Below are 53,978 nucleotides of genomic sequence, written 5' to 3'. Positions count from 1 at the left end.
ACGTTTCCCCGGCGGGCGCAGCACTGGGTCTGCCCCTGACCGAGGTGGAGCGCCGGATGTACCACATTGCCCCGGAGACAGAGCTTTCTCCGCTGGCCTGTGCCTACGCCCGCGCCCGCGGCGCAGACCGGATGTCCTCCTTCGGCGACTGGATCGCCCTGTCTGACATCTGCGATGTGCCCACCGCAAAGTTGATCCAGCACGAGGTCTCTGACGGCATCATCGCCCCGGGCTACGAGCCGGAGGCACTGGCCATCCTGTCCGGCAAAAAGAAGGGCAACTACAACGTGGTCGCCATCGACCCCGCCTATCAGCCCGCGCCCATCGAGCACAAGCAGGTGTACGGCATCACCTTCGAGCAGGGCCGCAACGAGCTGGTCATCAACGCAGACACCATGCTGAACAACTGGGTCACCGAGAACAAGGATGTGACCGAGGAGCAGAAGCGCGACCTCATTATTGCCCTCATCACCCTGAAGTACACCCAGTCCAACAGCGTGTGCTACACCTACAATGGCCAGACCATCGGCGTGGGTGCAGGCCAGCAGAGCCGCATCCACTGCACCCGTCTGGCCGGTCAGAAGGCCGACAACTGGCAGCTGCGCCACATGGACAAGGTGCTGGACCTGCCCTTCCGCGACGATGTGGCAAAGCCCAACCGCGACAACGCCATTGATGTTTACATCGGCGATACCCCGGAGGACGTCATCGGTGATGATGTCTGGGCCGAGACCTTCACCCGCCAGCCCGAGCCGCTGACCGCCGAGGAAAAGAAGGCTTACCTCAGCAAGGTGACCGGTGTGTGCCTTGGTTCGGACGCTTTCTTCCCCTTTGGTGACAACATCGAGCGTGCCCGCCGCTCCGGCGTGACTGCCATTGTGCAGCCCGGCGGCTCCATCCGCGACCAGCAGGTCATCGACACCTGCAACAAGTACGGCATCGCCATGGCCTTCTGCGGCCTGCGGCTGTTCCATCACTAAGGGGAACGGGCTCGCCCTCTCCGTCATTGCTTGCGCAATGCCACCTCTCCCCTTGGGAGAGCTGGACGCGAAGCGGACTGAGAGGGCGAGGCAGCTGACGGAAAGAACGAAAGTTTAGGAGAAAATGATATGGCTAAGAAAATCTTAGTAGTGGGCGGCGGCGGCCGCGAGCACGCCATCATCAAGGCACTGAAAAAGAGCCCCGACTGCGGCGAGATCTGGTGCGCACCGGGCAACGGCGGCATCAGCTATGACGCCAAGTGCAAAAACATCAAGGCCACCGATGTGGATACCATGGTAGGCTTTGCAGTGGAAGAAAAGTTCGATTACGTTGTAGTGGCGCAGGACGACCCCCTTGCACTGGGCATGGTGGATGCGCTGGCAAAGGCAGGCATCCCCGCCTTTGGCCCGGACAAGGCTGCTGCCCGCATCGAGGCTTCCAAGGTGTTCTCCAAGGATCTGATGAAGAAATACGGCATCCCCACCGCAAAGTACGAGACCTTCGATGATCCCGCAAAGGTCATGGATTACATCCGCGCCGAGGGCAAGTACCCGGTGGTCATCAAGGCAGACGGCCTTGCACTGGGCAAGGGCGTGCTGATCTGTGAGAACGAGCAGCAGGCCGCCGACGGCGTCAAGGAGATCATGCTGGACAAAAAGTTCGGCGCATCCGGCAACCATGTGGTGGTGGAAGAGTTCCTCACCGGGCCGGAGGTCAGCGTGCTGAGCTTTACGGACGGCAAGGTGGTCAAGCCCATGGTCTCCAGCATGGACCATAAGCGCGCCAACGACCACGACACCGGCCTGAACACCGGCGGCATGGGCACCATTGCCCCCAACCCCTACTACACCCCGGAAGTGGCTGCGGAGTGCATGGAAAAGATCTTCCTGCCCACCATCCGCGCCATGAACGCCGAGGGCTGCCCCTTCAAGGGCTGCCTGTACTTTGGTCTTATGCTCACCCCGGACGGCCCCAAGGTCATCGAGTATAACTGCCGCTTCGGCGACCCCGAAACGCAGGTGGTGCTGCCGCTGCTGGAAAGCGACCTGCTGCACATCATGCAGGCGTGCACCGACGGCACGCTGGCACAGCAGGAGGTCAAATTCTCCGATGGTGCTGCGGCCTGTGTCATTCTGGCTTCCGGCGGCTACCCTGTGGCCTACGAGAAGGGCAAGCCCATCTCCGGCCTTGTGGACGGTCAGCTGCCCGGCGAAGAGAACGTGACGGTGTACCATTCCGGCACTGCCATTACCGAGGACGGCCAGCTGGTGACCAACGGCGGCCGCGTGCTGGGCGTTACCGCCACCGGCCCGCGCCTGACCAACGCCCTGAGCCACGCCTACGAAGCAGCCGAGAAGATCAGCTTTGAAAAGCTGCATAAGCGCAGCGATATCGGCCTGCGTGCCCTGAAAGCGCTGGCAGAGAAGCAGTAAAAAAACTCCCTCAGTCACGCCTTACGGCGTGCCAGCTCCCTCTGGGAGGGAGCCTCTGGCGAGAAGGGGAACTTTCCGGTTTTGCCAAAGGCCCCATCTCAGAGGGGGCTGTCGCCGAAGGCGACTGGGGGAGTTGACTGCCGGATGATAAAACCTACACAAAAGTCCATTCGATAAAATACAAAGGGGGAACCTACCCAATGGTCTATCGTATTTATGTGGAAAAAAAGCCCGGCTTTGATGTCGAGGCCAACGGTCTGAAAAACGAACTCATCAGCCTGCTGGGCATCAAGGACCTGACCGGTCTGCGCCTGCTGAACCGCTACGATGTGGAAGGCATCGACGAAGCACTGTTCAACCAGTGCGTCAGCACCGTGTTCAGCGAGCCGCCGGTGGATAACACCTACGCCGAGCTGCCCGCTGCCGAGGGCGTGTCCTTCGCGGTGGAGTACCTGCCCGGCCAGTTCGACCAGCGCGCAGCTTCTGCCGCCGAGTGCATCCAGCTCATCAGTCAGGGCGAGCGCCCGCTGGTGCGCTCTGCCCGCGTCTACCTGCTGGAGGGTGCTCTGACTCCCGAGCAGGTGGCCGAGATCAAGAAGTATGTCATCAACCCCGTGGAAGCCCGCGAAGCTTCTCTGGAGCCCAAAGAGACCCTGAAGATGGAGTACCCTGTGCCCGCTGCCGTGGCAGTGCTGGAGGGCTTTAACCAGCTGGATGAGGCTGGTCTTGCCAAGTTCATCGAGGAAAAGGGTCTGGCAATGGATCTGGGGGACATCAAGTTCTGTCAGGAGTACTTCCGCTCCGAGCAGCGCGACCCCACCATCACCGAGATCAAGATGATCGATACCTACTGGTCCGATCACTGCCGCCACACCACCTTCGGCACCATTCTGGACGATGTGCAGATCGACGACGCCGTGGTGCAGGAAGCCTTTGACCGCTACATGGCTATGCGCACTGAGCTGGGCCGTGAGAACAAGCCCCGCTGCATGATGGACCTTGCCACCATTGGCGCCAAGGAGCTGAAGAAGCAGGGTATCCTGAAGAATCTGGACGAGTCCGAGGAGATCAACGCCTGCACCGTCAAGATCAAGTGCGATGTCAACGGCAAGGACGAGGACTGGCTGTTCCTGTTCAAGAACGAGACCCACAACCACCCCACCGAGATCGAGCCCTTCGGCGGCGCTGCTACCTGCATCGGCGGTGCCATCCGTGACCCGCTGTCCGGCCGCAGCTACGTCTATCAGGCCATGCGCGTCACCGGCGCAGGCGACCCGCTCAAGCCGGTCAGCGAGACCATGCCCGGCAAGCTGCCCCAGCGCAAGCTGGTCACCACCGCAGCCGCCGGTTACTCCTCCTACGGCAACCAGATCGGTCTAGCTACCGGTCAGGTGGACGAGATCTACCACCCCGGCTACGTGGCAAAGCGCATGGAGATCGGCGCTGTTGTGGGCGCTACCCCTGCTTCCCACGTCCGCCGCGAGTGCCCCGCTCCCGGCGATGTGATCGTGCTGCTGGGTGGCCGCACCGGCCGTGACGGCATCGGCGGCGCTACCGGCTCTTCCAAGGCTCACAAGCTGGACAGCCTTGAACACTGCGGTGCCGAGGTGCAGAAGGGCAATGCGCCCATCGAGCGCAAGCTGCAGCGCCTGTTCCGCCGCGAGGACGCCTGCAAGATGATCAAGCGCTGCAACGACTTTGGTGCCGGCGGCGTTTCCGTTGCCATCGGCGAGCTGGCCGACGGCCTGTACATTGACCTGAACAAGGTCACCAAGAAGTACGAGGGTCTGGACGGCACCGAGCTGGCCATCAGCGAGAGCCAGGAGCGTATGGCTGTTGCCCTTGCCCCGGAGGACGTGGACAAGTTCATCGCCATTGCCACCGAGGAGAACCTCGAGGCAACCCCCGTGGCCAAGGTCACCGAGGAAAAGCGCCTGAACATGGTGTGGAACGGCGTTTCCATCGTGAACATCAGCCGCGAGTTTTTGAACTCCAACGGTGCGGAGAAGCACCAGAACGTCCATGTGGAAAAGGGCAGCGTCTGGCAGCCCCAGTGGTCCGGCCTGACCTTCAGCCAGAAGATGAAGTCCATGGTGGGCGATCTGAACGTCTGCAGCAAGAAGGGCCTTTCCGAGCGGTTCGACTCCACCATCGGTGCTGCTACCGTGCTCATGCCCTTTGGCGGTGCATACCAGCTGACCCCCCAGAACGCCATGGTAGCAAAGCTGCCGGTGGACGGCGAGACCAGCACCTGCTCCGGCATGGCATGGGGCTATAACCCCTACCTGATGAGCGCCAACCAGTATGTGGGTGCACGGATGGCTGTTATTGAGAGCGTGACCAAGCTGGTTGCCACCGGCTTCCGCTACGAGGACGCCTACCTGACTTTCCAGGAGTACTTCGAGCGTCTGGGCAACAAGCCCGAGCGCTGGGGCAAGCCGCTGGCTGCCCTGCTGGGCGCACTGGATGCACAGATCGGTCTGGGCATTGCTTCCATCGGCGGCAAGGACAGTATGTCCGGCTCCTTCGAGCAGCTGGATGTGCCCCCCACGCTGGTGTCCTTTGCCACCGCCATCGGCAAGGCAAGCCGCGTAGTCTCCACCGAGTTCAAGAAGCCCGAGAGCACTGTGGTGCTCATCCGTCCCATCATCGACCCGGAGACCGGCTGCCCCAACTTCTTCTCCCTGAAGGCCAACTACAGAATCGTAGAGAACATGATCGAAGAGGGCATGGTCGCTGCTGCCTGCTCCGTGGGCTACGGCGGCATTGCCGAGGCACTGTTCAAGATGGGTCTGGGCAACCGCATCGGCTTCAAGATGCGTGCAGATATGACCACCCACCAGATGTTCGAGCCCATGTACGGCTCCATCATTCTGGAAATGGTGTCTGATTCTCCCGCCGGTATGCTGCTGGGCGAGACCACCAAGGAGTACACCTTTGAATCCTGCGGCGAAAAGCTGGATATGGCCGAGCTGCAGGAGATCTGGGAGAGCAAGCTGGAGCCCGTGTATCCCTACCGCAAGGCCGGCCCCGCCGTGGAGAAGATCAACGGCAGCCTGACCGCCCCCGCCGCACCCAAGATCGGTGTGGCAAAGCCCAAGGTCATCATCCCGGTGTTCCCCGGCACTAACTGTGAGTACGACACCGCCAAGGCCTTTGCCCGCGCCGGTGCCGACCCCGAAATTCTGGTGGTGCGCAACCTGACCCCCGCCGACGTTGCCGAGAGCTGCGAGGCACTGGTCAAGGCCATTGACGCAAGCCAGATCGTCATGCTGCCCGGCGGCTTCTCCGGCGGCGACGAGCCGGACGGCAGCGCCAAGTTCATCGCTTCCTTCTTCCGCAACCCTGCGGTCACCGAGGCTGTGCGCCGTCTGCTGCAGCAGCGCGACGGCCTGATGCTGGGCATCTGCAACGGCTTCCAGGCTCTGATCAAGCTGGGTCTGGTGCCCTACGGCGATATCCGCCCCATCACCGCCTGCGACCCCACCCTGACCTTCAACACCATCGGCCGTCACCAGAGTATGCTGGTGCACACCCGTGTGGCTTCCACCGGCAGTCCGTGGCTCAGCAAGTGTGAGGTGGGCGAGATGCACACCGTCGCCATCAGCCACGGCGAGGGCCGCTTTGTAGCGCCGCAGGAGGTGCTGGACACCATGCTGCGCAACGGTCAGGTGGCTACCCAGTATGTGGATCTGACCGGCGTGCCCACCATGGATCAGCGCTTCAACCCCAACGGCTCTGTGCTGGCCATCGAGGGCATCACCAGCCCGGACGGCCGCGTGTTCGGCAAGATGGGTCACTCGGAGCGCAGCGGTGAGTATCTGTACAAGAACGTCACCGGCGATAAATACCAGCCGATCTTTGAGGGCGGCGTGGACTATTTCAAGGTTTGATGGTAGAATAAATAAGCAAAAGGGTGTCTGCCTATATAGGCAGCGCCTTCAACCGCCAATGCAGCGCTGGTAAAGCCTTCCCCCGTCCGGGGGAAGGTGGCGCGCAAGCGCCGGATGAGGGCGCACCGCAGGCAGCTGTTGCCCTTGAGTTCCGTCAGATCATAGGAGGAAAACAACCAATGTCACAGCATGATCGCTATATCAGCCCTTTTTCCACCCGCTACGCTTCCGATGAAATGCAGTATATCTTCTCGGACGACAACAAGTTCCGCACTTGGCGGCGGCTGTGGGTGGCACTGGCTCGTGCCGAAATGAATCAGGGCCTGACCAACATCACCCCGGACATGGTAGCCGAGCTGGAAGCCCATGTGGACGATATCAACTACGAAGTGGCCATCGAGCGGGAAAAGCTGGTGCGCCACGACGTCATGAGCCACGTCTACGCTTACGGCCAGCAGTGCCCCAAGGCAGCAGGCATCATCCATCTGGGTGCCACCAGCTGCTATGTGGGCGATAACACCGACATCATCGTGATGCGGCAGGGTCTTGAGCTGGTGCGTAAAAAGCTGGTGGGTGTGCTGGCAAAGCTGGCGCACTTTGCCAAGGAGTACAAGGATATGCCCTGCATGGCCTACACCCACTGCCAGCCCGCACAGCCCACCACCGTGGGCAAGCGCGCTACCCTGTGGGCCAACGAGCTGGTGATGGATCTGGCTGAGATCGACCATCGTCTGGCTACCCTGCAGCTGCGCGGTGTCAAGGGCACCACCGGTACGCAGGCTTCCTTTATGGAACTGTTCAAGGGCGATGCCGACAAGATCCGTGCCGTGGATGCTTCCATTGCAAAGGAGATGGGCTTTGACCCCAAGGCCGTTGTGCCGGTGTCTGGTCAGACCTACAGCCGCAAGGTGGATGCCTTTATCCTGAACGCACTGGCCGGTATTGGACAGAGCTGCATGAAGTTTGCCACCGACCTGCGCCTGCTGGCAAACTTCAAGGAGATGGAGGAGCCCTTTGAGAAGAACCAGATCGGTTCTTCCGCTATGCCCTATAAGCGCAACCCCATGCGTTGCGAGCGCATCTGCGCCCTTGCCCGTTACCTGATGGTGGACGTGCTGAACCCCAGCTTTACCACCGGCACCCAGTGGTTTGAGCGCACGCTGGACGACAGCGCCAACAAGCGCGTGGCTATGGCCGAGGGCTTCCTTGCCACTGACGCCATCCTGAACATCATGCTCAACGTCACCGATGGTCTGGTGGTGTACCCCAAGGTGGTGCGCAGCCGCCTGATGGCCGAGCTGCCCTTCATGGCCAGCGAGAACATCATGATGCAGGCTGTGGAAAAGGGCGGCAACCGTCAGGAGCTGCACGAGCGCCTGCGCCAGCACGCCATCGCCGCCGGCAAGCAGGTCAAGGAAGAGGGTCTGCCCAACGATATGGTGGACCGCATTGCCGCAGACCCGGCCTTTGGCCTGACCCGCGAGGAGATCGTGGCGGGGCTTGTGCCGGAAAACTTTGTGGGCCGTGCACCCCAGCAGGTGGAGGAGTTCATCGCCAACGTCCTGCAGCCCATCTTCGATGCTGACCCCGAGGATGTGGAACAGCACGCTTCCCTGAGCGTCTGATAATATCAACTGCAAAAGAGCCAAGCCTGCGGGTTTGGCTCTTTTTGTTTGCAGAAGCAGAAGAAAACTCCCTCAGACACGGCTTACGCCGTGCCAGCTCCCTCGGAGAGGGAGCCTCTGGCGAAAAGGAAAACTTTGCAGTTTGACCGGAAACGATACCGCTATGCCAAAGGCCCCATCCCAGAGGCCGACTTCCCCCGGCCGGGGGAAGATGTCACCGTAGGCGACAAAAAGGGGAATCAGTCATCGCCGCAGGCGATGACTGGGGGAGTGTTTTTGCATTTGTGCCTTGCACGATTTTGTCTGTCATGTTACACTGAGGGCATCATCAACAAAGGAGAACCGCTTATGCGTTTGGATAAATATCTGGCCGAGACTGCCCAGTGCACCCGCAGCGAGGCCAAAACCATGCTGGCAAAGGGGCGCGTGCAGGTAAATGGTGCGGTGTGCAAAAAAGGGGACACCCAGCTGAAGGATACCGACACCGTGGCGGTGGATGGCGCACCGCTGACCTATCAGAAATTCGTCTACCTCATGCTCAATAAGCCCGAAGGGGTGGTGAGCGCTTCTACCGATAAGCGGGACACCACTGTGGTGGATCTGGTAGGGGACGCCTACCCCCGGCGGGAGCTGTTCCCGGCAGGGCGGCTGGATAAGACCAGTACCGGTTTTGTGCTGCTGACCGATGATGGCGGCTTTGCCCACGATATCCTGTCCCCACGGCACCATGTTTCCAAGACCTATACCGTGACGATCGACACCCCGCTCACGCAGGAGATGTGCACCGGCTTTGCGGCGGGGGTCACACTGGCGGACGGCACCGCCCTTTCGCCCGCCGAAGTGACCGCCCTTTCTCCCGATGGGCTTACCGTGCGGGTGGTGCTGCGGCAGGGGGTGTACCACCAGATCAAACGGATGTTCGGTGTGTACGGTGCCGGGGTGAATGCCCTGCACCGGGAGGCCATTGGCGGCCTTGCACTGGATGCGCAGCTTGCGCCGGGGCAGTGGCGGGAGCTTTCTGACGAAGAAGTGGGAAAAATTACCAGATAAAACGCTGCGCTTTTCACGCGGTTTTCAAAAATGTATCACAATTTACCGGTAAAATAACGGTAAGAACCACGCAAAAAGGCACTTTTTTGGCAAAAAATGGTCCCGAAAGATAATTTCAACAAGAAAGAATTATTTTTTTTGTTGAAATCTGTTGCAAAAGTAAATTCTTTTGTGTAAAATATAGATTGTAATGCGGCTAAATTGTTTAAAATCACAACCCATGCCGCCGCGGCTTGCACAAACGAGGAAAAGGGGTATCCATTTATGGCCAATAGAGTATTTCAAAGCGTGATCTACCAGATGAAGGACGCGATCAATCGGGTGGTCGGCGTTGTGGATGAGACCGGCGCTGTCATTTCCTGCTCGGAGCTGAACCTGATCGGCGAGGTGCGCGAGGGCTATATGGCCGAGCGACTGACCGCAGGCGACCGCTTTGTGCGCGACGGCTATACTTACCAGCAGTTCTCCAACGCCAAGCATAACGATTATGCCGTGTTCGTGGAGGGCGTCGATGAGACTGCAGGGCAGTTTGCCGGTGTGCTGGCCATCAGCCTGCAGAGCATCAAGCAGTACCACGACGAAAAATTCGATAAGTCCAACTTTATCAAGAACGTAGTGCTGGACAACATCCTGCCCGGCGATATCTACGCCAAGGCACGGGAGCTGCATTTTGCTACCGATGTCTCCCGCGTGGTGTTCATCGTGCGGGTGATCAGCGGCGGCGATATCTCTGCCTACGATGTGGTCAGCAGCCTGTTCCCCGATAAGCAGAAGGACTTTGTGTTCAATATCAGCGAGACCGATACTGTGCTGGTCAAGGAGATCCGCAAGGGCATCGACCGCACTGATATGGAAAAGCTGGCTGCCAGCATTGTGGATACCCTCTCCGGCGAGCACTACATCAAGGCCGTGGTCGGCATTGGCACCCCCATTGCCAACGTGAAGGATCTGGCTACCTCCTTTAAGGAAGCTCAGATCGCCATGGAAGTGAGCAAGGTGTTCGATACCGAAAAGCAGATCATCCGCTACGATAACCTGGGCATTGCTCGTCTGATCTACCAGCTGCCCACCACCGTTTGCGAGATGTTCCTGCGCGAGGTGTTCAAGCAGGGCAGCATCGAAAGCCTGGATCAGGAGACTTTGTTCACCATCCAGCGCTTCTTCGAGAACAACCTGAATGTGTCCGAGACCAGCCGCGGCCTGTTTGTACACCGCAACACGCTGGTGTATCGTCTGGAAAAGATCAAAAAGCTGACCGGTCTGGATCTGCGTGAGTTCGACGACGCTATCGTCTTTAAGGTAGCGCTGATGGTAAAGAAGTACCTGTCCAACAACCCGGCCAAATACTGATATTTCGCTGTGCGGGCCTTGCCCCGCCGGCGCCGAACCGGCCGCTCGAAACCGATGCTGGCCGGTTCTTTTTGCAGCATGGGCTGCGGACGGGCTGTCTTGACCGTCAAAAATCTTGATGTCAGGAGCTAATACGATTCCATGATCGATTTTGAACACGTTTCCAAAGAATATAAAAAGGGCGGACGCCTTGCACTGGAGGATATCAACTTCCATGTGGATGAAGGCGAGTTCGTCTTTCTGCTGGGTCACTCCGGCGCGGGCAAATCCACCCTGCTTAAGCTGATCCTGCGGGAGGCACTGCCTACCTCCGGCAAGGTGACCGTGCTGGGCAAGGACGTTGCCAAGCTGCGCCGCCACAAGATCCCTTATCTGCGCCGTCAGATGGGCATCATCTTTCAGGACTTCCGGCTGATCCCCAGTATGACCGTGTACGAGAACGTGGCTTTTGCCATGCACGTCCTCAACGTGCCCCGCAAGGAGATCCGTCCCCGCGTGGAGTACATTCTGGAGCTGGTGCATCTGGAGGATAAGGCCAAGTGCTACCCGGATACCCTTTCCGGCGGCGAGCAGCAGCGTGTGGCTGTGGCGCGTGCGCTGGTGCATAACCCCAAGCTGGTCATCGCGGACGAGCCCACCGGCAACATTGACCCGGAACTGAGCCTGGAAATGATGCAGCTGCTGGAGCGGGTGAGCAAGATGGGCATCACGGTGCTGGTGGTCACCCACGAGCACGAGCTGGTGCACCGCTTCCATCAGCGTGTGGTCACCCTGAGCCATGGGCGCATCATCTCGGACGTGCCCGCAGACCCTGTGGCTGCCGCCGAGGACGATCTTTCGCTGGATGTTGCCGCCTTTGATGCGGACGATGCGTCCGCTGCCAAAAAGGAGGTGGCTGCCGTATGATGCGACCCTCTACCTTCTTCTTCCTTACCCGGCGCGGTGTGCGCAATCTGGGCAAGCACTGGGCCATGACCATTGCCTGCATCGCTTCCTTGAGCGTTTGCATGACCCTGAACATCTTTGCCAGCTTGGCCGAGGTGAACGTGGGCAACATGGTGGCCTATCTGGGCAGCCAGAACGAGACGGTAGTCTATCTGGATCCCACGTGCGATGATGCCACCGCCGCGCAGGTGGGCGCGACCCTTTCGGCCATGCCGGGGGTCAGCGGGGTGCAGTACGTTTCCAAGCAGGATGTGCTCAACACCTACCGCGGCTATATGCAGGATTATTCCTCCCTGTGGGATGAATTTGAGACCGACAACCCCTTTAAGGCCAACTACCGGGTCACCCTGAGCGACCTGACCCAGATGGAGAGCATGAGCGTGAAGATGCAGGCCATCCCGGGCGTTGTCAGCGTTACCGCCCCGGTGGAGATGACCAATATCTTTGTGGAGATCCAGAAAGCCGTCACCAAGGGCGGACGCATGATCGTGCTGGTGCTGATGGTGGTCAGCATCATCACGGTGGGCAGCACCATCCGTCTGAGCGTTTTTGCCCGCCGCCGCGAGATCGAGATCATGAAGTATGTGGGTGCTACCAACCGCATGGTCACCCTGCCTTTCTTTGTGGAGGGCCTGACCATGGGACTGATCTCCGGTATCCTGACTGCTGCGGTCAGCCTTGGCTGCTACAGCTATGTGGTCAACGCGGCCGGCGGTCTGGGCGGCATCTGGCAGATGCTCATGGGCCGCGCACTGGTGCCGGTGGCAAACGTGCTGCCGACCATCGTGGTAACAAGCCTGCTCAGCGGCGCCATCGTAGGCGGCGTGGGCAGTACGTTCTCTATCCGCAAACATCTGAATGTGTGACCGAAAGGAGCCGCGTTTTATGAGTAAAGCGATGCACGCAAAGCCCTTCCGGCTCACAGGCCCTTATACCGCCCGGCACGCCCGGCCGGAAAGCCCCCGCAGCAAGCTGATCCGTGCGGTCAGCCTTGGGCTGGCCTGTGTCTGCCTGCTGCTGACAGCCACAGTGTACCCGGCCTCGGCAGCTACCAATAGCACCAGCATGGCCAGCTTGCAGACCAAGCTGGACAAGCTTTCCCAGTCTATCAATCAGCACAAAAAGGAGCTTTCGGACGCCAAAAAGAAGGAATCTGCCGCAAAGGCGCTGGAAAGCGAACTGAAGGAGCGGGTCACCGTTCTGCAGGATCAGATCAGTGTGCTGGGCGGTCAGATCGCTGCAGTGCAGAACAGCATTGGCGAGAAGGAACAGCAGATCGGTGTGATGCAGACCCAGATCACGGACAAGCAGACCCAGATCGAGCAAAAGCAGAACGAGATAGATGCTCAGTGGGATGATTTCAAAAAGCACATGGCTGCCATGCAGGAGCTGCGGGACGGCGGCAGTGTGGCCATGCTCAGTGCAGTGAACGACCTGTACGAGCTGCTTACCTTCAACGAGGTGATGCAGGATATCTCCATCAAGGACACCGAGATCATGAACAACATGAAGTCTGCCAAGCAGGGGCTGGAGGACGATAAGGCCGCGCTGGAAGAGCAGAAGGCCGGTCTGGAAGCCGAAAAGGCAGAGCTGCAAAGCCAGAAGAGCGAGCTGGACAGCCAGAACGCCCAGATGAAGGGCAAGCAGAGCGAGCTGAACAACAGCATCTCTGCGGCAAAGCTTTCCGCTGCCGAGGCACAGGCGGCGCAGCAGAAGGCACAGGCAGCCATTGAATCCGACGAGTTGAACTACGAGGCCGTGAAAAAGGAGATCCAGAAGCTGATCGCCGCAGCCTCTGCCAGTAAGCCGCAGCTGAGCTTTAGCGGCTTTGCCTGCCCGCTGAAGAGTTATAGCCGCATTTCCAGCGAGTACGGCTGGCGCAAGAACCCGGTCTCCGGCGTAAACAAGCTCCATGCCGGTATCGACTTTGCGGCAGCCGGCGGCACGCCTATCTACGCAGCCGCCAGCGGCTATGTGCAGGTGGCAGGCTGGTCTACCGGCGGCTACGGCAACTACGTTATCATCTACCACGGCAAAATGTCCGATGGCAATACCTATTCCACCCTGTACGCGCATATGCGCTCGGTGGCTACCAGTGCGGGCAAGTATGTGAAGCAGGGTGAACTGATCGGTTATGTGGGCACCACCGGCAATTCTACCGGCAACCACCTGCATCTGGAGGTGTGGAAGGGCGGCTCCAAGGCCAACGCCGTGAACCCCCGCAGCTGCATCCCCATCCCGCACAACTAACAAGCAACGCAAGGAGTCTGGTTGATCTATGAACGAACAAAAACGCAAGCGCGTGCTGCGCATCGGCTGTCTGGTTCTGGCAGGGGTGTTTGTACTCTCGCTGCTGGGCAGCATCCTTATGATGCTGCTGCTCTGACCGGGAGGAACGAACCATGAACCGTAAAATTTCTTTGGGTATGGCAGTCACCATCGTGATCCTTGCCATGACCGTGACCTTTTCCATCACGATGCTCATCGCCATGCGTCTGTTCGACAGCACGGTCAACAGCGTAAAAGAAAAGGAAAGTATGTACAACAAGATCGCTGAGGTGGACCGCTATGTCCGCAGCAACGATTACTACACCATCGATGAGACGATGCTGTACGACCGTCTGACCGCCGGTTATCTGCTGGGCACGGGCGACAAGTACGCCCGCTACTACACCGCCAACGCCTACACCGAGCTGATGAACATCCAGAGCGGCAAAATCCTGGGCATTGGCGTGGAGCTTGGCATCGACCAGACCGGCTACGCCAAGGTGACCCGCGTCTACGACGGCTCTCCCGCGCAGGAAGCAGGCATCGCCGTGGGTGACTACATCACCACCGTAGGCGATACCGATGTCAAGAGCCTGTCCAGTGCAGATGCCGTGTACAAAGCCCTGCAGGGCGAGGCCGGTACGACCGTTACTGTGACATGGCTGAACAGTGCTGCCGCCAGCAAAACGGCTGAGCTGACCCATTCCGGCTACACCAGCACCACCGTGGACTACCAGCTGCTGGACAATGTGGGCTACATCCGCATCCGTCAGTTTGATGGCACTACGCCCAGCGAGCTGGACTACGCCCTGCGCACCCTGACCGCAAACGGCGCAGCCAGTCTGGTATTCGACCTGCGGGATAACGGCGGCGGCATTCTGGAAGATGCAGTCAGCTGCATCGACCTGATCGCCCCGGAGGGCACGGTGGCCTACGCCGAGGATAAAAACGGCAACCGCACCGTCATCGGCAGCAGCGATGCCGAAAGCTCCGTCAGCCTGCCCATGGTCTGCCTTGTAAACGGCAACACTGCCAGCGCAGCCGAGTTGTTCGCAGCCACCCTGCGCACCATGAACGGTGCCCGTCTGGTGGGCACCACCACCATGGGCAAGGGCACCATCCAGAGCAGTCCGCAGCGCCTGTCGGACGGCAGCGCCGTGGTCATCACAGTGGCAAAGCTGGTCTGCGGCGACGGCAGCTGCTTTGACGGCACCGGCCTGACCGTGGATGTGGAGCGCGCCCTGAGCGCAGAGGAAGCTACGAACTTCTACGACTACACGCCCCAGACCGACCCGCAGGTGCAGCGCGCTGTCAGCGCTGCCCAGCAGCTGAGCGGCACTACCACGCTGGCAGGCGCAAGCTCTGCCGCCGCAGCGGACAGTGCCGCAGCTTCTGCCGCAGCAGAGGATACCGCCCCTGCAGAGACTGCGGAAGGCGAGACTGCTGAGTCTGAGCCGGAAACAGCTGCAAGCGCAGCGGAGTGAGCCCGCAGATCTGAACCATAACACCAAAAAGGCTGCTGCGTTCTGCAACAGCCTTTTTCTGAGAAAGGAATTGACCCTATGCCGGAACTGACCGACCTTTCTGTGATCCGTGCCCTGTGCGAAAAATACGATTTTGCACTTTCCAAGGGCTTTGGGCAGAACTTTATCATCAACCCGGGCATTCCCACCAAGATCGTGGATGCCAGCGGGGTAGACAAGCGCTACGGTGTCATTGAGATCGGCCCCGGCATCGGTGTGCTGACCAAGGAGCTGGCTAAGCGTGCCGCCAAGGTAGTGTCCATCGAGGTGGACGAGCGTCTGCCGCCCCTGCTGGCCGAGACCATGGCCGGGGTGGACAATTTCAAACTGGTGCTGCAGGACGTGTTGAAGGTGGACCTGAAAGCCCTTATCGCCGAGGAGTTCCCGGGGATGCCGGTGGCGGTGTGCGCAAACCTGCCCTACTACATCACCAGCCCCATCGTGATGAAGCTGCTGGGCGACCGCCTGCCCATCGAGAGCCTGACCGTCATGGTGCAGAAGGAAGCCGCCGACCGTCTGGCTGCTGTGCCCGGCACCCGCGCTTCCAGCGCCATCAGCTGCGCAGTGAACTACTACGCCACCTCCAAGCTGATGTTCACCGCCGCACCGGGCAGCTTTTACCCCGCCCCCAAGGTGACCAGCGCTGTGGTGCGCATGGACATCCGTCCCACCCCCGCTGTGCAGGTGGAGGACGAGGTGGGCTACTTTGCGCTGGTGCGCGCCGCCTTTGGGCAGCGCCGCAAGACCGCTGCCAACGCCATTGCAGGCGGGCTGAACCTGCCCAAGGAGAAGGTCATTGCCGCCATCGAATCCGCAGGCTTTGATGCCCGCATCCGCCCGGAAGCCCTGACGCTGGAAGACTTTGCCAAGATCCAGCAGGCGCTGGGCTGAGCACTATATTATAGCTATAAGTCGGGAAAATCTACGATTTTCCCGACTTATTTTTTTAGACAGCAAAAAGGGTCGGAGGAACGCTTGCAAGCGGTCTTCCGACCCGAAATAAATTTAGCACTCGTCGTACTGCTTTTGCAGATACTGCAGGCACTGAACGGCGTTTTCCGGGGTGGTGTTCTCCAAGGTGGCGAACACATAGGGCTTTTGCTCCTTGGCGAACCGCAGAATGGTGCGGTAGTCGCCCATGCCGCCCTGTCCGGCACCGGTGGCAGCCAGCTGCCCGCCGGCATCCTGCCGCAAGAAGTCCTTGAAGTGGATCATGGCCACGTCCTTGCCCAGCAGCTCGATGGCTTCGGCAAACACTTCCTCTCGTTGGTCCACGTTTTCTATGTTCAAAAGATTCACCGGGTCGAGCAGGATCTGCAGATTGGGGCTGCCGATCTCGTCCAGCACGGTGCGGGCGCGGCGGGCGTCATACACGATGTGCTTGACCACCGGCTCAATGGCAATGGTCACGCCGTACTGCTCGGCGCAGCGCACCACCGGCTTGAAGTTCTTGATAAAAGCGGCAAGGGCGGCATCGCTGCGGCACTCCGGGCAGAACTTGTACTCCGCGTTGGGTGCACCGGTCTCGGTGCCCACCATGCCGCAGCCCAGCAGGCTGGCAAAGCGGATGTGTGCGTAGTACTTTTCCTGAATGGCGTGCAGGGCATCCGCATCCGGGTGCGCCAGATTCAGGTAGTTGCCCAGCACCGCAATGTCCAGCTCGTTTTTGGCAAACAGGCGGCGCAGATAAGCCGCGTAGCCGGGGGTGAGGGCAGAGGGGGTGTTGGGCACCTCCTTCAGGGACTTGCTCAGCGCCAGATGCACGCAGGAAAAGCCCTTCTGGTGCACCAGCGGCAGCACCTGCTCAATGGGCAGCTTTTCCGCGTCGTGCAGACGCAGACCGAATTGGATCATGCTTGGTTCCTCCTTTGGTATGGGGTTGTTTTTACCATTATACACCAAAAATGTCCGCGGGGGAACACCCCAAGCCCCATTTAGCGCTGCCGTTCGCCGCCCCGGGCGAATGCAAGTAACACAGAAGTGTGTTGTGCAGAGGGTAAAGTGCTGATTTGTTAGCTTGTTTGTTAGATTATGGTGAGATTTTGGATATTTTTAGATATTTTAAGATGTGCCATAGCAAAAAGAAAACCGCCCGAAACTCTAAGGATCCAAGCGGTTTTCTTTGGAGCTGGTGACAGGAGTTGAACATATAAGTGAAAGCATTTCCACAAAAATATGGCATTTTAGCACAGAAATATGGCATAAAACCGTCATTCTGGTTTGTTTATGTAAATCACGTTTGCAAGGCTGCAAATAAAAGTGTGTTAAAAAGTGTGTTATTTTTCAGAGGTCAAAATCCGGTCAAAAGCTGCATTTACATCCTCTGCCGCAGCTGCTGCATCACCGTTCAGGGCGTGGGAGTAAACACCGAATGTGTCCATGGTCTGGCTGTGTCCCACCAACGTTTTTACTTCACCGGCGGGCAGCGTTTTCACCACGCTGACAAAGCTGTGCCGCAGTTCATATACAGAGATGGGGGGAATACTGTTTGATTTACAATACACTTGCCAGCGCTTGTAATAGTACGCTTCACTGACCAGATCAAACACGCTTTCTTGCGTGCCTGTTATTTGCCGCTGCTGTTCCAGCACGGCGCGGGCACGGTCTGACAGGGCAAAAGCCCGCACAGCATTCTGATTCTTGCCCTGCGTCTGTTCTCCCAGAACATTCACAGCGCGGGAGATATACACCATATCGCCCCGGATATCTGCCCAGCGCAGCCCCAGCAGCTCCCCCGGACGCAAACCGGTAAGCAGCTGAAAGCGGTAGGCGTGGATATAATCATCATGCACCCGCTTGCCCCTGTAAAGCGTTGTGTCAACGTTTAGCAGGGTAAGCAGGGCAGAGGGCTGCAGCACGGTCTTGCCCTTTGGACGCGCCCCGGCGGGCACCCGCAGCCCCTCGGGGTTGAAGGTGGTAAGCTTGCGCGCCCGGCAGTATTTGCAGAATGCCCGCATATCAGCGCAGAGGGATTGCAGCGTTTTCTTGCTCAGGCCGTCCGCAAACGCTTTGTTGACCACGTTTTGTAAGTCCTGTTCCGTCAAGCTGGTGATCCGCTTTCTTCCCACGGCGGGCAGTATCCGCGTGCGCCAGCGGCTTTCTACGTTCCTACAGTTGCCGGTGCCGGTGGTCTGTTCCAGTGCGGCGTACCAGTCTTTATACAGTTCCTCTATTCTGCTGCCCCGGGGATCTGTGCCAGTGTCAAGCCATTGATCTGCCTTTGCATTGGCTTCCCGCTGCCCAGTGCGCCCGGGTGTGCTGCTGTAAAACTGTTTGCGTACCCCGTCCTTTTGCACGGCTATGCGCCAACGCTGGTATTTTTCTTCCCAGACAGCTGTATTTGTCCGTTTACCCATCTGGCTGCACCTTCCTTCTTTTGTGCATTTTGTCCCCGGCGGCGCTCTGATCGTGGGGTGCTGCATCGCACATAACCGGCAAAATGCCGAAATTTAGCGCTCACAGTTCACGCTGTGGGCGTTTTTCTTTTTATTCCAGGTCGTCTTCGTCCCCAGTGCCCGCGCTCTGGGTGCTGTCCCCGGCGGCGTGTTTTTGATATTTCGGTATTTGGGATAGTTCTTCAATTCTGGCAACTGCAACACGCTGACCAACTTCGTTCAGCGTGTCCATCAAATCAATTACTTGCCGATGATGTTCAGGAAGATCATCAACTTCAGTTGCAAGGTGAATATCTGTCGCAAGCCATGCAAGCTTGTCAGAAGCATTTTTTAATGTTTCTTCTGGAAGTGCATACTTCTTTGAGATATCCGGCGCAAGATCAAAAATCCATTTTTTGATTAGCTGATTATCAATTTTGCTATCTGGATTGTTATAGCGTTCAAATTTTATATTACGTCTTATACGAGAAACTATTTCTCGTTCTGCAAAAAAAATCCGTTCGTCAATTGATTTCTCGGAATAAGAATCACCAGAAATGAAGTCGCTGGTAGACATCCCCAGAGCGCTGGCTATTTTGGTTATGGTCTTAATTTTAGGAACAATTCTGCCAGATTCATATTTTCTAATTGCAGAATCAGCCATTTCGCACTTTTCAGCAAGTTGCTTTTGGGTCAAACCTGCATCAATCCGTGCTTTTTTTAGCATTTCGCCTATTGTCATAAAATCACCCCCTTTTACTATACCAGTCTATGCGCAAAAAGTCCAGACCAAAAAGAATCTGTTCTCGCAGTTGACAGACCAATACATATCTGCTATAATTCAAGACACAGACCATTTTGGGTCTACTGATGGAGGTGATAACCATGAAAATTTCTAAAAGCAAGTTAAGCATTGCCCTTGCACGCAAGCAGTGGAACCAGCGCGACCTGCGTGACAACGCTGTTGTGTCCAGTCAGACAACCCTGAACATCAACAAGGGCAAACCTGTCATGCCCGCTACCGCTGGCCGCATTGCCGCCGCTCTGGGTGTGGATGTGACCGAGATCATCGAGGAGGAGTAAAACATGATTCATTTGATTGGCAGCTATTATATGACCGCAGGCAAGAGCGCTTACACCGTGGGAGAGGTAGAGGAGAGCCGCACCAAGCGTGTTTTCAAGCCCGGTGCAAGATATTACCCTACCCTTGCCCGTGCTGTGGCAGAAACCGCAGAAATCGCACTGCGCGACAAAATCGCAGCTGGCGAGATCACCACGCTGCATGACGCTGTGGAAGCGTTCCGCTGCATGAAGGATGAAATCATTGCCAGCATTGGTGACCAGAAGGAGGATTGACCATGTACAGACCATTCAAAAAACTGCGCTTGCGCATGGTTGAACTGGATTATAACCAGAAAGACCTTGCAAGGGCAGCGGGCATTGTGCCCAGCACGTTCAGCCTGCGGATCAGGGGAAAGCAGCCCTTCAACAGCGCCCAGATCGCCGCAATTGCCCGCGTGCTGAACATCCCCACAAGCGAGATCGGCGCTTACTTCTTTGAAGAACCTGGCAGAAAAATGAAAGTAGGGTGATGGCTTGAACGAAGCAGAAAAGACAGGCCCCGGCGGCGCTGAATCGGAAAGGTGCGTGATGACATATTACTGACTATATGACCAGTGACACCAGTGTGCCGCAGTATATCCCTTTTCCTCGTTTCCTGCTTGATATGAAGCTGAGCCATACGGCCAAATTGATTTATTCTGTTCTGCTTTATCGGGCGAATCTATCAAAGATAAACGGATGGATTGACGAGCAAGGCCGGGTGTACATCACTTACCCCGTTACTGAAATTGCGGAAAATCTTCATAAAGGCGTTTCGGTCATAAAAGAAGGTCTTAGCGCACTGGATCGTGCTGGACTGACTGAGCGCAAGCGTAATTTTTCCGCACCAGATACGATTTATGTGAAGCTTCCAACAGAAGGTCTAAAAACAGACCCACAGACAGCCGGGAAACCGGCTATCAGTGAGCCGGAAAACCGACCCACAGAAGGTCTAAAAACAGACCCACAGACAGCCGGGAAACCAACCCACACAGAGCCGGAAAACCAACCCACAGACAGCCGGGAAACCGGCTATCAGACAGCCGGAAAACCGGCCACTAATAAAAAGAATAAGATAAAAGATAGAGTAATAGATAGAGATAATACGCAGCCTGCGGCTGCTGTGTCGCGCACCCCTCTTGATATTTTTCGGGAGTTTGCCCAAGAACAGGCACCCGGAAACAGGGAACTGCTGGAAAGCCTGCAGGACTTTGACAAGAACCGTCAGGACATTGCCAGAGCGAACAAGAAAAGGCGTTGGACGGAATCAGCTGCAAAGGGTATTTGCAAAAAGCTGGTGCAGCTGACCAATGAAGCCGGGGTAAAAGATCGCACCGGGTATATGTGCGCTTGCCTTGACAGCAGTGTTGCCGTAGGATGGTTATCCGTCTACCCTTATGAGCACTTTACAGATCACAACCCCATTATTCCTGATCCGGTTGCAAGCCGTGAACGGCTGCATAGAAGTCTGGTGCGGAAAAGCGAACCGGACAAGCCCCGTAAGATCACCAAGGAAACAAACCTGTCGGACTTGATCAACTGTGTAGGGATCCCGTTACCAGCGTGCAGCACCCCGGCGGCACAGAAAGAAGGTGGTAAACATGAGTAAGCAATACAATACCTGCCCCTATTGCGGCGCAAACCTTGACCCCGGCGAAAGGTGCGACTGCCCGCGTGCATCCCCCGGCGGGCACCAGTACGGAAACCAGACAGGCGCGAGGGTATACCAGAACCTGCCCGGCCTGCCGGAGATCGTATTTAGCCGCAGCAAGCAGCAGAAGGAGAAAACAGAATGAAGTGGAACCCATTTTATGCAGATGACCCCAAATTGAACAAGGTAAGGCCTGAACCGGGCACCAGCGTGCTGGTTACCTGTCTGGATAAGCGCGGCGCGCGCAAAGTGGTACAGGCGCATTGCTCAGACGATGCAGCACAACCGTTTTCCACAAGAAGCCCGGTGATAGCGTGGGCACCCATGCCGGAACCGTATAGCGGCGCTGCCGCACCTGCGCAAGGGCATTTATTCCGGGAAGCGAAAGCCGCAATTCTGAACGCAGTAAGGACAGCCCCGGCGGGGTATGTCGAAAACGGGAAGCTAAGACGGCACGTTATGCAGACGGTAGGTTGCAGCGAGGGTACATACCTGCGCGCTTCCCGCGAACTTACCCGCACCGGCCAGATCGTAAAGAAACAGGTCTTACTAAGACCGTATACCAGCGGATGGATCACATACTTGCCCGGAAACAGGAATTCAGCTCTTTTTCATCTTGAATTGAGCTGTCCCGAAATCGCCGATATCAAAATTGACTACCCGTCCCAGCTGAAAGACCAGCACTGACCGCATAAAGAAAGCCGCTCACACTGTTGGCGCAGCGTGGGCGGCAAACGGGCGGTAAAGTTTAGCCGACAATACCGCCCTCATTATATCAAAAATGGAGGATTTTTCAATGACTATGTATCATTTTCAGTGCCTTGCCCCGTTTTTCGTGTGGTGCCTGATCGGCATTGTTGGCTGCTGGTACAGCGGCAACCTGTAAGGGAGGTGGGCAAGATGGAGCAGCACCAGAGCGCACAGGACGAAGCACCGCACAGTGATTTTCTCATGCTGGTACAAGATGACAGCATGAAGAATGCCGGTATAAGAGCCGGTGACAGAGTGGAGATTGCAGCCTGTGACCATGTGGAACCCGGCAAGATCGCCCTTGTAAAGGTCGGGGAAGAGTATTTATTGCGTGTCTTGTGGGCAGATGGGCAAATCCTTGCGCCCGCAAACCCGGCATACATGGCCGAACTATTCACCCGTGACGAGCTGGCAGGCGTGCAGATCATTGGGCGCGCTGTTGCAGTCCGGCACACGCTGAAATGAAGAAAGGAACAAAACATGAAACGTAACGAATTAAGAAACCTTGGCTTGACCCCTGAACAGATCGATGCAGTCATGACCATGAACGGCAACGATGTGAACCGCGAGAAGGCAAAGAGCGCCGCCCAGACCGGGAACGAGGTGCAGCGCCTGCGTGAATCGTGTGTAACGTTGCTTGATCTGCTGGAAAGCCCGGAAGCTGTGCGGGGGGTTCTGCGGTGCGTTTCCCGCCTGTATAGCGAACAGGAACGCAGAAAAGCCAGAAAAGAATACCCCGGCGGGGTGCTCAAAACCACCACTCCCCAGAATGACCCCCGGGGGATGCTGGAATGAAAGTAACCATATCTTTCACCCCGGAAGAACGGGATCAGGCGTGGAAGGTGCGCGAGGTTCTTTTGCAGCTGCTTGGCCGCTGTCGCACGCACACAAGCCAGATCGGCGAACGCTGCTGAATAGTTAAAATAAACTCGAAAGAAATCGACACGGTTTCTTCCGGGTTTATTTTTTGCGCATTTTTAGGAAACAAGGGGGCTGAGAGAGCTTTGGGCGGCAGACATTTGACGATTGAGGATCGTCGGAAGCTGGAAAAATATTACCTCGATAGGATCAGCGTGGAGAGTATCGCGGAAACTCTGAGGGTTCACCGCTCCACCATTTATAACGAACTTCGCCGCGGTGACACCGGGCGGGTGGACAAGAACGGGAACTGCGAGTACAGCGCAGAGCTGGCACAGAAAAGAATCTGCGATGCCCGCCGCAGCATCCATCATAAGAAGCAGGAGGACACCGCAAATGCCGATGTTTAAGACCTGCACGGCCTGTAAGGAAACATTCATTGCGGAGTCACCGTTCATCAAACTGTGTCCGATCTGCAATGCAAAGAGCCAGACCACCCCGGCGGAACGTGCGCAGCGCAAAACTCGCATTACCCCGGATCGGCTGATGCTGGATGTTCGACAGGCGGATGCAGCGGGTAAATCCTATGGCCGGTGGCGGTACGAAGAAACCGAACGCCGCCGAAAAGAGGAAGAAGAGGAACGTCGCAAGTTTGAGGAACGCCAGAAACGGCGTGAACAGATGAAAGCAGCAAAGGAGAACGAACATGGCGAAAGTGAAACTTGACTACATGAGCCTGAGCATGAGGGCAGAGGGAAGCGACGACATGGTGCGGGAGCTGTCCGGCAGATTCCTTGACATGGCGGACAAGTATGCCGCACCCGGATTTTACTTCCCGGCTCTTCCTCCCTCCGTTTTCGAGGACTGTTGCCGTGACCCGGAAGAACTGAACACGGGAGATATGAAGCCGCTGACCACGCCGAAAGAAGTTGCACCCGGCGCAGACTGGGACGTGGTGGCAATCTATGACGATGCGGGCATTCCGTCCATCATGCACCGATTCCGCCGCATGAGCAATAAAGAGTTGTTCGGTGGCAGCGACAAGCCGCACCCGGCGTTCATCATCGGCGGCGAGGTATACGACGAAATCTATATTTCCGTGTACCCCAATGTGATGATTAACGGAAAGCCGTACAGCCTGCCGTTTCAGAAACCGGCGGGAAACATCACGCTGGACGACTTCTCCAAAGCCTGTTTCAGCAAGGGCGAGGGCTGGCATCCAATGACGGCAGCAGAGTGGGGCTTCCTTGCAAACCTTAGTCTGAAACTGGGGACTCTGCCGCACGGGAACACCGACTACGGCGCATGGCATGGCGACCATAAGGAGCACGGCCAGAAAGCACCGAACAGCAATCGGACGCTCACCGGAACTGGCCCGGAAACGTGGACGCACGATCACACCAAAACCGGTGTCCACGATCTGTGCGGCAATATCTGGGAAGTGCTGGCCGGTCTGCGGATTAAAAACGGTGTGCTGATGGTGGCCGCGAATAACGATGCAGCACTCCCCGAAACCGACCTGACCCAGTGCGGCGACGACTGGAAGCTGCTGACGGACGATAAGGGCGCACCAGTGTATGTTTCCGCATCCGGCAGCGAGATCGTGTTTACCACTGACAACGATGAAGCGGGCGGCGTGGGCAGCTCTGAGTGGGGCAAGGTCAAGACGGAATGCAAGAGCGAAATGCTCAAAGAGTATGCGCTGTTCGCCGGGGAGGAAGAAGCCTACTGCTACATTGATGCAACTGAGGGCGAATACATTCCGTTCCGCGGCGGCTACTGGGACGGTGGCGTGAGTGCCGGTGTGTTCAACTTGGGCCTCGACCTTCCGCGCTCTAATTCGTGGGCGTACGGCGGGGGCCGTTCCGCTTTCTTCAAGAAGAAGCAGAAAGCTGAACGCTGAAAAGCTGATGGGCTGCGCGGTAGCGCAGCCAAAAGCCGGGAGAGAAAATGCTGATCTATTTTGTAGAGTGCTTTATCATGGGGTTTGCGTTGGGCCTATCGTGGGCTTCGTTCGCCACTCCGGTTTACCTGATCTGCTGTTTTGCAGGGTGGGTATTTGATTGGAAAATTCCAACGGCATTGTGGCTCGTTGCGTTTGCTGTTCAGAACTGGGACAACGCAAAGAGCTGGTTCAAATAAAAACGGTCTGGGCGTACCGAGACACGCCTGCCACATGACCGGGCACTTAGGGAGCGCACCGGTCAGCCGGTTTCCGCAAGACCGGCATCTTACCTACCGGAGATGAAAAGAACACGGTAGGGCTACCCGCACGGGTAGGAGCGGAAGCATCACGCTGTACGACACCGCTCCTTTATATGGCGCAGCCAGTGCAGGCAGGGATTTTCTCATGGCCCCGCCGCCCAGTGCTGACTCTGGGATGCGCCGCCACTTCCGAATATTCATCAAGCAAAGAAAGGACAAAGTTATGAACGACATGGAAAAGTGCTTTTACGAACCGGCTGAATTGTCGGTGGTGGACGAGGGAAAAGGACGCTCGCTGGTAAGGGAAAAGGGGAGTCCGTACAAGCTGGGTTTCCTTGTGGCACAAGCCGCTGACGGCATTTTCAAAAGCCTTGGTGATGCGGACGCAGTAGACGCGATGGAGAGGGTAATCGTAAGCACCATTCGCGTTATGGCGATGCAGCGTAAGGCGGAGTTCAAGAAAGGCACGGACGCATTCGATATGAGCGGCGGTTTCAATGCCGTTCGGGACGAGGGTGCGCTGAAAGAAATCCTCAAGTCTATTTTTGGAAAGCAGTAAAGAAGATAAAGATACATAACAGAAGCCCCACCATAAAGGAAGTTCGCAAGAGCGAACAGTGCCGACACACGTTCAGAATCACGGTCGCGAAGTGTGCGCCGTGTGATGGGTACAACCTGAACTGTGAGCATTACGAGAAAACCAACAAGGGTGCTGCTGATACAAAACATCTTTCGAGGTAAAAAAGCCGCCCTGCGCCGCGTCAGCGGGGCGGCTTTTATATGTGGTGCGGGGCGGTTGGATGCGCGACCGACCACCGCAAGCGGGGCCGAACCCCGTCCGCACCTGCTTTACTTGAAATCATGGAAGCCGGACTGCACCGGCAGGCGCGAAGCGTCAAGCCATACCTGCATGACAACGACGGAGGTTGAAAGGTATGCCCGCTGCATGAGCGAAGAAATGCCTTGTCCGATCCACCCAAGCCAAAGGTGGTAGGTCTGGTTTGGTAGATCAGACCGCCCCGCCGCCCTGTCTTTCTTAGAGTTCAGCAGGGCGGCGGGTGTCTATTATGCGGATGCGCAATGGAGAAGAACGGCTCCCCTGTTACTCTGAGCCGAAAGGTCGGTTCGATCCCGACCGTCCGCACAAGAAAGAATGGAGAACATCAATGGAAATCGAATGTTTGACACCGGAATTTCCGCAAGGAGCAAGGGTATATAGTTCGGATGGTATTGCTCCAACTCTCCTGAACAGCGCGTCGGCCATGCGGTCGCAGTCGATTTTGATTCGGGGGGGGGTAGCATGAAAGCTCACAGCGAAAAATCAATGTGTCTGGCCGGAAATTTTGTCGATAGAAACACCAACCAAAACGGGAGCGGCGTAAAAGAAGATACGTCTTTTACGCTGAATACAGTAGACCGCCACGCAGTCGCTTATAGAGAGCTACAATATGACAGTTACATAGAGGATGATGTGAGCGGAACGCTTAAAAAATCAGGTGGAGCGTTGGGAGGGGGTTCAGAAACGGTGGTTTGCGAAGAAAGAGAACAGCCGGACTGGATCGTCCGTCGATTGATTCCACTGGAATGCAGTCGATTGCAAGGGTTCCCGGATGGATGGGCGGAAATTGAATCGCTGAAAAATCCGAAAGAGTTTAACTTCTGGCGGGAAGTCTATGCCAGAAGTTGCGAAATCAAAAAGACAAAACCGAAACAGACCATCCTTCGCGCGGACGGCGCAAAGAGCGATGAAGCGTTGATGCGGTGGCACGATGGGCTGCACAGTTTGGCGGCAGAATATGCGATGTGGGGAAATGGAATGGCGTTGCCGAATGCCATTTTCTTTGTCCAGAACGCATTCCGCGAGCTTGGAAAGCCACCGCATGAGGTGAAGCTGGGAAGCCTGTTTGACGGAAGCGGAACAATGCCGCTGTGCGCCGCCATGTGCGGCGGTCATCCGGTCTGGGCGAGTGAAGTAGAACCTTACCCGATTGCGGTGACAAGAACCCATCTGCCGAACATGAAGCATTTGGGCAGTGTAACGGAAATAAAAGGGTCGAAAATCGAGCCGGTGGATATTATCACGTTCGGTTCACCCTGTCAGGACTTGAGCATTGCAGGGAAACGCGCCGGTTTGAAGGGAGAAAGGTCCGGTCTGTTCAGAGAAGCAATACGGATCATCCGGGAAATGCTGGCAGCAACTAACGGAAGATACCCGCGCTTTGTGATCTGGGAAAACGTGCCGGGCGCACTTTCATCGAACGGAGGTGAAGATTTTGAAGTTGTCCTCAATGAACTGCTCGGTCTTAGAGAGTTTACCGGAGGTGGAGCAGCTAAGTTTATTCGGCAGCACGGAAAGTGGAGGAACTTCGCAAATTACGGAGCTGTTGCCTATCGAATCGTCAACGCGCAATTTTGGGGAGTACCCCAGCGCAGGCGAAGAATATATGCTATCTGCGATACTTGTGGAGAATCCGCCGGAGTGGTCGTTTTTGAGCGAAAAGGCACTCAATGGAATTTTGACCCGTGCATACCGCAGGGGGGGGAAGTTGCAGGACTTACTGCTGACTGCTATTCATGGCATGATCGAATGGTGGCATCAAAACCCAGCGCGGGGGGGGCAGCAGCATACACCATGAAAATCCGTGGAGGATGTGAGGGCGGCGGAAAGGGCGCACTTGTGCAAGAAGAACTTTCCGCAACGCTGGCAACCCATCAAGACCAAACGCTTTTTGAAAGCCACGGGTGCTTCCCAATAAACACAATGCTTGCGACGCGGTACAAAGCCCTTGGTCGAGGAACGGGGCTTGGTATCGGCAACGATGGCGACCCGCAGTATACGATAACAAAAGGACACGAACACGCAGTAGCGTATAGCGTTGGCGATGTACCGGACACGGCCTTTGCAAATGCCGGGGATACGGTAGCAAGAACGCTGACCGCTCGTGCAGACGGAAGTCCGATGATTGACCGAGGCCCGAACATTGTAACACAGAAAGGAAAGTAGATGCAGAGGTACAAGGTGGTTGTCGTCTGCTGCACCGCTGACGAAACGGATGTACACACGATTCGCGTCAACGGCTGGGGTGAGAGCGAAGCAGAGTACAACGCCAGCCGCAAAATCCAAAAGTTCCACCGCCACGAGTATGAAAAGATTACCGTGACAAGGATAGAAAAAATCAAATAGGAGGTTGAGAACGTGCTGTACGTTGATGCAATCAGGGTTCTGGAAAAGGTGGCACGGGCGAGGTTTGATCTTGCGTCGATGCCGAAGAAAGAGGAAATCGAAGAAGCAATTCCGATCGTGGCAGGCATGGCAACGGTTCAGGCTTGCCCGAAGTATGCGCTTCATGCCGCGCTGTGGTGGCTGGCGATCAAATCCAAAGAGGTGGAACAGTGACGAGAAGAGATAAAGCGATTCTGGCTCTGGTCTGCGCCGCTGAAATCATCAACTGCGCAAAGGCTGGTGCGCTAAAAAGCCGGATCGCTGACCTTGAAACGCAGCGGGACATTTATGCAAGCCGGGCGCAGCACTGGATCGACCGGGCAGTAGAGGACGAAGAGGTTATAGATTCTATGCAGCTTCGCCTTGATGCTCTGGCCGATGGGAAAGTTGAGCTGGAAGATGCAGGAGTGTTTTTCTGCACGGCTTACTGCACAGAGCAATACCCGCATATCTGCGGAGAGGGTCACGGAATCACAGCCAGCGGCCAGCCGATACAGGCGGGCGTAACCGTGGCGGCGGATCAGACGATCTTTCCGTATGGCACGGTTTTGTACATTGAGGGGGTAGGAATCCGCATTGTGCAGGACAAGGGCGCGGGAGTGCAGGGAACGCACATTGATGTTGCAGTTGATACCCATGAGAACGCACTGGCGTGGAGCGGGTACGGTGAGCATCAGGTGTGGATTTTGAAAGGAGAATGAATCATGCCGAACTGGGTAGAGGGAAAACTGAAAATCCGCGGAAAGCCGGAAGACATTAAGCGGTGGGTGGAGGAATGTCTGCATTGCTACACTACGAACTGGCTGGGCGACGGCGCACACACGGAGCTTGTAAAGGGTGCTGTCAGATTTGAGCGCGACCCCGACAGCGAAGAAATGTACCTGTATGTAGACAAGAGTGCTCATATCGAGGGGACGAGAAGAAACTTCGTAGAAAAAGGCGAGTATGTGGACTTATGCGAAGAGGGCAAGAAGTCGATCCTCGTTGTGAACATGAAAGCTGCATGGAATATCGAAGAGCAGCCCTATATTGAAATGTCCAAAAAGTACAACTTGGATTTTAGAGTGTATGACTACGAAATGGGCATGGAGTTCAACAAGGAAATCGAGATCGTAGAGGGCGAAATTGCAACATATCGACTGATTCAATTTAAGGACTACAAATGGGAATGCCCCGACCCGAAACTTGGAGGGTGAGCGGAATGACAAAAGAAGAAACTATTGCAGCAACAATGGAAAGGGCATATCGTGCGGGCGTGATCGGGCGAGCCGAAATGTTCAAGATCAAGATTATGCTCATTGCGCACAACGCCTACAAGTTTCAGGGCTGTGCGCAGATTTACCGCAATTACTTGCCGCAGCACATCGCAATCCATGTTCGGAAGCAGTACCTTGCTGAACTGAACAGAAAAAGAAATGGTGGACGAAATGCGCAGGGCGATAGCCATTGATTTTGATGGGTGCATTTGTCAGAGCAAATACCCGGAGATCGGGGAACCAAACTGGCACGTTATCGAGGAAGCCAAGAAAGAACAAGCGGCGGGTGCTGGTCTGATCCTGTGGACTTGCAGGGCGGGCAAGGAACTGGACGCGGCTATTGCAGCCTGCAAAGAGTGGGGTCTGAACTTTGATGCCGTGAACCAGAGCTTGCCGGAGTGGATCGAAGCGTGGGGCAGCGATTCCAGAAAAGTTGGCGCAGATGAATACTGGGACGACAAAGCGGTGATCGCGGACACGACCTGCATCCTGCGGAGTGCCACCTGCTACCAGAGGAAAAACAAATGAATTTGCCAGATAAAAAATACGCCGTGATCTATGCTGATCCTCCGTGGTCATATCGCCAGTGTGGAACCGGCCCAAAGAGCCGGGGCAATGCCGCGCAGCATTATAACACCATGACGACGGATGATATATGCGCCCTGCCGGTTAAAAACCTTGCGGGGGGGGGTCGGTGTGCTTCATGTGGGCGACATTCCCACAGATAGCCGACGCCCTGCGCGTCATGGAAGCATGGGGCTTCAAGTATAAGACCTGTGCCTTTGTGTGGATCAAGAAGAACCGGAAGAGCAACACAAACTTTTGGGGCATGGGAGCGTATACACGAGCGAACGCCGAGATTTGCCTGCTGGGAGTAACACCCGGATTCAAACCGGCGGCGCAGATCAAGAACCATGCAGTACATCAAGTTATAGAGTCCCCAGTAGAGGAACACAGCAAGAAGCCAGAAGAAACAAGACGGCGGATTGTAGAACTGCTGGGCGACGTGCCGAGGATAGAACTTTTTGCCCGCCAGCGGTCGCCCGGATGGGACGTATGGGGCAATGAAATAGGTGAACAAGATGAAAAGTGAAAAAGCAATTATGCCGATGCGCTGCGTCAACGCAAACCCCGGAAAGTATGTCAGCATCATTACGAACTTTGGCTGTCATTACACCTGCCCGGAGTGCATCGTAAGAAACAATGGGCTGAAAATGAGCGAAACAGACAATTTCAGCACACAGGAACCGCTCAACAAGGTGCTCTGCAAGGAAAGGCCGGAGTGGGTTTCGGTGTCTGGTGGTGGCGATCCGCTGTTCCATTGGAAAGATCATTGGTCATTCTACGAGGGTCTTTTCCACACGGCAGAGCGGCGAAACGTCAAGTTGGAAATGCACACGAGCTATCTCCCGGATAGCCCGGAAGTGCAAGACTTCCCGCTTAATTGGTTTGAACGGGTGGTGTACCACGTCCATAAATTCGACGATCTGCTCCACGTTAAAAGAAAGTTCGGCGAGATAGTCCGCGTGGTATTTGTCGTTGACGACAATATGACCGAACAGGATGTGCTTTTCATCGCCGGTTATGTGGCGGGCAGCAAAGAGATTGACGAACTTTCTTTCCGCCAGCGGGTAGATGAAAACTACAAGGAAACCTACCACCTCCACGATTTGCTGACGGAGTATCACAAGAAGCTCTGGTGGTACATTACCCAGTGCGATTATAACCTCTACTTCCATAATGGAAAGGTGTACACGAAGTATACCGATATTTTCACGGAGGGCAGCAATGGACTGGGATGATATTCAGAGAGAGTTCGACCGAGTAAATGAAATGTCGTGTAAGCCGGTCGGCTTGCAGAAGTACAAGGTTGGGCATATCTTCGACGAGAATATGTCGGTCAAATGGAACCGAGAGAAGTTGGAAGAAGAAAACAAGAAATACAACGATGAAGTAGCCCGACTGAACACAGAAAAGAACAAGGGCTTTTGCAGAGCAAACGATCTGGTATACCAAAAAATACGGGAAGAAGTAGGGCATGGGCTGTCCGAACACGCCGCGGCAGTGATATTCAACTATGCCTATGAAAGCAAACACGCATACGGCTTTTACGCTGTACGGCAAGAGCTGGAAAGCCTAATCGAACTTGTGTCGGAAATACTGAAAGAGAAGAAACAGATTCGGAGGAACAAGTGATCAAGTGGAAACCGAACCTCCCACGGTCAGATCCCACCGCAGCTTTCGCCCGTACATAAGCACATGAGCGAAAGCGAGGAAATATGATCTTTTTCATCATCGGAGTGCTGGCCGCGTTGGTTGCGCTGGCCGTTCTGCTCCTGTCCGAAGAGGGCAAGGCCGCAGCATTTATTCCCGGCGTGGTCGCCGTTATCATGATCGGTGTGTCCTGCGTGTCCTACGTCCCCACAGGCTACACCGGCATTGTGACCACGTTCGGCAAAGTCGAAGATGGCACAAAGGACGCTGGTGTTGTGTTCAAGTCACCGTGGCAGTCTATCGTCAAGATGGATAATCGTGTTCAGGAAATGAACATGGATTTATCGGCGTTCAGTTCTGACATTCAGGAAGTCGCCACGAGCGTTGCCGTTGGCTACCGGATCAACCAGCAGAATGCCATGACGATTTACAAGTCGGTCGGCAAGAAGTACGAGGACACTCTGATTACTCCCCGTGTGCAGGAAACGGTCAAGGCCGTGGTCGCCCACTACGATGCAAGCAGTCTTATCTCGAACCGGGATGCCGTTGCATCACAGATGGACACGAAGCTGCGGGAAGTACTGGCAGAGTACAACATTGACTTGCAGTATATCAGCGTCACAAACTTCGACTTCACCGATACCTTTACGGATGCCGTTGAAGCCAAAGTAAAGGCCCAGCAGGAAAAGGAAAAGGCGGAAACCGATGCGGAAAAACGCCGCGTCGAAGCGCAGGCAACGGCGGACGCTGATTTGATCGCGGCCAATGCCGAAGCGGAGAAATCCAAGGTTGCGGCGGACGCGGAGCTGTACGTTGCCGAAAAGAAAGCGGAAGCAAACCGCGCCCTCAATGACAGCCTGAATAGCAATTTGCTGGAATACTACCGGATCACAAACGTCGATTCCCTCTGGAATGGCGAACTGCCTACATACGTTGGCGGTGACGGCAGTATTCCCATCATCAACGGGATCAACTGATTTTCTCCTACCGGAGCCGCCCGGCGCGGCGGCTCCATTCTGTGAGCATGGGGACAGGCCCCTACCGGTTCAAGCCCGGAAATGCCCGAAACTAACAGGAGGAAAGGACAATGCCGAAATACTTAGTCATGCTGCGGTGCAGCAGAGCAAGAAGCAACGCAAACCGCCATAGGCAGGAAACACCGGCCTATCTGCCGTACCGCATAGAAGCACCGAAAGCACTTGACGCAGCGGACAAGGCAAAAGAAGAAGCGGCCCTGTACTACCCGCAGTACCAGAAAATCCAAGTGGACAGTGTAACGGAGGTGCGGGACTTGTGAACAGGTACTACATCAGCGTTGCCGGTTGGAATGGTGCTGGCGTGACTGCGCCGTGCATCATCATCGGTCGAGAATTTGAAGCAGAAACGGAACGCACAGCCGGTGAAGCAGCGGAGAAATCCGCAGATGAACAGTTCCCCGAATATGCGCCGTTTGCAGTTATCAGAAAGGTGGTTTGAATATGAAACTTTCGGGAGTTACAAAGATGGTGAAACGACAGCTTGTGTGCAACGTCTTTCACAATATCAAGAGCGACGACTTTTATATTGGAACAGCATCGGCTATCTACTGTGCGACAGGCTTCCCGCTCCCGCTGAACCGCAGCCAAATGGGTGCGCTGCTGGGAATCAGCGAAGATACCATGATCGAAAAGGTGGTCTACAACGATTTTGATTGCGCATACAAAAGCGATCTTGAGGGGTTCAATCTGGACGATAACGTCAAGAACGAAGTAGAAGTAAAGAAAATGGCCGTCGGCATCTACTACATGGGAGAAACGCTTATCCCGCTGGCGACGGAAGATAAAAAGATGGCTGGCCTTATCTGCTGGTCGCAGCTTGCGCCGGTTGAAGATGAGATCAAGAACAATGGCTTCATTCGATTCTACCAAAGAAAGCTCGGCAACGGAAGAACGTACTTTGTGGTAAAAAACGGTATGAGAGTACGAGCAGCCGTAACGTCATACTCGCTGAACGAGTATGCGGAAGCAACGCTGCAAGAGCTGGTAGCTATGCTGGCAGAAACGCATACTGGCGAACAGGAAGAGCATGAACAGACATTCGATAACCTGACGGATGAAGCGGAGGACGAAGCAGACGATGAAAAGGCTTGACGCTATGTACAAGTGCCGCCTGTGCGGAAAAGAGTATGTGGAGTGCTCCACCGGCGGAGAGAAAGGAAACCAGCAGTTTGTAATGGGCATAATGTATCGGGCTGTCAGCCAGAAAAAGCCAGAAGAGGTAATGGAACCGACGCTCTACGAATGTCATTTCTGCGGTGGTGGAAATTATGGCGTTGCTGATTTTCTGGGGTTCAAATTAAACGACAAGGAGGACACAGAATGAGAGGTAGACCAGAATTTTACGTCAGAGTTATGTGTCCGCCGTATACCGCCGAAGATGCTGAATTTTTGGCCGAGAGAAATAAAGTTCTTGAAGAAGCCGTGAACAGAATAGCGGCTGAAAATTTTGAATTACGGGAGGATAACCGGAATCTCAAAGAGAGTTACAGGTATTTGAGCACGACTAGAATCGAGGAAAAAAAGGAGCTAAAGGAGCAAAGCGAAAAGTCGATTCTGTACAGAACGACCGTTGGCGTTACGCAATGGGTGATTTACTGGCTGAACGCTGCTGTAAAGGCGGGAAACTGGTTGATCGGTAACTTGCTGGACGACATAGACTGTTTCTGAACGGAGGAAGAAAAATGCAAGATAAATACATCAACGCAACGAAGCTGATCGAACGGCTAAAATGCGAGAAAAGAAGAGAAGTCGCGGAAGCGGCGAGCAATCCGTTTTCAACCGGTCACGCGCCGGAAATCAGAATATCGCAAATCTATGACGGCGTTGTGTCTGTTCTGGAAAAGGAACCGGCAGCAAATGTGGTTCCGCGCCCTGCTCCAAAGTGGCCGATATGCCAGAATTGCGGTAGGCCAATGGTCTATTGTGGAGAAGAAAACACGGACGGAATTGTCTGGAAGCGGTATTCGTGCAAGGACTGCTATAACCAGTTTTGTGCAAGAAGGGTGATGGCAGGAGAAGAAACATGGCCGAAATGATAAGTAAGCAGCATTTATTGGAGCAGATCGACACGACGGGAAAAGGCTGCGAATATGAAGGCAAGGAATTTCTCGCATATCAAGAAGCAATGCTGGCCGTAGTAGAGTTGATCGAGAAAGAACCGGCGGTCGAGAAAGAATATGATGTGATGTTCAGCGGGACAGAACACATAGATTCACCGGGACCAGCACCGGCAGTTGGTTATAGAATCGCGGCGAAAAGCTGGGAAGAAGCTGTGCAAAAAGGTAAATTTTATGCAGAAATGCAGCACCCGGCATTTATTCCGTTTGCGTTTGCAGGGCCGGTAATTGAAGTGCCAAAAGAAGAACTTGAAAATTTGGAAACGGAGAAAAAATAATGGACGCAGTAAGAAAAGATGTTCGTCGTCTGGTAAACAAGGAGCTGGAAGCAGCAAACAAACGCTTCCCCCAGTTTGCCAGCCCGCACGAGGGACAGAATGTTGTCCGGGAAGAGCTGGAAGAAGCGGAACGGGCGATTGTGCCGCTGAAACTTTACATCGAAACCCGGATGTGGAACATGGTCAAGGCAAACCAGACTGTGCCGAAAGACGATTTCAAAGCCATTCGGGAAGCCGCAGTAAATCTGGCTGTCGAAGCAATTCAGGTGGCAGCAATGGCGAAGAAGTTTGAACACGGCCAGCGGAACAACTGGCCCGGCGCAAGGGAGGATAGTCATGGAGAAGAAAAAAACCGTGCCGGAAGTGGAAACAGTGACAATCACCATGAGCCGACCGGTGGCGGAAGCGGTAAAGACCGCCTGTGAGTGGTATCTGAGGTTGCACATGGGCCAGTTCTGGGATATGGCCGACGACCTCTGCATGGAAAAATTTTATTCCGATCTGGAAAACAATGTGTATGAGACGAACGAGCAGCGGGAGAATGCTTTTGACGTTGCCCTGCATCGGCGGGATACCATGCGGGAGGAAATGGAAAAGCTGTATAACCGTTGCGTTCTCCCTGCTCCAATTTCGGATGTGATGAAAATTCCGTACAGAGCGGAAATTGTATGGCTGGTCATTCGACACGCGCTGTCGTGGCACGACAACCCGGACGGTGTTGCAGGGTGCGTCAGCTATTATGCGCCGTTGAACCGCAGCGACCAGCCGCAGCCGAAAATCGAGCTGAAACTGAAAGGCAAAGGTGAAGATCATGGGTAGTGTCTTACAGGTAATCGGCATAATGCCGCTGAAAAAGAACGTCCCGCACCCGCGGACGGCAGATTGGAAACTGAAAACCTGCCCGGAGTGTGGCCGGGAGTGCTGGTATCCGACCAACAACGCGAAGCTGGTTTTGCGGGTCAACCCGGATATGAAGTTTGTTTGCTCGGAATGTGCGCTGAAAGCTGGGAGGAATTGAGATGGAACAGTTTACCAACACGGAAGAGCTGCTTCGGAGAATCCGGGAGAACGTGCCTGAAATTTTGGGCGGCGAAAGTAACCCGGATATGGAAGATGAAGTGGAACAGATCATGTGCGTGGTCGAGAGCGCACCGAGGGTCGCCCCGGAGGGGGTGCGCCCGGTGGCGCACATCGCATGGAGAAAACGGCCCAAGCAGTTTGTCGTATATGATCCTGTTCCGACAAACGAGTGTTTGTACGATGGAAAGCCGGTTTATACACAGCGGGTTTTGAAACTCGAAGAATACACAGTGCCGTTTTGCTCTAACTGCGATCACCGTTTGGACGATTGCGCCGGGAGTTTTTGTCCAGTGTGCGGTTCAATTATAGAAGAAAGGCGCAGAACATGAAAAAAGAATGTTGCACCTGTGCATGGCATGACGGCTATACATGGGTGTGCTTCAACGGAAATTCTGAGTACCGGGCGGACTTCACTGACCCGGAAAATACCTGCCCTGCATGGGAAGAAAGGAAAGAGCAAAATGAAAAAACTTGAACCGGCGGAAATCCGCAGACTGGCCGCAATCGCCCTCTGGTGGCTGTGTGTTGGCATTGTGCTGTCAAACCTGCTGTCGGTGCTGCTGCAAAACCTGACAGAGTGGATCATGTCGCTTGTCTGAGCGGCCCGCCAAAGCCCCTATCTATATTATATAGGAAACCCGTCGTTAAATTGCCGCCCTGACGAGGCGGCAAGGGGCTTGTATACCGTAGATAAACTAAGGGACACACAGAGAGAAGAGCGCGGAGAGATGCGCTTACCTCCGGCGGGGAAAGGGAGTGCAGAGGGAAAACGAGGGCGGCGTTACAGCAGCCTACCGGGATAGAGAGCAAAGGGAACGCGGCCCGGTGTTTCCCCTCTGCATCGTTCCCCCTCTCGTGTTTGTGGCTCATGATTAAGAAAATTCCATGACGTTTGCGGAAAGGAGGACGTGGAGAATATGACCGGCGGCTTTAGAGTTCGGGAACAGAAATTCATCTGCGGTATGAATTATGCCACGGCCCCCTCTATGCAGGTGGACTTCTTCGAGGTGACAGAGCAGCAGCACAAGGCCAGCACCCGGAAAAAGAAAGAGCTTGCCACCAGCATTGCCAAGGAATCGTATAATCTGCGCAAGAGTGGTCGGTATTTGGAACTGCTGGCAAATCGGAACTTCCGACCCGGCGACTATTCCGTTACATACACCTACAACGAAGAACACCACCCTGCGCCCGGTGATCTGCAACGTGCCGACCGGGATTTTTCCAATGCCATCAAAGCATTGTACCGTATCTGCGACAAAAACGGAATCGAACACCCGAAATGGATCGTGGTTTCGGAATACTGCACGATTGACGGGGACAAGCCGCTGGGCCGTCACCATCATCATGTTATCATGTCCCACCCGGCGGGGCTGACCCGTGAAATGGTTGAAAAAGCATGGGGTAAGCGCGGCAGATCGCGGTGCGAGCCATTGGAGTTTGACCACAACAGCATTGAATCCCTCGCAAAGTACATCACCAAGAACGTGCGCTGCAAACGTCACTGGCGGCAGAGCCGCGGGCTGAAACCGCCGAAGATGCCGCGCCCAAATGACGGGAAAATGAGCCGCACCCGGCTGAAAGACGTTTGCGAGAACCGGCTGGAAGATCGAGACTACTGGGAGAGGATGTACCCCGGCTATACCCTGCACCGGTGCGAGTGCATCATAACCGGCAACGCCACCCGCCACCTGATCGTGCGCCTGTACCGCAAGCCGGAACAGCGGAGGAATAGGAGGAATCAGCCTTGAACCGTTTGACGCTGGACGACCTGCCGCCTAGATACCGGGCGCAGGCAGAAGCACAGATCGCGGCCAGAAGCCGGGGAAAGTGCGCCTTGCCGCAGTCTGTCCCCGCCGCAGTTGCCACCGCTGAAAAAATCGGCATGGACTTTGACAGCCGGGGCGAGTACGAATATTACATGGGGACGATTATGCCCAAAGTGCAGACCGGGAAGATCGTGAAAGTGGAGCTGCACCGCACGTTTCTGCTCCTGCCAGAAAAAGAGTATGACGCGGTGAAACTCCCGGCGGTGCATTATACCCCGGATTTTGTGCTGACCTATGCAGACGGCACGGTTGAAGCCGTCGAAGTGAAATCGAAGTTTGTCCGGCGGCAGCAGCGCGATTACATACACCGTCGCCGGATGTTCATTGACCTTGTGGCCGAGCCGCGGGGCTGGCATTTCATCGAGCATATCACCGCAGACACGGCGGCAGAGGTCAAAGCGTGGAAGAGTCTTGCAAAACAGAAAGGATGAAGAACATGGGAAAATCTATGCCGCCTGTTGAAGTGCGGAAGATGATGTACGAAAAGGCTGTCAACCGCTGCGTGGTCGCAAAGGGCGACACCATGAAGAACATGAAGCTCAACCGGGCCGCTGTGGGGCAGGTGGTGACGTACTGCGCCATCATTGCCGCGCAGAATCTTTTCGACCTTGATCGGGACGGGGTGGAACGCTGGCAGGCAGAGCTTATCCGGCGGAGCGAGGTGTACACGCTGGAAACCAACGTGTACGGCACACTGAAAGCACGGGAAAATCTGCGCAAGCGCACGGCCACCAAGATGAAAGAGGACTTCACCCTGCCGGTCGAGAAGTGGCCACGCAAAGAGTGGGAGAGGGTGCAGCTCTATGAACGCCGCGGCGCGGGTGATCTTGTGGCCAGGTTCTTTGTCGAGGTCATGGACGGTCTGGGCTACACCACAGAAGAAATCGCCGCCGCCCTGAAAGAGATACAGGGCAACTTCCGGCAGTTCCTTGAATGGTCGAAAGACGGCGAATATGTGGCCTACTACAAAATGGCCCAGTGCTATGAACAGGCAACGGGCATTGAAGCGGCGATAGACGAAGAACCCGGCGCGAAGCCGATCTTCGGGAAAGAAATCTGAGAGCTGACAGGCAGGAGGATAAACGCGGATGCAGAAAAAGGACACTGAACAGATTTTGCTCTACTATGGCAAGATCGAGAAGCAGCTTGATAGTGTCAACATGGAGCTGGCCGAGCTGCAAGACCGATACAGCCCGATCAAGGGCCTTGCGATGGACGGGATGCCTCATGGCAGCACACCCGGCGACAGCACCGCGTCCCTTGCCGTCAAGCTGGCCGACAACGAAGCATACCAGAACCGGGAAAATGAGCTGATCGTCCGGCGGGTCGTGCTGAAATCGGATTTACAGGAAATCCGGCAGAAATTAGACCGCCTGAACGATGATTACAAAACGATCCTGAAAGGGCGGTACGTCTACGCTGACCGGTCGTTACAAAAAACGTGGGAAAGCATTGCAATTTCCATCGGCAAAAAGAAGATCACCGCGCAGAGGTGGAAAGACGCGGCTCTGGTCGTTCTGGGCGGGATGTTCGATGAAATTCCCATGATCGAAGAAATCCTCTCCCGCGCGTATGACGCGCGCGATTAAAAGGGCCGGTGTGCTGGGTATGCCGGGAAAGTGATAGAAAATCTATCAGAACCGGCAGAAACAGTCGCCCGGACAGCAGGCAAGGGAACAGCCCGGAAAGCTGTCTATAAAGGCAAGTTGGTAAAGCTCTATGCGCGTGTGCGATGAACCGCTTCCGCAAATCCTCCGAACCGCTCAGAAAAACAAACTTGCGAATACGCCAAAATAGAACGCCCTCGGCGGGTAACTCCGTCGAGGGCGTTAGTTTATATTATCACTCACCAAAACGCACTGTGAAGCCGTCCAGCGGGTCACAGTGATGCTTTTGAAGCATGGCGTTGATCTTCTTGTCCTGTTCGGTGCGATCCGGCGCGGTCACGGTGTAGGGGTGGCCGGGATCGTCCTCGTCATAGATGGCGGTGCAGCCGTGCGGAACAGAGAATGTGCCACGGTTATAGGGGTCAAAGTAAATATCAAAGTCGAATTTCCGACGCAGGTACTTGTCTAGCATGAAAGAGCTTTTGTCCAGATCGGTGCAGAGCCGATACCCGGCGGGATCATCAATCCACAAAAGCACGTTGCCGCCAACAAGAGCGCGGGCGGAATCCTCTGAAAGAGTGCCGCTGTACACCTTGCCATTGAACAGGCTGGACAGGATGCCGAACAGCTCTTTTTGTGCCGTGGCGGGAAGCTGCTCGATGCGGTCAACAGCGGTTTCAAAATCTACGCCGTCCAGCTTGTACTTGATTTTGCTGGGATCGTGGATAAAATCACCGGGCATAAGATTAAGCTCCATTGCAAGGCGGTACTGGTGCTTGCAAGGCCGGGTGTGGCTACCGCAAACACAGCCGTTCGGCACGTCTAGCGTGACAACGTAGTTGCCGTGTCTGCTGCTGAAATAGCCGGTCTGACCGTCAATGCAGGTCGGTGTCATGTCGGCTTTGAGGGCGGCAAGGTAGCTTTTGAGCAGCGGGCCGTCCGAAACGGTGGGGATGTGGTTCACCCATTCTGGAACCCTATTTTCGTCGGGGGGGTAACATTACGACACATATTTTCACCTCGTTATGTTCTTTTTTGCGTGTGGCCGGGGCGTTCCCGGCTGGCGCAAAATCTCCACTTCAATGATAACGCAAAACGCGAATAAAAGCAACAAAACGAGAAAAGAAAATCCCCGGCGGGATGCCCGCAGGGGATGGAAGAAATTCGTGTTCAATTCGTGGGAATCGTGAACGTACTGACCGGGATTCGTTCGGTGACGGTGAATGTATAAGTGCCGGGGCTGGTTTCGTGGCCGGAAACATCGACGTTCTCCGGCGCAAGGTGATGAACGGTGCAGAGCCGCATTTTTGCATCCGCTTCCAGCACCTTTAACCGTTCGGGGGAAGTCGTGCTTTCCTGCTTGAAGTATTCTTTAGTCATTTCTTCCTGCATCTGGTTCAAGAGCTGGCGGACAAATTCGTTGGTTTCGCTGGTCATGTTTCGTTGCCCTCTTTCGGTTCGTTCTCCTTGAAGATGATCTTCGGAACGGTGGGCGGCTCACCCTGCTGTTTCATGTATTCGCTGATCTCGTTCGGCAGACCGACCGGAAAACCGTTTTCATCCAGCGGGCCGTCATAGCCGGAAAAATCTACCACATGAACCGTGGGCGGCTGGCGGAGCGTCTTGTAATACTGGCCGTCGCTGTAATTTACATCGGTTACATGATCCCACCACGCAATGTCGCCATGTTCGTTCTGGGCGGCTTCCATAGCTGCGCGGGCTTGCTCTTCGGTGAATCCGTCAAAGGTCAGGCGGGAATCGTCGGCAAATTCGGCGACAACACGCCAAGGCGCGAAAAACTGGGCTTCGTTCACAAAAAAGACCTCCTTTTTACGCATTTTGTAAAGCATAGTTCAATCTCTGGCACGAAAAATAGAAAATTCGTTGATGAAAGTATAACACAAAAAGCCCAGGCGGGGAACCGGGAGCGGAGATTCAGCGGGCCGGTCGCCGCTGAAAGGTAAAGCCGGGGTTACGTTCGGTCATTCGTGCAACAACCTTGTCCGCCTGATCTTTCGTGAACCGGGGCGCAAAAACCTTGTTCATGCCGCGCCTACCGCCCCACGGGTCGCAGAGGGTGAAATGCTGATCTCCGGGGCCTTTGCAGTAGATGAAGTAGTAAATCGTGCTGGCCGCGGGCATATCGGGGTATCTGCGGGGCGCGGAACGTGCGGCGACATCGACAGAGAACGCGGACAGCATCGCGCACCCGAAAAGGTGGGTGCAGCAGTTCGTTTTGCGGTCGAAAATCGCGGCTCCGTCCAGATCGCGCCCGTCTGCCGCATACTCCTTGACAAGATAGGCAATTCGTGTACGGGCTTCGGCGACGGTGCGGAAACTCATATCTTCATCGGTGAAATCGGCGGAAGCGCAGGTGATAACTTGATACCGGTGGTTCGGATCGTATTCACGCATGGTTTGTATCTCCTTTTCGTTTCGTGGTAGCCTTGCGGCTGGGGCTGGGCTGCTTTACGGTGCAACCCGGCTAGAGTATCCGTTTTATGCGTTGAGCTGTAAAAGCGTGGCTTTCGTGGGGATCAGATGCCGTGCAAGGGTGTCTGCGTAACTCGCTTCGCCCTCGTAGCTGTCCACGATCTTCTGCTCTGCCTTGCTCATGTCGTGATAGGCTTTCTTGCCGTAGGACGGCGGCAACCATCCTTTCTTCTGGCTGGCGAACAGGTTAAATGACTTCAAAATGTCGTCATTTGAAAACTCAATGTGGCAAGTGCCTTTTTTGTAAAACGTGGCGGTGAAGTAGTGGAATTGCACTTTCTGGCTCTGTCCGGCTTCCCAGGCAGCTTTCAGCGTGGCCCGGAGATCATCACCGTTGTACTTCTTGCCGTTCGTGTCCAGATAGTGCAAGGTGCGTTCAATTCGTGACAGGCAGCTTTCCGCGTTCCAACTGGGTTCAAACCGCCCAGACCATTCACTGAACGCTTGACACCGGAAGATCACTCTCTTGCCGACTTTGTACGCTTCGTTCGTACACCAGCCGTTGTAGTAGTGGACGTTCTTCGAGTATTCGGAATTGTAGTGCAGATTCGTCCAGTCGTCGAACAGTTCCACGATCTCGCTTTCGATGCCCTGCACGATGTTGGCGGACATTTCTTCCCGGATCGTGAGGATGTTGTAAGGGCTGAAATCGTAGTCAACCAGTTCGGAAACGCGGTTGTGATATTCGTCTTGCATCGCTCTGGTTAAGTTGTCCCGGATTTGGGGCAGGTCAAAGAGCTTTTGCCAGTACAAGCCGCGCAAGCTGCGGATCGCTTCGTTATAGCTCTTGTTGAAGTTCAGCACTTCGGTTTCCTTGTCGTCTGCGGTAGCAGCAGAAAACAGGCTCTTGATTCCGTTGTACTCTTCGTAGATACGGCGGATGCCCTCGGCGGCTGCGTTGTACCGTTCCACCGCGGCGGCGATGGGATCAGCAGACACCAGCGCGGCAAGCTGCGGATCGGCTTTCATGTGGTCGGTCATTTCGTTGTTGAGTTCCAACCGGATTTTGCTTACTGGCTCCTTGTCGGGAATGTCAACGGAGATCAACGCCACTTCAACGCGGGCGGCGCGGCGGGCGTTCTTGAAAGCGTCCGGGATGTATTTGATCTGGGCGTTGAGTTCGTTCAGCTTCTGCGCCAGCTCTTTCCGCTCGTTCGTGTAGGGATTGCGGATCGTTTCGGCGTTGAGCAGACAGCGGATTTTGCCGCCGTCTTTCATGATCTCTAAAGCCTTGAGCAAGTGAGCAGCACCGGCGGAAAAAGGCGGGTTCATGATGATCGCCGCGTATTTCTTCGCGGGGCGGAACGTGAGAAAATCGTCATGCACCACGCGGAAACCGTCTTTCTTCAGTTTGGCGCGGAAGTCGCTGGACAGTTCCACACAGTCAAGATCAAACTCTTTCGCCTTGCTCGTGCTGTAACGGTCAAGTTCTCCCGTTTTGGGATCGTGCCGAATATCTGCGACGGCGTGAATCTGGCGGGCCAGTGCGCCGTCACCGGCAGAGGGTTCAAGGATGGGCTGCGGCAGGTGCTTCCAGCCGTATTTTGTGCTTTGCAGGCTGTAAGCCATTTCCCACGCGAGATTGTCCGGGGTGGGGTAAAAGTCCCGGCTATCGTTCGGGGTCGTCATGGTTCGTTCTCCTTTTCGTGTTGGATTCACCCCGGCGGGGTGTGGGATCGGGTCGCTTTTCGTTCGGTGCGGCCCGTCAAGGTATCCGTTTCACTGCTTGGCTAAAATCGTGCTCAACCATGTGGAAGAGTCGGCACAATCAACCATTTTCGCAAAGTAGCGGCCCGTTACAAGCTGGAACGCATATTGCGTGGTGTAAGTGCCGCTGTACATTTCCCGGCTGCAAAACTCTTCGATGTTGTTCCGGGTGTGCCAGTTGCGTGGCGGCAACACGTTCAGCGCGTTCTCATAGTCCTGTTTCGTGATCTCGACCATTTCCGGGGTGAGCAGCTTTTCCCGCTCAAAGTCCAGCCATTCGCCGTAGGTCATGACGGCATAAGAGCGGGCCTTTTCTTGCGCAAGGCGGCTTTCCCAATATCCCCGGTCGCTTTCGTAGTCGCCGGACTCGATGATCTGGGTGATCCGCTGGATGCTTTCGGCGGTGCTCTTCCGGGCGGCATTCAACACCTCTTCGGCGGTGCGGGGCGTGGGCCAGCCGGACACGGTGAAAGCGTAGATCTGGACGTTGGGAACATCCACAACAACAAGTTCGTTCTTCTCTTCGTTGGCGGTCATGGTATAATCTCCTTTTCGTTTTCGTGATTCACCCCCGGCGGGGTGTGGGGCTGGGCTGCTTTGTGCGGTGCAACCCGGCTAGAGTGTCCGCGCTGGAATCATGCCAGCACACCGGCGGCGATGCTTGCAAAGTCGAGCTGTTGGACGCTGGGAACCATTTCGGGGGCGTTGTGCTTGTGGTTGAGTTCATCGAGAGCCATCACAAACGCGGCGGCTTCGCGGTCGCTGCTGATAAAGTCGCAACGGTAATTCGTGAATTGCTGGACAATAGCCGAAAATTCGGGGTCGTTCTTGCTCTTCTGGTCAAACGTCTTGACGGCTTCCCGGTATTCCTTGCTGTCGTTGTCGTCGTGGGTGCGGTAAAAGTTGGAATACCACTTTTCAAAAACCGGCTCTAATTCTTCCATACTCACGGTGACGGCGGGGGCTTCGTCTGCTGCTTTTTCGGCAGCTTTCCGGGTGGCGGTCGCCTTGCGCCATGCTTCCAGCGTGGCAGCTTGTCCGGCGCGGTCGGTTTCGGGAACGGCCATAAATTCGTGCATTGCCTTGCGTTCTGCCTTTTTGAGTTCGGCAACGTCGGCGGCGGGCTTCTTCGTGGTGCGGGGCTTCTTCGGGGCTGGTTTCGTGGGAAGCGGTTCAACGTGAACCAGTTCGGGAAGTTCGTGGTGCTCTTCAACGATGATCGGCGCGGGGCGGGCGGCTTCGGCGGCTGCTTTTTCGGCGGCTTCCTTTGCGGCCTTGCGTTCTGCTGCAAGCCGCTTGTTGTATGCGATGATCTCCGCCGTGGACTTGAACCGGGCTTGCGGGGCGGGCTTGCTGCTTTCAACCTGTAAGCAACTGAAAAGATGGGACTTCGTAGGGTAGTAATGCGGATCGGGTGCGGCTTCCTTGCCCTCTGCCGCGGCCTTTTCGCGCTGCTCTTTGCTGGGCTTCGTGGTGTACTTCCACAAGTAGCATTCAAGCAACGCTTTTTCGCCTTTCTTGACGCTCTTGCCCTCTTTCTTCCAGAAGTCGAACGTGTGCAGTTCGTCCGCTGCAAACATGATCTCAATGTCCGCGGCGGTGGCGGGCTTTTCGTTGCCGTCCTTGTCAACGATCTTGCAAGATGCAGCAACGGCGGCGATCTCTTCCGGGGTGTGGTGTGCGGTGGCGATCTGGTGCAGCGTGGCCGGGTCAAGACGTTCGGCGGCAGCGCGGATGATCTGTTTATTCGTCATGGTAAATACTTCCTTTCGTGTTTCGTTTTGTGGATCGTCCCGGCGGTGTGCCGGGGGAATGGGATCGGGTCGCTTTCGTTCGGTGCGGCCCGTCAAGGTATCCGGCGGGGTTCAATCTTCGGTTTCGTCGCAATCGTGGCAATACAGCGCGTCAATAACCTTGTCGTCGCTGAAATCGTCCGGGGTTCCGTTGGCATCGACCACAAGATCGATCCGGTCAAAAATCCGCAAATCGGTTTCACCGTCCACCAGAAAATACCAGTCGTCGCCGTCCAGCGCGTCACTGCACCAGACTTCAATCTGGTTTTCGTTGGTGGCGGTCATGCCTTTCACAATGGCCGGGGCGATATACCGCCCCAAAGGGCCGACTTTGTAGGGACAGGCGGCAGCGGCGCGGGGTGCGCTGGACAGCAGCGCGGCGGCAAGTGCGGCGGCGGTCAAAATTCGTTTCATGGTTGTTTCTCCTTTTCGTTTCGTGGTGTGGCTTTTCGTGCTTTTCCCCGGCTATTGTCGGGGCGTGGGATCGGGTCGCTTTTCGTGGTGCGGCCCGTCAAGGTATCCGGGGGTCATGCGTAAATTTCATTGAACACTTCGACAGCGTTCCATTGCACCGCCTTTTCATGCTGGGCAGCTTTCGCGGCGTTCTGGTCGCCGCCGTTGGCTTTCAATGCCATATAGAAAGCATCAACAAGGGCGGCTTTTTGCCGTTCGCGTTCCCGCCATGCGTCCAACTGTCCAGCGTCATACACCTTGACCGCCCACGATTCATAGTGAATCGGGGTCAATGTTTCATGGCGCAAGCCCTTGCAGCGGTTCAGAACGGCAACGATCTTCCCGGCATCCTCATAAGTTGGGGCGGCGATGATGTAGCAAGGGACAGCGGCGCGGGATTGCTTCTCGATGTTCCACCGGTGACGGGTGGCGATCTGGTTTATTTTCTTGTCGAATGCGGTCATGTTCTCGATCTCCTTTTGATTTTGATTTGCCCCGGCGGGGCGGTGGCATAGGGTTGCTTTTGCGGCAGCGGTGCAGCCCTTGAAAGTGTCCGCTTGACTTTACCGGCGAAAGCTGGTAAAATCATTGCAAGATTGGAACTCGAAAACCTATCTTGCAAGCCTGTCACCCTTTACCGGGTGGCGGGCTTTTTCTTTTGCCATTCGGCAAGAAGAGCGGCCCAAACTGCCCGCTTGACGGCTTTCGGCAGCTTGAAAAACTCTTTATTCACGCTTTTCACCTCTTTTCTGGTTTGATTCACCCCGGCGGGGCGTTGGGATCGGGTCGCTTTCAGCGGTGCGGCCCGTCAAGGTGTCCGGCGGTTCATGCGGTGTAGTGGTTCGCGGCGGCGAAAATGTCCAGATCATCGGGGCTGTCAATCGCGCCCATCGGTTCGCCGTTGCGATAAACAACGTAGTACGGGCCATAATCGGCGGCTTTCATGATCGACCCGTCGGGGGTCGTCCATGTTACGGCGTATTCGCCGGATTCAATCGCGGCGATCTTTTCAGAAAGTTTCATGCGGTTTGACCTCTTTTCTGTTTTGCGGTGTTTCGCTTGCTGTGGCTATATCATAGCATGATTCATGCAATGTGTCAAGCATGATTCATGCGGTTTTACGAAATGCACAAAAAAGCATGATTCATTCCGTCAATTTTTGCATGGTGCATTCCGGGAAAATTTGATATAATGAGGACAGGCAGAAAGAGAGGTGACAAAAATGCCGCTCACAGACAAGAAAAGAATAACGAACGACCGCTATTTATCAAAGTTTGCGACAAAATCAATTAGAATCCCGAAAGAAATTGAAGAGGATTTGAACACCGCCGCCGCCCACGCTGGGGAAAGCGTGGCGGGGTATATCGTGAACGCCACGCGGGAAAGAATGGCCCGCGATGGATTCCAGCCGCCAGACGACAGCAGCACCGGCGGCGGGTAATTCCAGCCGCCCGAAAATTTGACGCGAAAAAAGAGGTAGACACGGCCCGCGCCGCGTCTACCTCTTTTTTTGTTGCCTGTTTTCCGTGGGGCGTTTTCCGTGGGCGGCTTTTCCGTGGATCACACCCCGGCCCCGCCGCCGGTGTGAAGATCGCACCCGCCCGCCGCTGCTGCTGTCTGGACACGCCGCCGCGCCGATGATCCACGCCGCCGATCTTCACCCCGCGCCGCCCCGATGAGGGCGACAGAATCCCCACCGCGCCCCGCTACATAGTTATATAGGACAGCAGCCCCGCCCCGGCCCGCTCAACAGCCCGCCGCGGTGGGGCTTTTTCTTTTGCCATTTTGCCGCCGGTCGCCGCCCGCCCCGCGATACCTTAAAGGATGCCCGCCGCCGGTGTTTTGCCGCCGTTTTTCCGTCATTTTGCCGGGGTTTTGGGCTGTTTTGGCGGGATTTTTCCCGGATTTTTGGCGATTTTGACGGCTAAAAAAGTCCGATTTTTCGGTCTTTTCTTCCTTTTTCTACCATTTTTCGGGCCACCGGCAAGGTACTGGGGAGGAAGATTCTTCCACTCACGGGTCCGAAAGCCCGAAAATTTTCTAGGTATAGGGGCTTTTTTGCACTTCCCCGGAGGGGGGTCTGAAAAAGTTAGGGGGGATTTTTTCGGGAAAATTTTCAAAATGATACACTGTGATACACTTTTCCGGGTATAATGGGTACAGTGAAAAGTAAGCGAAGCTCCACGGCGTTATGTCGTGGGGCTTTTTCTTTTGCGCGGATTCGAGAAACGGGGTGCAGGAGTGATGCAGGATGCCGAAGCGGAACGACAAGCGCGACACCGCCAAGGCTGAGTACGTCAAGCGGCGGCGGTCGGGCGAGAAGATCAACCTCAAAGAGTTTGCGGCCACGCTGGGCGTGACCTACGGCACGGTTCGCAACTGGAAGAAGATCGACCAGTGGGAGGATGCCATAGAGCGCAAGCGCGGCGGGCAACCCGGCAACAAAAACAGCCGGGGCAAGAAGAACGCCAAGGGCAACCCCGGCGGCGGTGCGCCGGACGGCAACACCAACGCCGAGAAAGACGGCGCGTATAGCACTATCCACCTTGACCGGCTGACCGAAGAGGAACGGGCGTGGCTGGATGCGATACCAACCGGGGCCAGCGCGAACAACGCCTATGAGTTGAAGCTGCTGCGGATTCAGCAACGGCACATCATGGAGAAGATCGCGGAGTACGAAAAGTGCAACCCGGAAGAACTGTTCACAGCCACCATCACCGATATGCGCAAACCCGGCCCGGATGCCGAGGGCAAGACGGCGGACAGTGCCGTGCAGAAGATGGCGATGGTCAACAAAGACAGTGCCTTTGTCCGGGTAACGCAGTTGCGGGAAGCTCTGAACAAGGTTTCCGGCAGAATCATTTCCCTTACGACCCAGATTCGCCAGCAAGAAGAATTTGAAAAGCGGTACGCTCTGGAACTGGCCCGCCTTGACATTGCAAAGATGCGGGCGACCGGTGAAGTGGATATAGACCCGGAGGGGGACGAAGAGGATGAAGAAGAAGCTCCACACGACAAAGATAGTGGCGCAGTATCTTGACCTGTCCGAACGCCGAGTGCGGCAGCTCCGGGATGAGGGTGTGCTGGAAGAGAAAGCCCCCGGCCTGTATGATCTGCGTTCCAGTGTCCGGCGGTACATCAACTACCTGCGGGGCGACGAGGGTGGCAAGGCTGATCTCAACGAAGAGCGGGCGAAGCTGACCAAGGAAAAGCGGATCGCTGCTGAAACCGAGAACAAGGTGCGGAACGGTGAGCTTTACCGCAAGTCGGATATTATGACCGGCATGACCACCATCGTCATGAACCTGCGTTCGAGATTGCTTGCCCTGCCGAACAAGCTGGCGGCGAACATCGCCAAGCTGGACGGCGACGAGGACAAGATCATGGACTTGCTGCAAAGCTCCCTCCACGAGATCATGGAAGAGTTTTCAAATTATCAGGTCGCATTGGAGCGGCCAAAGGATGATGAAGATGAACAAGACGGAGAAAAAACCGGATAAACCCGGAAGCGAGTGCAAGGGCTGTCCGTGGGGTAAGCGCATCCATCAGCGGCTTATCCTGTGTATGTTCCCGGAATGCGTCAGGGGTGAGCCGAAACGTGAAGAAGAAACGGATCGTAAAACTTGAACAGCAGACCGTGGAGCTGTTCGCGGAGGTTTTGAGCAAGCTCCGTCCGCCACCGCCGCTGACCGTCAGCCAGTGGGCGGACAAGTACCGGGTGCTGTCCGCTGAGTCCAGCGCAGAGCCGGGGCGGTGGCATACAGAGAAAGCCCCCTACCAGCGGGCTATCATGGATGCCATTGGTGATCCTCACGTCCGGTCGGTCGTCGTCATGTCAGCAGCGCAGATCGGCAAGACGGATGCTTTCATCCTCAACCCGTTGGGCTACTACATGGACTATGCACCCTGTCCGGTGATGTGTATGCAGCCGACCCTTGACATGGGACAAACGCTCTCGAAAGACCGCATTGCTCCCATGATCCGGGACACGCCCCGGCTTACCGGCCTTGTAGATACCAAGAGCCGGTACGCTGGCAACACCGTCATGAAGAAGAATTTTCCCGGCGGACACATCACCATTGTGGGTGCAAACAGCCCGTCCAGCCTTGCCAGCCGCCCCATCAAGGTGCTGCTGGCGGACGAGATCGACCGTTACCCCAAGAGCGCGGGAACTGAGGGCGACCCCCTTGATCTGGCAAAGAAACGCCAGACGACCTTTTGGGACTACAAGACCGTCATGGTCAGCACTCCCACCATCAAGGGAGACAGCCGAATCGAGGATGCCTACTTGCTTTCTACGCAAGAGGAATGGAACGTACCCTGCCCGGAATGCGGAGCATACCAGCCGTTCCTCTGGGAGAACGTCAAGTTTGACCCGGATGATCTCGACAAGGGCGTGAGCTACGTCTGCCGGGAGTGCGGCTGCATCGCCAACGAATACCGGTGGAAAGAGCAGGGCATTCACGGCAAATACGTTGCCGCCAACCCCAGCGCAGAAGCCAGAGGATTTCACCTGAACACGTTGGCTTCAACCTTTGTGGGCTGGAAAGAGGTCGTGCAGAAGTTCATAGAAGCCAAGATCGCCCTTGACCACGGCAACCCCGAACAGATGAAAGTTTGGGTGAACACCGAGCTGGGCGAAACGTGGGAAGAGCGTGGAATCCAGTTGGAGGACACCGAGCTGTTCAACCGCCGCGAAATCTACGCCGCAGAAGTGCCGGACGATGTTCTGTATCTTACTGCCGGTGTTGACGTGCAGGACGACCGCTTTGAAGTTGAGGTGGTCGGCTGGGGCGAGGGTGTGGAGAGCTGGGGCATCCGCTACCAGAAAATCTACGGCGATATGCTGTCGGATCAGGTGTGGGACGACCTTGACAACTTCCTGCTCCAAACGTGGCGCAAGGCGGATGGCACGGCCTACCCACTGTTGGCTACCTGCATCGACTCCGGCGGACACCACACCGACGCGGTGTACCGGTTCGCCAAGGAACGGCTCAACCGCCGTATCTTTGCGATCAAGGGCATGGGCGGCAGCGGCGTTCCGTTCATCCGCAACCCGTCCAAGAACAACCGCGTCAAGGCGGAGCTGTTCATTCTGGGCGTTGACGCTGGCAAGACGACCATCTACCAGCGGTTGGAGGTCAAGACCCCCGGACCGAACTACTGCCATTTCCCGTCCAACCCGGAAGCGGGTTACACGGAGGAATACTTCAAGGGCTTAACGGCTGAGAAGAAAGTGGTGCGGTTTGTGAAAGGCCGCTTGAAAGAATACTGGGAAATCAAAGACAAAGAGCATAAACGAAACGAGCCGTTGGACTTGCGCAATTACGCAACCGCGGCTCTTGCCATTTCTCGCCCTGTGCTGAAAAAGACGGACGCAGACGGAACCACCGTCCAGCCGGTCAAGAAAGCGCGGGGCCGTCGTCAACTTTCGGGAGGTATCTAAATGGCAGGAATTACGCTGGAAACAGCACAACGGATGCTGGACGTTTGGGTAGCCGCCGAAGAGAGCGTATCGCACGGCCAGAGCTACCAGATCGGCAACCGGTCGCTGACCAAAGCCGACCTGACGCAGATCGGTAAACGAATCGAATACTGGTCGAACAAGGTGACGGAACTTTCCCGCCAGCGGAACGGCAGGAACCGGATGGGGCATTTTGTACCCCGCGACCTGTAAGGGAGGGCTGACATGGGAATGTTTGATAGCCTGCTCACGGCGATTGCCCCGGAGCGGGCGGTGAAACGTGCTGCCGCACAGTCGGCAATACGGGCAATCAATTCGGGCTACTCCAACTATGGAGCCAGCCTGCACAAGAAATCCATGCGGGGCTGGACATGGCACGGCGGAAGCCCGAAAGAGGACATCGAGGATAATCTTCGAGTCCTGCGGGAAAGAAGCCGCGATGCCTTTATGGGCGTTCCGCTGGCGACCGGTGCAATCAAGACGATGCGCACCAACGTGGTGTGCGGCGGCTTGACCCCGACACCCCAGATCGACAACGCCTTTCTGGGTATCTCCGATGAAGAAGCCCAGAAGATCAACGCCCAGATCGCACGGGAGTTTGGCCTGTGGGCGAACAAACCGACCTGCGATGCAGACCGGCTCGATAACTTCTATATGCTCCAACAGCTCGTGTTCACGGGTTTCCTGCTGAACGGTGACGCTGTGGCGGTGCTGCAAAACAAGAAGTCGCCCGGTGTGCCGTATGATCTGCGGCTGCGGATCATCGAAGCCGACCGGCTGTGTTCGCCCAGCTTCATGGACGTGCTTTCGCCCTGTGAGATTAACGGTCGTCATGTTGAAAAGATCGTGCAAGGTGTTGAAACCGATGCCGAGGGCATGGTCGTTGCCTACTGGATTTGCGACCGTCACCCGCTGGCAAGCACGGCGGCGGCTGGCCTTGCAGCATCACACTGGACGAGAGTGGAAGCCTACGGCGCAAAGACCGGGCGGCAAAACATCCTGTGCCTGATGCAGCGTGACCGCGCCGGTCAGGTGCGGGGAGTGCCGCTGCTGGCTCCGGTGCTGGAAAGTTTGAAGCAGTTGGGTCGCTTCACGGACGCAGAGCTGACCGCCGCTGTGGTGTCAGCCATGTTCACGGTTTTCATCAAGAAAACGGATCAGTCCGACGAGATACCGTTTGGCGAGATGCTTCCGCCGGAGGTGCAAGTGGATGCCCCGGACAAAACCAGTGTAGAGCTGGCTCCCGGCGCGTTTATCGACCTGAATCCCGGCGAAGATGTACAGTTTGCAGACCCAAAACATCCGACAACGGGATTTGAAGCGTTCATGAACGCCATTGTGAAGCAGATGGCCGCAGCGTTGGAAATTCCGTCCGAGGTGCTTTACAAACAGTTTAGCACAAGTTACTCAGCGGCGCGGGGCGCACTGAACGAGTTCTGGCGAACAACCGGGATGCACCGTGACTGGTTTGCAGATTATTTCTGCCAGCCGGTCTACGAAACATGGTTCCGGGAAGCTGTGTGCAAGGGCAGGATCAAAGCCCCCGGTTTTCTGGTTGACCCGGCTGTGGCTGCGGCCTACATGAACTGCACATGGAACGGCCCGGCAAGGACAAACCTGAATCCCAAGGATGAAGCCGCAGCCGCCCAGATGCGGGTGAACAGCGGCTTCTCTACGGCAGCACAGGAAACCGCCCAAATGACCGGCGGAAGTTACGAAGCAAATATGCGGCAACGGAAATCCGAAGCCGCACTGAAACGGGAGGTGGACGAAATTGCAGGAGCGCAAGCACAACAGCAAACCGCTGTTCCTGAACGGGACGGCGGCGACCCCGGCAAAGACGAATAATAAGAAATTTTGGGAGTTCCGCAATGCAGCCGACACCGGCGGCACGGCGGAACTTCTGCTTTATGGCTACATCAGCGAAACGAGCTGGATGGGCGATGAAGTGACCCCGAAAGAGTTCGCCGCTGATCTTGCGACGATCCCGGCAACGGAGGATTTGACGGTGCGCATTTGCAGCGGCGGCGGTGACGTTTGGGCTGCACAGGCCATCGGTGCGCTGCTGGAAAACCGGATCGGCACAGTCACGGCGCAGATCGAGGGCATTTGCGCCAGTGCCGCAACCATCGTGGCAAGTCATTGCAAGGTGGTCAAGGCGGCGGAAGATGCAACCTACATGATCCATCCAATCCGGGTGAACCCGAACGGGTTTGTGGACATGGCGGGCTTGCAGCAGCTTATGGATGCGCTGACCGTGATGCGTACCAACGTGCTGAACCAGTACGCCAAAAAGACCGGCCACACCGTCGAGGAAGTGGCGGCGTGGATGGATGCTACATCGTGGTGGTCTGCAAACGAAGCCAAAGAACACGGCTTTGTGGATGAAGTCACGACCGGCAACCAAACCAAGGCACAGGTCG

At 55.9% G+C, this 53,978-nt stretch carries 70 protein-coding genes, 1 tRNA gene and 1 pseudogene (2 of these 72 cut by a window edge); 59 read left to right on the top strand and 13 right to left on the bottom strand.

Going from position 1 to position 53,978, the window contains the following annotated elements; translation table 11 throughout:
- The 11 genes from WMO20_RS02670 to rsmA all read left to right on the top strand — a co-directional run.
- Positions 1–980, top strand: the 3' portion of a protein-coding gene (locus WMO20_RS02670) for a phosphoribosylaminoimidazolecarboxamide formyltransferase (protein WP_005922295.1). The gene continues 202 nt to the left of window position 1, outside the view; 980 of the gene's 1,182 nt are visible here — the last part of the coding sequence; its start codon lies off the left edge, out of view; its stop codon occupies positions 978–980.
- Positions 981–1,109: 129 nt separating this feature from the next.
- Complete coding sequence (gene purD, locus WMO20_RS02665; protein WP_349185757.1) at positions 1,110–2,414, top strand: phosphoribosylamine--glycine ligase; 1,305 nt, start codon at positions 1,110–1,112, stop codon at positions 2,412–2,414.
- A gap of 200 nt (positions 2,415–2,614) precedes the next feature.
- Positions 2,615–6,307, top strand: coding sequence for a phosphoribosylformylglycinamidine synthase (locus WMO20_RS02660; RefSeq protein ID WP_349185756.1), 3,693 nt, complete (start codon positions 2,615–2,617; stop codon positions 6,305–6,307).
- A gap of 179 nt (positions 6,308–6,486) precedes the next feature.
- Positions 6,487–7,932 carry an adenylosuccinate lyase gene (gene purB / locus WMO20_RS02655; RefSeq protein WP_055185348.1) on the top strand — a complete coding sequence of 482 codons (1,446 nt, stop codon included), beginning with the start codon at positions 6,487–6,489 and terminating at the stop codon, positions 7,930–7,932.
- A 348-nt stretch (positions 7,933–8,280) separates the two neighbouring features.
- A complete protein-coding gene (locus WMO20_RS02650; protein ID WP_349185755.1) occupies positions 8,281–8,982 on the top strand; it encodes a pseudouridine synthase in 702 nt (233 codons plus the stop codon).
- Positions 8,983–9,246: 264 nt separating this feature from the next.
- Complete coding sequence (locus WMO20_RS02645; RefSeq protein ID WP_112090247.1) at positions 9,247–10,332, top strand: PucR family transcriptional regulator; 1,086 nt, start codon at positions 9,247–9,249, stop codon at positions 10,330–10,332.
- A 141-nt stretch (positions 10,333–10,473) separates the two neighbouring features.
- Positions 10,474–11,238, top strand: a complete 765-nt coding sequence (gene ftsE, locus WMO20_RS02640; protein WP_349185754.1) for a cell division ATP-binding protein FtsE — start codon at positions 10,474–10,476, stop codon at positions 11,236–11,238.
- The gene (locus tag WMO20_RS02635) at positions 11,235–12,143 is read left to right on the top strand and encodes a cell division protein FtsX (RefSeq protein ID WP_349185753.1); all 909 of its coding nucleotides are present in this window, start codon (positions 11,235–11,237) and stop codon (positions 12,141–12,143) included. Before ftsE ends, WMO20_RS02635 begins: the two co-directional genes overlap by 4 nt.
- Positions 12,144–12,162: 19 nt before the next feature.
- A complete protein-coding gene (locus WMO20_RS02630; protein WP_349185752.1) occupies positions 12,163–13,527 on the top strand; it encodes a murein hydrolase activator EnvC family protein in 1,365 nt (454 codons plus the stop codon).
- A gap of 152 nt (positions 13,528–13,679) precedes the next feature.
- Positions 13,680–15,029 carry a S41 family peptidase gene (locus tag WMO20_RS02625; RefSeq protein WP_349185751.1) on the top strand — a complete coding sequence of 450 codons (1,350 nt, stop codon included), beginning with the start codon at positions 13,680–13,682 and terminating at the stop codon, positions 15,027–15,029.
- Between the two features lie 78 nt (positions 15,030–15,107).
- A complete protein-coding gene (gene rsmA / locus WMO20_RS02620; RefSeq protein ID WP_117526494.1) occupies positions 15,108–15,959 on the top strand; it encodes a 16S rRNA (adenine(1518)-N(6)/adenine(1519)-N(6))-dimethyltransferase RsmA in 852 nt (283 codons plus the stop codon).
- A 114-nt stretch (positions 15,960–16,073) separates the two neighbouring features.
- On the opposite strand, the gene WMO20_RS02615 is transcribed toward rsmA, so the two are convergent.
- The 3 genes from WMO20_RS02615 to WMO20_RS02605 all read right to left on the bottom strand — a co-directional run bounded on the left by WMO20_RS02615 (position 16,074) and on the right by WMO20_RS02605 (position 19,184).
- Complete coding sequence (locus WMO20_RS02615) at positions 16,074–16,922, bottom strand: sugar phosphate isomerase/epimerase family protein (RefSeq protein WP_349185750.1); 849 nt, start codon at positions 16,920–16,922, stop codon at positions 16,074–16,076.
- Positions 16,923–17,344: 422 nt separating this feature from the next.
- Positions 17,345–18,424 carry a tyrosine-type recombinase/integrase gene (locus WMO20_RS02610; protein ID WP_349185749.1) on the bottom strand — a complete coding sequence of 360 codons (1,080 nt, stop codon included), beginning with the start codon at positions 18,422–18,424 and terminating at the stop codon, positions 17,345–17,347.
- A 130-nt stretch (positions 18,425–18,554) separates the two neighbouring features.
- On the bottom strand, positions 18,555–19,184 hold the full coding sequence (locus WMO20_RS02605; RefSeq protein ID WP_349185748.1) for a helix-turn-helix domain-containing protein: 630 nt from the start codon (positions 19,182–19,184) through the stop codon (positions 18,555–18,557).
- 143 nt (positions 19,185–19,327) lie between these two features.
- Between WMO20_RS02605 and WMO20_RS02600 the strand changes: the two genes are divergently transcribed.
- The 41 genes and pseudogenes from WMO20_RS02600 (at position 19,328) to WMO20_RS02400 (ending at position 39,627) form a co-directional block, all read left to right on the top strand.
- Positions 19,328–19,525 (top strand): helix-turn-helix domain-containing protein, encoded by a 198-nt coding sequence (locus WMO20_RS02600; protein ID WP_349185747.1) that lies wholly within the window; start codon positions 19,328–19,330, stop codon positions 19,523–19,525.
- Between the two features lie 3 nt (positions 19,526–19,528).
- Positions 19,529–19,798, top strand: a complete 270-nt coding sequence (locus tag WMO20_RS02595; protein ID WP_349185746.1) for a hypothetical protein — start codon at positions 19,529–19,531, stop codon at positions 19,796–19,798.
- 2 nt (positions 19,799–19,800) lie between these two features.
- Positions 19,801–20,034, top strand: coding sequence for a helix-turn-helix domain-containing protein (locus WMO20_RS02590; RefSeq protein WP_349185745.1), 234 nt, complete (start codon positions 19,801–19,803; stop codon positions 20,032–20,034).
- Between the two features lie 77 nt (positions 20,035–20,111).
- The gene (locus WMO20_RS02585; protein WP_349185744.1) at positions 20,112–21,152 is read left to right on the top strand and encodes a replication initiator protein A; all 1,041 of its coding nucleotides are present in this window, start codon (positions 20,112–20,114) and stop codon (positions 21,150–21,152) included.
- Positions 21,145–21,339: a hypothetical protein gene (locus WMO20_RS02580; RefSeq protein WP_349185743.1), complete on the top strand. Its 195-nt coding sequence runs from the start codon at positions 21,145–21,147 to the stop codon at positions 21,337–21,339. Before WMO20_RS02585 ends, WMO20_RS02580 begins: the two co-directional genes overlap by 8 nt.
- Entirely contained in the window at positions 21,336–21,881 is a 546-nt protein-coding gene (locus WMO20_RS02575; RefSeq protein WP_349185742.1) for a hypothetical protein, read from the top strand. Before WMO20_RS02580 ends, WMO20_RS02575 begins: the two co-directional genes overlap by 4 nt.
- 213 nt (positions 21,882–22,094) lie before the next feature.
- Positions 22,095–22,409 carry a LexA family protein gene (locus WMO20_RS02570; protein ID WP_349185741.1) on the top strand — a complete coding sequence of 105 codons (315 nt, stop codon included), beginning with the start codon at positions 22,095–22,097 and terminating at the stop codon, positions 22,407–22,409.
- Between the two features lie 15 nt (positions 22,410–22,424).
- Complete coding sequence (locus tag WMO20_RS02565; RefSeq protein WP_349185740.1) at positions 22,425–22,739, top strand: hypothetical protein; 315 nt, start codon at positions 22,425–22,427, stop codon at positions 22,737–22,739.
- The gene (locus tag WMO20_RS02560; RefSeq protein ID WP_349185739.1) at positions 22,736–22,858 is read left to right on the top strand and encodes a hypothetical protein; all 123 of its coding nucleotides are present in this window, start codon (positions 22,736–22,738) and stop codon (positions 22,856–22,858) included. Before WMO20_RS02565 ends, WMO20_RS02560 begins: the two co-directional genes overlap by 4 nt.
- Before the next feature lie 90 nt (positions 22,859–22,948).
- Positions 22,949–23,212, top strand: coding sequence for a helix-turn-helix domain-containing protein (locus tag WMO20_RS02555; protein ID WP_349185738.1), 264 nt, complete (start codon positions 22,949–22,951; stop codon positions 23,210–23,212).
- Entirely contained in the window at positions 23,199–23,528 is a 330-nt protein-coding gene (locus WMO20_RS02550; RefSeq protein ID WP_242887852.1) for a hypothetical protein, read from the top strand. The genes WMO20_RS02555 and WMO20_RS02550 overlap by 14 nt, the downstream gene beginning before the upstream one ends.
- Positions 23,509–24,705, top strand: coding sequence for a hypothetical protein (locus WMO20_RS02545; RefSeq protein WP_349185737.1), 1,197 nt, complete (start codon positions 23,509–23,511; stop codon positions 24,703–24,705). Before WMO20_RS02550 ends, WMO20_RS02545 begins: the two co-directional genes overlap by 20 nt.
- Before the next feature lie 47 nt (positions 24,706–24,752).
- Positions 24,753–24,944 carry a hypothetical protein gene (locus WMO20_RS02540; RefSeq protein WP_156060113.1) on the top strand — a complete coding sequence of 64 codons (192 nt, stop codon included), beginning with the start codon at positions 24,753–24,755 and terminating at the stop codon, positions 24,942–24,944.
- Between the two features lie 286 nt (positions 24,945–25,230).
- On the top strand, positions 25,231–25,566 hold the full coding sequence (locus WMO20_RS02535; RefSeq protein ID WP_349185736.1) for a hypothetical protein: 336 nt from the start codon (positions 25,231–25,233) through the stop codon (positions 25,564–25,566).
- 510 nt (positions 25,567–26,076) lie between these two features.
- Positions 26,077–26,151: transfer RNA gene (locus WMO20_RS02530), tRNA-OTHER, on the top strand.
- Positions 26,152–26,307: 156 nt separating this feature from the next.
- Entirely contained in the window at positions 26,308–28,011 is a 1,704-nt protein-coding gene (locus WMO20_RS02525) for a DNA cytosine methyltransferase (protein ID WP_349185735.1), read from the top strand.
- Positions 28,012–28,191, top strand: coding sequence for a hypothetical protein (locus tag WMO20_RS02520; protein WP_349185734.1), 180 nt, complete (start codon positions 28,012–28,014; stop codon positions 28,189–28,191).
- A 12-nt stretch (positions 28,192–28,203) separates the two neighbouring features.
- Positions 28,204–28,404 (top strand): hypothetical protein, encoded by a 201-nt coding sequence (locus WMO20_RS02515; protein ID WP_156060116.1) that lies wholly within the window; start codon positions 28,204–28,206, stop codon positions 28,402–28,404.
- Complete coding sequence (locus tag WMO20_RS02510) at positions 28,401–28,931, top strand: 3D domain-containing protein (RefSeq protein WP_156060117.1); 531 nt, start codon at positions 28,401–28,403, stop codon at positions 28,929–28,931. Before WMO20_RS02515 ends, WMO20_RS02510 begins: the two co-directional genes overlap by 4 nt.
- A 3-nt stretch (positions 28,932–28,934) precedes the next feature.
- Positions 28,935–29,426, top strand: a complete 492-nt coding sequence (locus WMO20_RS02505; RefSeq protein WP_349185733.1) for a hypothetical protein — start codon at positions 28,935–28,937, stop codon at positions 29,424–29,426.
- A gap of 5 nt (positions 29,427–29,431) precedes the next feature.
- Positions 29,432–29,680 carry a hypothetical protein gene (locus WMO20_RS02500; protein ID WP_349185732.1) on the top strand — a complete coding sequence of 83 codons (249 nt, stop codon included), beginning with the start codon at positions 29,432–29,434 and terminating at the stop codon, positions 29,678–29,680.
- Positions 29,646–30,014 carry a hypothetical protein gene (locus tag WMO20_RS02495; RefSeq protein WP_349185731.1) on the top strand — a complete coding sequence of 123 codons (369 nt, stop codon included), beginning with the start codon at positions 29,646–29,648 and terminating at the stop codon, positions 30,012–30,014. The genes WMO20_RS02500 and WMO20_RS02495 overlap by 35 nt, the downstream gene beginning before the upstream one ends.
- Positions 30,011–30,579: pseudogene (locus WMO20_RS02490) on the top strand (MT-A70 family methyltransferase). Before WMO20_RS02495 ends, WMO20_RS02490 begins: the two are co-directional and overlap by 4 nt.
- On the top strand, positions 30,569–31,288 hold the full coding sequence (locus tag WMO20_RS02485) for a hypothetical protein (RefSeq protein WP_349185730.1): 720 nt from the start codon (positions 30,569–30,571) through the stop codon (positions 31,286–31,288). The pseudogene WMO20_RS02490 and the gene WMO20_RS02485 overlap by 11 nt, the downstream one beginning before the upstream one ends.
- Complete coding sequence (locus WMO20_RS02480; RefSeq protein WP_349185729.1) at positions 31,275–31,682, top strand: hypothetical protein; 408 nt, start codon at positions 31,275–31,277, stop codon at positions 31,680–31,682. Before WMO20_RS02485 ends, WMO20_RS02480 begins: the two co-directional genes overlap by 14 nt.
- A gap of 83 nt (positions 31,683–31,765) precedes the next feature.
- Positions 31,766–32,677 carry a prohibitin family protein gene (locus WMO20_RS02475; RefSeq protein WP_120020053.1) on the top strand — a complete coding sequence of 304 codons (912 nt, stop codon included), beginning with the start codon at positions 31,766–31,768 and terminating at the stop codon, positions 32,675–32,677.
- 110 nt (positions 32,678–32,787) lie between these two features.
- Positions 32,788–32,997 (top strand): hypothetical protein, encoded by a 210-nt coding sequence (locus WMO20_RS02470; protein ID WP_120020054.1) that lies wholly within the window; start codon positions 32,788–32,790, stop codon positions 32,995–32,997.
- Positions 32,994–33,176, top strand: a complete 183-nt coding sequence (locus tag WMO20_RS02465; protein ID WP_207684026.1) for a hypothetical protein — start codon at positions 32,994–32,996, stop codon at positions 33,174–33,176. The genes WMO20_RS02470 and WMO20_RS02465 overlap by 4 nt, the downstream gene beginning before the upstream one ends.
- A gap of 26 nt (positions 33,177–33,202) precedes the next feature.
- A complete protein-coding gene (locus WMO20_RS02460; RefSeq protein ID WP_349185728.1) occupies positions 33,203–33,829 on the top strand; it encodes a hypothetical protein in 627 nt (208 codons plus the stop codon).
- Positions 33,816–34,061: a hypothetical protein gene (locus tag WMO20_RS02455; protein ID WP_156060124.1), complete on the top strand. Its 246-nt coding sequence runs from the start codon at positions 33,816–33,818 to the stop codon at positions 34,059–34,061. The genes WMO20_RS02460 and WMO20_RS02455 overlap by 14 nt, the downstream gene beginning before the upstream one ends.
- On the top strand, positions 34,058–34,405 hold the full coding sequence (locus WMO20_RS02450) for a hypothetical protein (RefSeq protein ID WP_349185727.1): 348 nt from the start codon (positions 34,058–34,060) through the stop codon (positions 34,403–34,405). Before WMO20_RS02455 ends, WMO20_RS02450 begins: the two co-directional genes overlap by 4 nt.
- Positions 34,406–34,419: 14 nt before the next feature.
- Complete coding sequence (locus WMO20_RS02445; RefSeq protein ID WP_349185726.1) at positions 34,420–34,773, top strand: hypothetical protein; 354 nt, start codon at positions 34,420–34,422, stop codon at positions 34,771–34,773.
- The gene (locus tag WMO20_RS02440) at positions 34,761–35,132 is read left to right on the top strand and encodes a hypothetical protein (RefSeq protein WP_349185725.1); all 372 of its coding nucleotides are present in this window, start codon (positions 34,761–34,763) and stop codon (positions 35,130–35,132) included. Before WMO20_RS02445 ends, WMO20_RS02440 begins: the two co-directional genes overlap by 13 nt.
- Positions 35,132–35,557, top strand: coding sequence for a hypothetical protein (locus WMO20_RS02435; protein WP_156060128.1), 426 nt, complete (start codon positions 35,132–35,134; stop codon positions 35,555–35,557). The genes WMO20_RS02440 and WMO20_RS02435 overlap by 1 nt, the downstream gene beginning before the upstream one ends.
- On the top strand, positions 35,469–35,951 hold the full coding sequence (locus WMO20_RS02430; RefSeq protein WP_349185724.1) for a hypothetical protein: 483 nt from the start codon (positions 35,469–35,471) through the stop codon (positions 35,949–35,951). Before WMO20_RS02435 ends, WMO20_RS02430 begins: the two co-directional genes overlap by 89 nt.
- Before the next feature lie 200 nt (positions 35,952–36,151).
- A complete protein-coding gene (locus tag WMO20_RS02425) occupies positions 36,152–36,541 on the top strand; it encodes a hypothetical protein (protein WP_349185723.1) in 390 nt (129 codons plus the stop codon).
- 132 nt (positions 36,542–36,673) lie between these two features.
- Positions 36,674–36,811, top strand: coding sequence for a hypothetical protein (locus WMO20_RS02420; RefSeq protein ID WP_242887902.1), 138 nt, complete (start codon positions 36,674–36,676; stop codon positions 36,809–36,811).
- Between the two features lie 318 nt (positions 36,812–37,129).
- On the top strand, positions 37,130–37,960 hold the full coding sequence (locus WMO20_RS02415; RefSeq protein ID WP_349185832.1) for a rolling circle replication-associated protein: 831 nt from the start codon (positions 37,130–37,132) through the stop codon (positions 37,958–37,960).
- Positions 37,957–38,469, top strand: coding sequence for a DUF1064 domain-containing protein (locus WMO20_RS02410; RefSeq protein ID WP_349185722.1), 513 nt, complete (start codon positions 37,957–37,959; stop codon positions 38,467–38,469). Before WMO20_RS02415 ends, WMO20_RS02410 begins: the two co-directional genes overlap by 4 nt.
- A gap of 5 nt (positions 38,470–38,474) precedes the next feature.
- The gene (locus tag WMO20_RS02405) at positions 38,475–39,098 is read left to right on the top strand and encodes a hypothetical protein (protein ID WP_349185721.1); all 624 of its coding nucleotides are present in this window, start codon (positions 38,475–38,477) and stop codon (positions 39,096–39,098) included.
- A 28-nt stretch (positions 39,099–39,126) separates the two neighbouring features.
- A complete protein-coding gene (locus tag WMO20_RS02400) occupies positions 39,127–39,627 on the top strand; it encodes a hypothetical protein (protein ID WP_156074323.1) in 501 nt (166 codons plus the stop codon).
- A gap of 253 nt (positions 39,628–39,880) precedes the next feature.
- Here WMO20_RS02400 and WMO20_RS02395 read toward each other — a convergent pair whose 3' ends face one another.
- From WMO20_RS02395 to WMO20_RS02350, 10 genes are all read right to left on the bottom strand, one after another.
- A complete protein-coding gene (locus tag WMO20_RS02395) occupies positions 39,881–40,609 on the bottom strand; it encodes a hypothetical protein (protein WP_120020068.1) in 729 nt (242 codons plus the stop codon).
- A gap of 206 nt (positions 40,610–40,815) precedes the next feature.
- Positions 40,816–41,082, bottom strand: coding sequence for a hypothetical protein (locus WMO20_RS02390; protein ID WP_120020069.1), 267 nt, complete (start codon positions 41,080–41,082; stop codon positions 40,816–40,818).
- Positions 41,079–41,495, bottom strand: a complete 417-nt coding sequence (locus WMO20_RS02385; RefSeq protein WP_349185720.1) for a hypothetical protein — start codon at positions 41,493–41,495, stop codon at positions 41,079–41,081. Before WMO20_RS02385 ends, WMO20_RS02390 begins: the two co-directional genes overlap by 4 nt.
- 85 nt (positions 41,496–41,580) lie before the next feature.
- A complete protein-coding gene (locus tag WMO20_RS02380) occupies positions 41,581–42,060 on the bottom strand; it encodes a hypothetical protein (protein ID WP_349185719.1) in 480 nt (159 codons plus the stop codon).
- 84 nt (positions 42,061–42,144) lie between these two features.
- Positions 42,145–43,767, bottom strand: coding sequence for a DUF4942 domain-containing protein (locus WMO20_RS02375; protein WP_349185718.1), 1,623 nt, complete (start codon positions 43,765–43,767; stop codon positions 42,145–42,147).
- Between the two features lie 90 nt (positions 43,768–43,857).
- Entirely contained in the window at positions 43,858–44,382 is a 525-nt protein-coding gene (locus tag WMO20_RS02370) for a hypothetical protein (RefSeq protein WP_349185717.1), read from the bottom strand.
- A 98-nt stretch (positions 44,383–44,480) separates the two neighbouring features.
- Positions 44,481–45,599 carry a hypothetical protein gene (locus tag WMO20_RS02365; protein WP_349185716.1) on the bottom strand — a complete coding sequence of 373 codons (1,119 nt, stop codon included), beginning with the start codon at positions 45,597–45,599 and terminating at the stop codon, positions 44,481–44,483.
- A gap of 111 nt (positions 45,600–45,710) precedes the next feature.
- On the bottom strand, positions 45,711–46,052 hold the full coding sequence (locus tag WMO20_RS02360) for a hypothetical protein (RefSeq protein WP_349185715.1): 342 nt from the start codon (positions 46,050–46,052) through the stop codon (positions 45,711–45,713).
- Between the two features lie 113 nt (positions 46,053–46,165).
- Positions 46,166–46,555, bottom strand: a complete 390-nt coding sequence (locus WMO20_RS02355) for a hypothetical protein (protein ID WP_349185714.1) — start codon at positions 46,553–46,555, stop codon at positions 46,166–46,168.
- A 361-nt stretch (positions 46,556–46,916) separates the two neighbouring features.
- The gene (locus WMO20_RS02350; RefSeq protein ID WP_156060142.1) at positions 46,917–47,114 is read right to left on the bottom strand and encodes a hypothetical protein; all 198 of its coding nucleotides are present in this window, start codon (positions 47,112–47,114) and stop codon (positions 46,917–46,919) included.
- Between the two features lie 199 nt (positions 47,115–47,313).
- On the opposite strand from WMO20_RS02350, the gene WMO20_RS02345 reads away from it, so the two are divergent.
- The 7 genes from WMO20_RS02345 to WMO20_RS02315 form a co-directional block, all read left to right on the top strand.
- Positions 47,314–47,532: a hypothetical protein gene (locus WMO20_RS02345; protein ID WP_015564782.1), complete on the top strand. Its 219-nt coding sequence runs from the start codon at positions 47,314–47,316 to the stop codon at positions 47,530–47,532.
- An 810-nt stretch (positions 47,533–48,342) separates the two neighbouring features.
- On the top strand, positions 48,343–49,131 hold the full coding sequence (terS, locus tag WMO20_RS02340; protein ID WP_349185713.1) for a phage terminase small subunit: 789 nt from the start codon (positions 48,343–48,345) through the stop codon (positions 49,129–49,131).
- Complete coding sequence (locus tag WMO20_RS02335; RefSeq protein WP_120020078.1) at positions 49,085–49,591, top strand: hypothetical protein; 507 nt, start codon at positions 49,085–49,087, stop codon at positions 49,589–49,591. The genes terS and WMO20_RS02335 overlap by 47 nt, the downstream gene beginning before the upstream one ends.
- Before the next feature lie 98 nt (positions 49,592–49,689).
- Positions 49,690–51,537, top strand: coding sequence for a phage terminase large subunit family protein (locus WMO20_RS02330; protein ID WP_349185712.1), 1,848 nt, complete (start codon positions 49,690–49,692; stop codon positions 51,535–51,537).
- Positions 51,538–51,768, top strand: coding sequence for a DUF6148 family protein (locus tag WMO20_RS02325; RefSeq protein WP_120020080.1), 231 nt, complete (start codon positions 51,538–51,540; stop codon positions 51,766–51,768). It abuts the gene before it with no gap.
- Between the two features lie 12 nt (positions 51,769–51,780).
- Positions 51,781–53,403 (top strand): phage portal protein, encoded by a 1,623-nt coding sequence (locus tag WMO20_RS02320; protein WP_349185711.1) that lies wholly within the window; start codon positions 51,781–51,783, stop codon positions 53,401–53,403.
- On the top strand, positions 53,330–53,978 hold the 5' portion of the coding sequence (locus tag WMO20_RS02315) for a Clp protease ClpP (RefSeq protein ID WP_120020082.1). 584 nt of this gene lie beyond the right edge of the window; only the first 649 of its 1,233 coding nucleotides appear in the window; it begins with the start codon at positions 53,330–53,332; its stop codon lies off the right edge, out of view. The genes WMO20_RS02320 and WMO20_RS02315 overlap by 74 nt, the downstream gene beginning before the upstream one ends.

The organism is Faecalibacterium intestinale (assembly GCF_040096575.1).
Lineage (GTDB): Bacteria > Bacillota > Clostridia > Oscillospirales > Ruminococcaceae > Faecalibacterium > Faecalibacterium intestinale.
This window is presented reverse-complemented; position numbering and strand designations above follow the sequence as displayed.

Bases quoted from the DNA above. Each gene is read 5' to 3' on its own strand.
- purD (WP_349185757.1), top strand. From the start codon at position 1,110: ATGGCTAAGAAAATCTTAGTAGTGGGCGGCGGCGGCCGCGAGCACGCC.
- WMO20_RS02660 (WP_349185756.1), top strand. From the start codon at position 2,615: ATGGTCTATCGTATTTATGTGGAAAAAAAGCCCGGCTTTGATGTCGAG.
- purB (WP_055185348.1), top strand. From the start codon at position 6,487: ATGTCACAGCATGATCGCTATATCAGCCCTTTTTCCACCCGCTACGCT.
- WMO20_RS02650 (WP_349185755.1), top strand. From the start codon at position 8,281: ATGCGTTTGGATAAATATCTGGCCGAGACTGCCCAGTGCACCCGCAGC.
- WMO20_RS02645 (WP_112090247.1), top strand. From the start codon at position 9,247: ATGGCCAATAGAGTATTTCAAAGCGTGATCTACCAGATGAAGGACGCG.
- ftsE (WP_349185754.1), top strand. From the start codon at position 10,474: ATGATCGATTTTGAACACGTTTCCAAAGAATATAAAAAGGGCGGACGC.
- WMO20_RS02635 (WP_349185753.1), top strand. From the start codon at position 11,235: ATGATGCGACCCTCTACCTTCTTCTTCCTTACCCGGCGCGGTGTGCGC.
- WMO20_RS02630 (WP_349185752.1), top strand. From the start codon at position 12,163: ATGAGTAAAGCGATGCACGCAAAGCCCTTCCGGCTCACAGGCCCTTAT.
- WMO20_RS02625 (WP_349185751.1), top strand. From the start codon at position 13,680: ATGAACCGTAAAATTTCTTTGGGTATGGCAGTCACCATCGTGATCCTT.
- rsmA (WP_117526494.1), top strand. From the start codon at position 15,108: ATGCCGGAACTGACCGACCTTTCTGTGATCCGTGCCCTGTGCGAAAAA.
- WMO20_RS02615 (WP_349185750.1), bottom strand. From the start codon at position 16,922: ATGATCCAATTCGGTCTGCGTCTGCACGACGCGGAAAAGCTGCCCATT.
- WMO20_RS02610 (WP_349185749.1), bottom strand. From the start codon at position 18,424: ATGGGTAAACGGACAAATACAGCTGTCTGGGAAGAAAAATACCAGCGT.
- WMO20_RS02605 (WP_349185748.1), bottom strand. From the start codon at position 19,184: ATGACAATAGGCGAAATGCTAAAAAAAGCACGGATTGATGCAGGTTTG.
- WMO20_RS02600 (WP_349185747.1), top strand. From the start codon at position 19,328: ATGAAAATTTCTAAAAGCAAGTTAAGCATTGCCCTTGCACGCAAGCAG.
- WMO20_RS02595 (WP_349185746.1), top strand. From the start codon at position 19,529: ATGATTCATTTGATTGGCAGCTATTATATGACCGCAGGCAAGAGCGCT.
- WMO20_RS02590 (WP_349185745.1), top strand. From the start codon at position 19,801: ATGTACAGACCATTCAAAAAACTGCGCTTGCGCATGGTTGAACTGGAT.
- WMO20_RS02585 (WP_349185744.1), top strand. From the start codon at position 20,112: ATGACCAGTGACACCAGTGTGCCGCAGTATATCCCTTTTCCTCGTTTC.
- WMO20_RS02580 (WP_349185743.1), top strand. From the start codon at position 21,145: ATGAGTAAGCAATACAATACCTGCCCCTATTGCGGCGCAAACCTTGAC.
- WMO20_RS02575 (WP_349185742.1), top strand. From the start codon at position 21,336: ATGAAGTGGAACCCATTTTATGCAGATGACCCCAAATTGAACAAGGTA.
- WMO20_RS02570 (WP_349185741.1), top strand. From the start codon at position 22,095: ATGGAGCAGCACCAGAGCGCACAGGACGAAGCACCGCACAGTGATTTT.
- WMO20_RS02565 (WP_349185740.1), top strand. From the start codon at position 22,425: ATGAAACGTAACGAATTAAGAAACCTTGGCTTGACCCCTGAACAGATC.
- WMO20_RS02560 (WP_349185739.1), top strand. From the start codon at position 22,736: ATGAAAGTAACCATATCTTTCACCCCGGAAGAACGGGATCAGGCGTGG.
- WMO20_RS02550 (WP_242887852.1), top strand. From the start codon at position 23,199: ATGCCGATGTTTAAGACCTGCACGGCCTGTAAGGAAACATTCATTGCG.
- WMO20_RS02545 (WP_349185737.1), top strand. From the start codon at position 23,509: ATGGCGAAAGTGAAACTTGACTACATGAGCCTGAGCATGAGGGCAGAG.
- WMO20_RS02540 (WP_156060113.1), top strand. From the start codon at position 24,753: ATGCTGATCTATTTTGTAGAGTGCTTTATCATGGGGTTTGCGTTGGGC.
- WMO20_RS02535 (WP_349185736.1), top strand. From the start codon at position 25,231: ATGAACGACATGGAAAAGTGCTTTTACGAACCGGCTGAATTGTCGGTG.
- WMO20_RS02525 (WP_349185735.1), top strand. From the start codon at position 26,308: ATGAAAGCTCACAGCGAAAAATCAATGTGTCTGGCCGGAAATTTTGTC.
- WMO20_RS02520 (WP_349185734.1), top strand. From the start codon at position 28,012: ATGCAGAGGTACAAGGTGGTTGTCGTCTGCTGCACCGCTGACGAAACG.
- WMO20_RS02505 (WP_349185733.1), top strand. From the start codon at position 28,935: ATGCCGAACTGGGTAGAGGGAAAACTGAAAATCCGCGGAAAGCCGGAA.
- WMO20_RS02500 (WP_349185732.1), top strand. From the start codon at position 29,432: ATGACAAAAGAAGAAACTATTGCAGCAACAATGGAAAGGGCATATCGT.
- WMO20_RS02495 (WP_349185731.1), top strand. From the start codon at position 29,646: ATGGTGGACGAAATGCGCAGGGCGATAGCCATTGATTTTGATGGGTGC.
- WMO20_RS02485 (WP_349185730.1), top strand. From the start codon at position 30,569: ATGAAAAGTGAAAAAGCAATTATGCCGATGCGCTGCGTCAACGCAAAC.
- WMO20_RS02480 (WP_349185729.1), top strand. From the start codon at position 31,275: ATGGACTGGGATGATATTCAGAGAGAGTTCGACCGAGTAAATGAAATG.
- WMO20_RS02475 (WP_120020053.1), top strand. From the start codon at position 31,766: ATGATCTTTTTCATCATCGGAGTGCTGGCCGCGTTGGTTGCGCTGGCC.
- WMO20_RS02470 (WP_120020054.1), top strand. From the start codon at position 32,788: ATGCCGAAATACTTAGTCATGCTGCGGTGCAGCAGAGCAAGAAGCAAC.
- WMO20_RS02460 (WP_349185728.1), top strand. From the start codon at position 33,203: ATGGTGAAACGACAGCTTGTGTGCAACGTCTTTCACAATATCAAGAGC.
- WMO20_RS02455 (WP_156060124.1), top strand. From the start codon at position 33,816: ATGAAAAGGCTTGACGCTATGTACAAGTGCCGCCTGTGCGGAAAAGAG.
- WMO20_RS02450 (WP_349185727.1), top strand. From the start codon at position 34,058: ATGAGAGGTAGACCAGAATTTTACGTCAGAGTTATGTGTCCGCCGTAT.
- WMO20_RS02445 (WP_349185726.1), top strand. From the start codon at position 34,420: ATGCAAGATAAATACATCAACGCAACGAAGCTGATCGAACGGCTAAAA.
- WMO20_RS02440 (WP_349185725.1), top strand. From the start codon at position 34,761: ATGGCCGAAATGATAAGTAAGCAGCATTTATTGGAGCAGATCGACACG.
- WMO20_RS02435 (WP_156060128.1), top strand. From the start codon at position 35,132: ATGGACGCAGTAAGAAAAGATGTTCGTCGTCTGGTAAACAAGGAGCTG.
- WMO20_RS02430 (WP_349185724.1), top strand. From the start codon at position 35,469: ATGGAGAAGAAAAAAACCGTGCCGGAAGTGGAAACAGTGACAATCACC.
- WMO20_RS02425 (WP_349185723.1), top strand. From the start codon at position 36,152: ATGGAACAGTTTACCAACACGGAAGAGCTGCTTCGGAGAATCCGGGAG.
- WMO20_RS02420 (WP_242887902.1), top strand. From the start codon at position 36,674: ATGAAAAAACTTGAACCGGCGGAAATCCGCAGACTGGCCGCAATCGCC.
- WMO20_RS02415 (WP_349185832.1), top strand. From the start codon at position 37,130: ATGACCGGCGGCTTTAGAGTTCGGGAACAGAAATTCATCTGCGGTATG.
- WMO20_RS02405 (WP_349185721.1), top strand. From the start codon at position 38,475: ATGGGAAAATCTATGCCGCCTGTTGAAGTGCGGAAGATGATGTACGAA.
- WMO20_RS02400 (WP_156074323.1), top strand. From the start codon at position 39,127: ATGCAGAAAAAGGACACTGAACAGATTTTGCTCTACTATGGCAAGATC.
- WMO20_RS02390 (WP_120020069.1), bottom strand. From the start codon at position 41,082: ATGACCAGCGAAACCAACGAATTTGTCCGCCAGCTCTTGAACCAGATG.
- WMO20_RS02385 (WP_349185720.1), bottom strand. From the start codon at position 41,495: ATGCTTTACAAAATGCGTAAAAAGGAGGTCTTTTTTGTGAACGAAGCC.
- WMO20_RS02380 (WP_349185719.1), bottom strand. From the start codon at position 42,060: ATGCGTGAATACGATCCGAACCACCGGTATCAAGTTATCACCTGCGCT.
- WMO20_RS02375 (WP_349185718.1), bottom strand. From the start codon at position 43,767: ATGACGACCCCGAACGATAGCCGGGACTTTTACCCCACCCCGGACAAT.
- WMO20_RS02370 (WP_349185717.1), bottom strand. From the start codon at position 44,382: ATGACCGCCAACGAAGAGAAGAACGAACTTGTTGTTGTGGATGTTCCC.
- WMO20_RS02365 (WP_349185716.1), bottom strand. From the start codon at position 45,599: ATGACGAATAAACAGATCATCCGCGCTGCCGCCGAACGTCTTGACCCG.
- WMO20_RS02360 (WP_349185715.1), bottom strand. From the start codon at position 46,052: ATGAAACGAATTTTGACCGCCGCCGCACTTGCCGCCGCGCTGCTGTCC.
- WMO20_RS02355 (WP_349185714.1), bottom strand. From the start codon at position 46,555: ATGACCGCATTCGACAAGAAAATAAACCAGATCGCCACCCGTCACCGG.
- WMO20_RS02350 (WP_156060142.1), bottom strand. From the start codon at position 47,114: ATGAAACTTTCTGAAAAGATCGCCGCGATTGAATCCGGCGAATACGCC.
- WMO20_RS02345 (WP_015564782.1), top strand. From the start codon at position 47,314: ATGCCGCTCACAGACAAGAAAAGAATAACGAACGACCGCTATTTATCA.
- terS (WP_349185713.1), top strand. From the start codon at position 48,343: ATGCCGAAGCGGAACGACAAGCGCGACACCGCCAAGGCTGAGTACGTC.
- WMO20_RS02335 (WP_120020078.1), top strand. From the start codon at position 49,085: ATGAAGAAGAAGCTCCACACGACAAAGATAGTGGCGCAGTATCTTGAC.
- WMO20_RS02325 (WP_120020080.1), top strand. From the start codon at position 51,538: ATGGCAGGAATTACGCTGGAAACAGCACAACGGATGCTGGACGTTTGG.
- WMO20_RS02320 (WP_349185711.1), top strand. From the start codon at position 51,781: ATGGGAATGTTTGATAGCCTGCTCACGGCGATTGCCCCGGAGCGGGCG.